A 44,696-nucleotide genomic window follows, 5' to 3' on the forward strand; every position below is an offset into this window, starting at 1 on the left:
GGCATTGAGGAAAATTGTAAAAGGCTTTAAGAGGATAAGCATAATGCGTGTAATTGGATAGACGACATACGCTAGGCGATCGGGATAGCGGCCGCAACCGATTTCGGAAGAACCTCTGCAAAGATAATAATAAGTACGGTGAGTATGGCTGTTGAAATACCAACGTTCCATCCGTATTCTAATGCCACAATCGTTACGAGTGATGGCAAAATAATATTTGGGATGTTGTTCGCAATTAATATACCTGCAATAAATTCTTCTGTATTTTTAACAGTTTTCAATAAACGTTGTGACTTTTTGTCACCGGCATCAGCTCGTGCTTGAATCTTAATTTTATTGGCGGCGGTGAGCGCCGTTTCGCTTCCTGAGAAAAAGCTTGAGGCGATAAACAATAGAATAATCGCTATAAAGTAAAACACTGGTTTCCTCCATCAACTCTTACTTGTATTCTTTAAGTAATGGTATAGTTTAGCGGGTCAGTTGTCAAAAAGAGAGATAATTATCCAGATGTTGGATGAGAATGAGGGTGGTGTTGAACATGCTAGAACAAAAAACAATACGACAACTAGCTACGATGCTAAATCAAGGTGATGTAACGAGTGCTGCGCTGGTTACGTATTATTTTGAACGCATTCAAACTTATGATCAGCATTTCCATTCCATTCTCCTCGTAAACCAAGAAGCAAAGGCTTTGGCAGCTCAACTTGATCAAGAACGTAAAAAAACAAGGGCGGCGTTCGATCTTGCATGGCATCCCTTTTATCGTAAAAGACAATATCGATGTGAAAGGTATGCCGACAACGGGAGGGTCGCCCTTATTGAAAAATCTTATAGCAAAGAGTGACGCGTGGATCATTCAACAACTCAAAAAAAGCTGGTGCAATTGTGATTGCGAAAGCTAATCTATCGGAGTTTGCAGCGTCTTATGGTCGTCTAGGGTACAGCTCATTAGGCGGATTAACGAGAAATCCTTTTCATGATGATTACAATGCTTCTGGGTCAAGCAGTGGGTCAGCCGTTGCAGTCACTCTTGATTTTGCTCCGTTTAGCCTTGGCACAGATACGTCAGGTTCAGTGCGTGGTCCTGCGAACAATGCCGGTTTGGTCGGTTTACGACCGACACACGGATTGTTTGAAATGACGGGTGTGATGCCGTCTGCTCTGTCTTTTGATACGCTCGGTTTCTTTACTCGAACGACTGATGATTTGAGTCTGCTTATGTCAGTAGTTAAGGAAGAAAAGTTAGCCTATCGGAAGACCGTTGCCAAAAAAACATTTACTTTTATTACGAATTATTCTGGTGACAATCAAGAAGTGGATGATACAATTTTTGATGCAATGCAACAGATTAGAGAAAAGGGTCATGATGTTGGTTCCTTTACGCTACCTAAAGAGGAAGAGAACGTGTGGGATTCGTTAATCGATAAGCATGATGCTGAAAGTAAACGAGATCTTGAGAGCTACTTAAATGAACGACAAGGCACACACCCTAAAACAATTAATCACCTGATAGAACGGTATGAACAGCAAGGGATTTCCATTAACCCTGCTCTCTTCAAGCTTTTCGACGGGTTGTAAAGATGGAAGCGTTTCGTAACACTTCTCAGTATGAAGAGATTATCTTAAAGCAGCAGCAAATTCGAGAGCGGTTGAATGAACAATTTGAACAAGGCATCGATGCTTTTCTGTTTCCGACGATGTTGACGCCAGCTACGCTCACATTTGATCATAAACATGCAAATCAGCCAAAGGAAAAGCGCGACCCATTTATCGCAAGTTACTTAGGTTCTTTCATTGGTTATCCAGAAATCACAATTCCTGTTGGGTTTAGTAAAGCAGGGTTGCCGATTGGTTTGTCGTTTTTAGGGAAAGCTCATTCAGAAGAAGAACTTGTATCGTATGCATCCATTGTCGAACATTCGAAACGATTTCTTCCAAAACAATAAAACCGAGATGCATTGCATCCCGGTTACAGCGTCAACATGAGAAGGTGTTCATCAAATGATTGACCTTCAACGGTTTTAATTGCATTCCGCTCAGTTCCATAAATCGTAAAGCCTAGCCGTTCATAAAAGCGTAACGTGTGAGGCTGATTCGCATTGATCGAGACGAGTACTTGTTCAATGGCAGGATGACTTTTGGCAATATCTATTGCACTTTGAACGAGTTTTGTGCCATAGCCTTGTCCTTCATTTGGGTGAGTGACATACACAGCCTGGTGTAGTGCTCGGTGACGACGCAGTTCATTATCACGTTGAATTGTAAGTGATGTGAACCCAATCAATTTCTGAGAACGGAACGCTCCTAATGTGTAGCGGTTATAATTACGTAAATCTAATTCAGCAGCATCTAGTGACTCAGGATCGTATGTTTTCGAACCAAAACTCGTTTGCATGGATTCAACGCGAAGGTTGTGGTACATGTCATCATAACGATGATCCAATTGAATAATCGACACAGATCTCACCTCGTTTCGTTTAATTGGCAAGTAGTGATTGATACTCTTTATTGCGCTCAAACTCAGCTTTTGCAAACGGGCAGAGCGGGATGATTTTTTTATTTTTATCTCGCATATCAGAGACAACTGAGGAAACGAGTTTGGCACCAAGTCCCTCTTGACGCTGTTCTTCTGCTACAAACGTATGGTCAATGATCACTCTCGTTTCGCCTGCTGAAACATAAGTGATTTCAGCGAGTAACGAACCGTCGTTACTTTCAATGTAATGGCGACCTTCTTCTTGTTTAATGTCCATAAGATCCTCCCTCTTTGCTTCTATTTAATTCTCAGCGAACGGTTAGTTTGCACGTTTTATTCACCGATATCCATGGATTACGTTAGTGTGTCAAAGAGCTCTTAAAGACTTTTTTTCGACAAGAACGAGGGAATTCCTTTTTTTAAAATTCTGTTAAAACCTGCTTTTTTTAAGCTTGGATTACGTATAATAAAGAAAGACAGAGGAGGAGATGAGTTGAAACATCAAAGCATTGCTGAGCAAGATCGTATACATACGCTAGACATCATTCGTGGGATCGCGATTCTAGGGATTGCGATGGCAAATATGATGCATTTCAAAACGTTAGCAGATTTAGATATGATGACGATGATCGAAGGGCGTGGGTTACCAGAAGCTACGCTTGACGCGTTGAGTTCATTGTTTATTACGTTCTTTGTAGAAGGTAAATTCTACCCGATGTTCTCATTATTATTTGGTTTAGGGTTTTATATTTTTTTATTCTAGAACATTAGAAAAGGACTTAAATGCAAATCGCCTTTTTTTCTAGACGACTAACGTTTTTAATTATTATCGGTTTGTTGCACCAATTCTTGTTCTGGCACGGTGACATCTTATTTACGTACGGTGTTACAGGGTTCTTACTGTTGCTCTTTATTTCGAGACAACCGAAAACGATATTGCTTTGGGCAACCTTAATGCTTGCTATAAGTAGTTTTTTTCTATGCAATCTTAACTGCCGGTATGGGGCTATTATTTGGTCTTGGAAAAGGAGCGCTTGCTAGTAAATATCAAGTTGGTAGCGATCAAGCCAATGAAGTGATGGCGAATGGAAATTATTTCGAAATTCTTCTTCATCGATTACCTGAATCGTTTCTTATGATTTTTAATGTCTTTATGGTCATTCCGACGATCTTACCGCTCTTTTTACTCGGGCTTTATTTCGGTAAGACAGGAATGTTCCATAACGTAGAAGAACATGTAGGGAAATGGAAGAAGATTTGTATTCACACAGCTTGGAGTGGGATTTTATTCTCTGTTTTAACGACTGCGTTGATTCATGATTTCTTCCCGATCCCACCAGGTGTCGGTTACGGGTTAGGTACCGGAATTCGCATGTTTACAGGTCCAGTATTGATGCTCTTCTTCGTATCAGCATTTGTATTATTGCTAAGAAAAGAATCACGTCAAGCAATGTTAAAACCAATTGCAGCAGTGGGCCGCATGGCGCTTACGAATTACTTGATGCAAACATTAATTTTTGTTTTCATCTTCCACGGTTACGGACTTGGTCTATTCAACCAAGTAGGAAGTTTTATTGGCCTTGTAATTTCAATTTCTGTTTTCGGTTTGCAAATTCTATTTAGTACACTTTACTTGAAGAAATTTAAGCAAGGGCCGATGGAAACGTTATGGCGGAAATGGACGTACAAGAACGCTTAACTTAATGAAACAAGAAGCCTGTTGGAGATCTTTCAACAGGTTTTTCTTTATGATCATTAAAATGATGCGAAAGATTGTGAGTGTGAAATATGAAAGAAAAAACCGTCGCAATTATCGGAGGAACGGATGCAACAACGTGTGATCTGTTGAATTGTGTACAACAGAGTGGAAAGGTTCTTGTCATTTCAGAGAGGAACATAATCGAAGAAGAGGGTGGACGCATCACATGGCGCAAAACGAATGTGTTTTCCTTAACCGATCTGAAGCGTGCATTAAAAGGCGTTGATGTTGTTGTGTTCGTAAATCAATGGGAGAGACCGACTGCTCGGTTAATCCAAGCTGAGAATGAAGATTTAAATGTAATGCTTGTTGACAACATAGCGCAGGCAGCTGTGTTAAATGGGGTTGATCAAATCGTTTGCGTCAGTGGGGATCGTCAAGGACAAGAAATCGAGCATGTGCTAATGTCGTATGGAATTGAGGTGACGACTGTACAAGCTGGACGGCTCGTTGGCGCAAAGAAGAGAAAACATCCAAGTCGTAAAGAACTCGTTTATAAAGAAGTTATGATTGAGACGAACCTAGAGAGACAAAAGCGCTCGAAAAGCACTCGTCATCTTAAGAAGATGTGGGTTCGGGTTACGACAAACACGGCAAGTGCATCGCCAGAACCAATCATCAGCACCCTCGTTCATTCACTGCTGTCACAACCCGTACGGTTAGCACAATTGATTGACATGTCTTTGTCTAATGTAGCAACGAAGAAGCAAATTGCGAAGCAGGCGATCACCTATCAAAAATCCGATGTGTGTTCAATTCAACGAATTCAGTTACCAGAACATCGCGATGCATCATGGGCTGCAAATCGATACATCGACTGGTTAGAAGAGGTCGGAAGCCCATTTTTAAGAACAATGACGAGTAAAAACAAAGAGACGACCATCTATTTGTTTCGTATTCCAGTGCTACGTTTCATGCACTCAGAAGAGGATAGTGATAACGGTAGAATGGTGTTCCACATTAGCGGCGGACTGTTCGCTAAAACGCAAAACATGGGCTATATAGAATTTAGACAAGTCATCAATCATCAGACGTGCATCATTGCCATTCAAGAGTATGAACCTAGTCTTCCATGGTTCCTCTATGTTCGAATACAAGCGACTGCCCATGAAGTTGTTATGGCGTTATTTCGGATGCACGTCCAAAAACAAAAATAACAATTGCTAAAAATGAAAGCGACGAACGATTTCATTTTTCATAGACTTGTTTGCAAATAAGACCATGCCGATCAATGTAAGTAGCGCATATAGTCCGGTCATCGCACTTGGCCATAGTACATATGACAATGAACTGACAAACAGTATGACGGGTAAAAACCCTAAAACGACCATCGTTAACATATAGCCAAGGTATTCGCGCCACTTCATTGGCTTTCTTAACACGACGAGAGTAACGAGTAGTGTCGATAACGTAACGAGAAAGGGAATAACGTAATGAATTGACCAACGGGAATTGCCTGATGCAGCGTCTAAAACGACGAGCATGGCAGATAAAGCGATCACTTGAAAGATTAATTTGGAACCAACGTGCGCCCTAGAAAGAATCGTATGATTGATCAGTAGAACAACGTAGACGACAGGTCCGATAATGTAAAACACCCAAAGTTCATCAGGTGTGGTTAATAAGTTAATCAGAATGCACGTACTAATAATAAAAATTGCGATAAAGAGTACAATTCGTTGTGCGAAACTACGTCGGGCAAGGTTCGATACGTAAACGGGATAGCTTGGTATTGCTTCATGCTCTGACGAGAGCTGTCGTTTGCAAAGCGGACAACTTTGTTGCGTTGTATAAATGTTGCAATTGGAGCAATGATGTTCCATCGAATCACCTGCCATCGTTGGAATACACGTGAACGTTTAAGTTGTGCGTTTGTGTTAATTCTTGAAAAAAGGCGCGAATAAGATCGGCTTCTTTAATGGTGCGCGCAAATGAAATGACGAGTTCGTCGTTGATGGCAACCATTCCTCCGTTTATCGGACTTTTTCTCGTTGGATACATGACCATTTCCATATGTTCTACGTATTTTTGCATACTTTTAGGAAGCTCAATTCTTCCAATGTTCGTTAATGTCATCGATTTTGTGCGTTCTCCATAACTTTTATAACCATAACGAATCGCATGATACTTCAAGAAAATCGGGATAAAGCGTGCAGCTAACATCGTTTGCCATTGAACGTGATGGTTTAAACTTTGTTGTAGCGATTCTTTGCGTGCTTTGGTTTGTAATTGTGAAGTGATGCCTCGATGATTTCTTCAATTGTCATTCGATCGTGTACGCGCATTCCGACATTGACGACTGCAAAAAAGTTTCGCAACGTTTTTGAAGGGAAAAAGCTTCGTAAATTGACCGGAATGGCAATTTTGATTTCTTCTTTACGAAATCGATAATTCAATTTTTCTTTGTAGATGGCATGAATCATGACGGCAGTAAGGAAAGCCGTAACGGTAGTACCGTAGGATTTGGCGAGCTGATGAACATCACTCGCACATAGCTTTCCGTGAACGACAATGGTCTCCTCAATGTGCTCGCCGCGGATTTGATAAGCATGCGTTTCCTTTGGTTTTTTACCTTTATCTTTCGTGACGTAATTTTGATAACTATCATCGATTTCATAATGACTTGGTTCATCTTCGATATCGAGAAGGGTTCCATCATGTTCTACCGTTTCTCCTGAATGAATCAAGTAATAGTAGACGAGCGCTTTTATGAATTCTAAAGCTCCAGTTCCGTCCGTCATTGAATGGAAGAACTCGACGGCAAGTCGTTTATTGTAATAAACCACTCGAAGTAAGTATCCATTCGTTTCAATCGGATCAATCGGTGCACATGGGTATCTCTTTTCCCGTTGAACGAGTAATTTCTGATCGTTCTCAACGAGGAAGTCCCAAAACAACCCTTTACCTAACTTGACCGCAAACATTGGCAGGCGTTTCATGACGTCATCAAGTGCACGTTGCAAATGTGTGGCATTAACGTCGCTGGTCATAATCATAGAAATCCGGAAGACCGAAGAGTTGGCTTGCTCGGACACAGCATGAAACATCTTGCCAGCGTTATCTATTTTGTACCATTGATTCATAGAAGAAGCCCCTCTACACAACCTTTATTGCTATCATAGCATTACCATATGGGTCGTTTCATTTGCATTTTTATTAAAAAAACTCTGGAGATCGATTACTTGCGTGCATCTATACTACCAGAAAAAGAGGAGAGATGGGATTGTTAACGATCGGTAATCTGTCAAAGAAAACGGGTGTGACCGTTCGTACACTCGGCTATTACGACCAAATTGGGTTACTTGCACCTGCTTCTAGAACCGAAGGGGGACATCGGCTTTATGATGCGGCTCAAATTATAAGGCTTGAACAAATTGTCTCGTTAAAATATCTCGGTTTCTCATTAGATGAGATCAAGCTCATGATCGATGATGGGACAGAATCGATTTACAATTCATTAGAAAAGCAGCTTCAGCTCGTGCGTGAACAAAAGGCAGAATTGCAACGGGTTGAACAGGCGCTAGAGAGTATGCATCATTCCATTCGTACAGACGAAGAAATGAACTGGGCTTTGCTGTTTCAAGTCATGAGGTTATTTCAACAAGATCAACGAGAGTTGAAACAACGATTAGATCGCTACCTAAATGAAGAGCAAAAACAACATATGTTAACGGCGAACTTGGACAACGAGCAGCGAGCGGAGTGGTTGGCGCTCATAGCAGATGTAAAAAAAACACGTAAATGAACCACCTCACTCTGCAATGGCACAACAACTTGCAACACGGTGGATAGAGCACGTGTACAGCATGTTTGGGGACGATGACTCATTTTTAGAAAATGCATGGGATGCTGTTCGTGAAGAGGCAGATGGAGTCATGTTTTATCCGATGACGAAGGAAGTCGTAACGTTTATCCAAAAAGCCATCGAGTATAAGGAGAATCACCAACTGCTGGAGTAAAGGATTCGTGGTTCATGATCGAATGAGAAAGCGGTAAGAATCACATGCAATAATTCTTTTGTTCGTAGGATTTCGAGAAAATAAAGGTCATCGTAGTCAGTTGAACCGAAAAATGGCCCGTAAAGGGTAGGAAGGTAGCGTTCGGGTTGATCGCAATGAAGGAGCGTTTGTTCACATTGATTCATTAATGCTCGCAGTTGTGTTTGATTAACAGGGTATACCCTGCAATCATCGCAATGGGATTGCACGTGTTCGATAAACCAACGATGAATGTGGTTCGCTTTGCGCCAGTAAATCAATTCTTCATGAACACGTTGATTGTTTTTTTGTCGTTCGACGACTAGGTACATATCAAGTCCGATACGAATCACCTCAATGTGTTTAATTAATTGGATAAGAATGAAAGAAATGTGTGGATGTGTAGAGGGGTGATATGAGTATAACACGTAAATGACAGAATTCTCTCTCTTTAATTAGGTGAGGTCCTTTCCCAACGAACGAAAGGACCTCGTAGTTTTAGTGGTAAAACAGTTCACGTAAATAACTATTCAAAAACATTTGATCAGGATCAAATTGCTCCCTAAGGTGAAGAAAGTCTTGAAAGCGCGGGTACAGAACGCTTAATTGCTCCGTTGATTTTGTGTGTAGCTTTCCCCAATGGGGACGCCCTTCAAACGTATCCATGATCGTTTCCATCGCCTTAAAGTAAGGGCGGTATTTTGTTCCAGAATACATATGAAAAGCGATATAAGCAGAAGGACGCTCATAGGACGGACTGAGCCACAATTGGTCTGCCTTTACAGTACGTACTTCGATTGGAAAATGAACATGATAGTTAGACGTGTGTAGCGCTGTGCGAATGTGAGCAAGGATCTGTGGTAATTTCTCGAGAGGTACCGCATACTCCATTTCAACGAATCGAACGTTTCTCGGTGTAGAAAATAACTCATCACTTGGTGCGTGTAGTGAGGTTTCTGAAACCGCAATAGATGAGAGGCGACTAAAAAACTTACTGCTCTTTGGGAATGTTTTGCAGACGCTAGACACGCATTGCAACAAATAGTTTTCAACAACGAGGCTTGTTGTTTTATGTTTCGTTATGTCCTCGGGTCCGTGAGTAGAAGGTCCATCGTTTTGACGTGAACCGTATCGGAATGAGGGAAGAGAAAGAACTCAAAATGTTGGTGTTCTTCAACCCATTGAAACAACTCTCGTTGCAAGTCAGCAAACTGTACTTTAGAACTTTCATAATGATAGATCGGACGTTTTACGACCCGAAGTGTAACCGACACGACGATGCCTAGCGTTCCGAGTGACACGATCGCACCATAGAATGCATCTTCGTTTGTTCGTCGATGTAACGAGCTTAATGAACCATCAGCTTTGACAATTGTGATCGATTCAACTTGTGTACTGATTGAACCAAACGTGATTCCTGTTCCGTGAGTTCCTGTGGCAATTGCACCAGCGACACTTTGTACATTAATGTCTCCTAAGTTTTCTAACGAGAACCCATGAACCGCTAACCGTTCAGAAAGGTCAAAGAGTTTCGTGCCGGCTAGAACGGTCACGGTTTCGTTTTTGTCATCAAGAGAAACAATCCCCGTTAATCGATCAAGGGATACGAGGCAATCAGACGTAGCAACGAGTGGTGTGAATGAATGACCAGCACCTACGACTCGGATTGTTCGTTTTTGGATGCGAGATTGGGTAATAATCTCTTGGACATCAGCAACGGACTCTGGGTAATACCAATCCGTTGGTACACTATGAAACGTTTGAGCCCAGTTATAAAACGTGTTTGTTTTTGTACGTACGAATGATGTCATAGAAAACAAATCCCCTCTCCTCGATACGTTGGAACGTGACCGACGACCTGATTGTTTCGAATGAGTGCAATCGATGTGAAGCGCTCACAAATCTCACCGGCTTTAGCCGGACGGAAAATGACTGGATCTCCAATTGAAAGCGTTGAAGATCTACACTGTATCGGTGTCTGGACTTCCCCTGCCCCTTCTAATGAGAGTAGTTGTGCATCTTCTGGATATACAGGAGAAGGTAAGCGGTCTTTACCTGATGCACCAGAGGCAACATAGCCACCACCTAGACACGTATAAATCTGACTTGTAGGTTTTCGTACGACCGGCAGTGCAAAGTAAAGAGCGGGGTCGTATTGAAAGGATGAATAGTGATCAAATAATGTTGGCTGATAAAGACCAGATCCAACCGTCAATTCAGTCACAGAGGGATCTTGTGCAGTTGTCATCAAGCTGCCGGTGCCGCCACCATTGATGAAGGATAGCTTAATGCCTTCTTTGCGCAAAGCTTTTACGACTTGTTGCCGTTTCGAATGCACATGTTTTACACTTGCTTTTTTTTAATCGTTTAATGGCAAAATCTTTGATAGACTGGTCGGAGTAATCGGTCACACCAGCAAGTTGCGCTTCATAACCCATGATGCCGACGAGTTTCAAATTAGGATAATTCTGAATCCTTTTCGCGAACTGTACGACTTTTTCTGTAGTGCGCAGTGGTGAACGTCTTACACCGAAATGAAATCCATTGAAATTCGTACTCATGTCAACATCAATGCAAATACAGAATTGACTTTGTTCATCATGAGCAATCGCTTGCAGAAAAGAAAGATGTTCGTCATCATCGACCATGACAGTGATGTTCGCTCCGGTTTTCATGTGACGTGTGAGCTTGTGCAGTTCATGGCGGTCTGTGGAAGGGTAAGCGACGAGAATATCATCAATGCCTTCAGCGTATAACCAATTCGCTTCTTCAACAGAATAAGACATTACACCTTGATAGGTTTGAGAAGATTTCATTATATGTTTAAGCAAAGGCAACGATCGAATTGATTTTGTGGCAAGACGAATCGTCTTCCCTTGACTCCGGTTTGCGATCGCAGTGAGGTTTCGGTTTAGTGCATCAACATCGAGAAAAAGTGCAGGTAATGTTTGTGATTTGATCAAATCAACAGGTAGATTCATACACGTTTGTCTCCCCTCATCGTTATCATAATTATTCGTGAACGTTTGAAACGATGCAACTAGAATTAGACTGCCATGTGAAGACGGAGGTTCTTAGATGATTGAATACAGAGATGCAACGAACGATGATTTTGAACGGTTAGTCTCCCTTCGAACGACAGCGATGATTCATGATTTTAAACGACATGAACTTGATCTTAATCGTACAAAGGAATTCTTTCGAAAAAGCTTTAAAGCGGTCTATACGCAAATGCTATACATGAACGATGATTGGGTTGGATGCGTTGCCCTTCATCCTGATGATGAGTACGATACAGAACTTAAGCACTATTATATTCATGCAGCGTATCGAGGGAAAGGGATCGGCAAGCACGTATTGCAATCGATTATTGAGCGTCAGCGGCTAGACAATAAGAACCTTTGTCTCTATGTATTTAAAGAAAGTGCTGCGATACCGATGTATGAAAAGCATGGCTTTGTTGAAGTAGAGGTAGGGGATTTCACTCATCGGTTAGCGTTATGGCAAAAGCCACCGCTATAGACGGTGGCTTAACTACGCTCTTGGATTCGTTTAAGCAGCGACACAAGGTCTTCAGGCTTGTAGAATTCAATGGGCGTTGCTCCTTTTTGAAACGATAAATGATCGGCCTCTACGACAAGCATATAGCGATCATTGACTTTCGCTAAATGGATCGATTCCCCAAATTCTGCTAACGGTCCTTTAACTTCTGTCTCTCCGATTTTCATGCGAATTTCTGCATCAGGGTTTTGTTCTACGATTTGTGCAGAAGCTTCAATAACTTGATGGGTTGAAAGTTGCTCGGTAATTTCGCGCTGATCACTCGTTTGCCACTCATCAAGACGTTCCCACTGTTCTTTTTCCTCACTATCCTCATCAAACGATTCAGAGATATGTTCAGTCATCATTTCTTTTACCGTTGATTTTAGAAGCGTTGGGACGCTATCTCCATATTGCACGAAGGCGAGGAAATCCTGAAAGTAGCGCGCGTGTGACGACTGGTGGATTTTCAGCTCAGCCGTTTGTACCATTCCCTCTTCAATCATAAAGGGGTATTGAATTGACTTCATATTCTTCGTTGTAATTGCGTACTCAATTTTTTTTCAAAAGCGAAGAAGAGTCGGTGACACTGGCTACTTTCTGTTCGAAGTCGCATTTTAAGATGAACACAAACTCATCAGAGTAATATTTCTTCGGAACGGCAGACATGACAAGAAAGACCCCGCCGCGAACAGCCGATGTTTCTGTATAAAGCTTTGCAAACTCTTCACTATGTTGCCTGAACACATCGGACGTTTGTGCCCGCAATGTCTTTTGGAAGAGTGCATAATTCGGATTCGAATCGAGCGGATAGTCTGCTTCTGTAATAAAGCGACCAATCTTTGTTGGGGTTTGCTCAGACTTCGGATGGTGTTCAGCTTTTCGATTAATAATTCTCTTTAATTCACCATCGAGAAAATCTTTCAGTTCACTTTCTTCGAAAGCATCGGTATCAAACGTTTGAAAATGCTCAAAACGCTTAATTGCGTCATCGCCACTACCTTCAACTGTAATAACATAAAAAGAAAGAAACTTAATTGTAAATTCCACTTTCATCACCTCTAGTTGCTGAACCTAGTATACTGACAGCGTCACTAAGATTCAATGGATGAAGAGTGGAAGATACATAAAGATTGCAAGAACACCGATGACAGATAAGAGCAAAATCCCCTTCCATCGCTTGCGTTTCATAAAGAGCACACTGACGATGATTCCTTGTAGCACAATGAATGTGGCACCGGTGATAATCAGTGGCGGAAACAAAAGCCACGTACCGATTACGTTGAGGGCGATTCCGATCGGCATAAGGCAATTAGAATGACAAGCCAAGCATTTGATTTTATTTTTTGAAGCAGTTGTTTTCGTTCGTCTTCAGACAGATGATCAAACTCTACAAGTGTAAACCAACCAGTAATAATAAGGATGGTACCGGTAATCGTAATCGAACGCATTCATCTACCCCTTTTTGACCTACTGTTTCCGAAATTGTTCCTTTTAAAACAAAAGGGGTAGTGTTCATTACTCACCGTAAGCAGTTTGGTCTGAACGAATGACATTGAGTTCGGTTATTCCTGCGGGTTCCCGCATGCCTCGAATCCACGTTTCCAAGTCATAATTACCACGATCAATAATTTCTGACAGCATTTCGAGTGAAGAGGTCAATTCTGAAAGGCAGTCTAGTCCATGGTTTAATATAATGCCTTTTCGTCTCGCTTTTTGGACAGAGTGCTCCATTTTGTAGTCATACTCTCCATATGTAAAAACGATCGTACAGCCAGCGCGGTCCCAATTAAAATCAAATTCTTTGATCTTAAGTCGCTTCATAATTTTAAGTAATTTCTTTTCAATATGCTTTTGCTCTTTAAAAGGTACCCATTTAAACATAAAGCACACCTTCCTTACTCGAGTTAGCGGTCTTACTAAACAAGTTTCAACAAATCTCTCGTATTTCCTTGACCTAATCGACTGACATATTGCGACAAATTATGACAAATTTGAAAAAGGTATACAGTTAGGCGCGTCATGTCGGGCGTGAACACAATGATTATTCGACAAAAAGAAAACCTTTGGCTGTAAAACAGTCCAAAGGTTGGATACTATTCGTCATCGAAGGAGTAGACATGAAAGCGCTCATTCTCGAGACGTTCAGATACTTCTTGATCTCCAGCGAGGTAACGTTTTTCGTATTCACGAAACATCGTACCAAACTGTGAGTCGTGTGCTTTAATCGTACTGATTTTTTGATTGATGAAAGGCTTCACGGAATACTCAATTTCTGGGTCATCTTTTGTAATGGCGATCCCCCAAAAACGAGGACGTTTATCGCTCTTAATCTCTGCGAGTGCATCGCGAACGGCCGCTGATGTCGCATCGTGATCAGGATGTACGCCATGTTCTGGATAAAAGGAAATCACAACACTCGGATTAAGTTCATCGATTAAGTTTAAGACGACTTGCTTTAGCACACCATCATCGAGGAATTCTAACGTTTTGTCACGATAGCCGAGCATTCTAAGGTCTTCTAGGCCCATCGATTCTGCCGCTTCAAAGAGCTCTCGTTTACGAATTTCGCGAAGGGACTCTCGTGTTGCTATTGGTGGATTACCGACATTTCGCCCCATTTCACCAAGCGTTAAGCAAGCATACGTAACAGGTGTTCCTTTTGCAATTTGACCTGCGATGGTTCCGCTCACTCCGTACGCTTCATCATCTGGATGGGGGAAGATGACTAGAACGTGTCGTTCATCATACATAGGTTTAAGCTCCTTTTAATTATGTTGGAATGGTTGTTCTGATAGTTGTAGGGTTACGGCAATTTTGCCTTCATAATTAAGTCCCATCAATATGAATTCTTCATTTTCATTGATGACGTAATGAGTTAAGCCTTCAGCATAAATCCAACCAATCTCAAGTTCTAAACCAACGCGATACGGTCCTTGTCCTTGAATCTTTCCTTGCTTGTACGAAACCGAAGCATTTCGTATATAGCACTGGCTGAAAAAAAAGGATTGGTCAAAATGAGAAGCGTAGGCACCATTTGTTGTTTCTAAGTGTAAATAAACGTTTTTCGTTGCATAACGATCGATGATCGTTTGAACGTCTTGTTTGACGATCTCTTTCAAAGCAATTGCCTCCAATCCACATCTTTCACTACATTATAAACAAAGTTGCTTGCGGAATCCAAAATGTTGAGCTTAACCGCAAGTGTGATCGGGAAAAGGATGTACGAGGTGGTCTTTGTGAAGTTGCTCTCCTATGGCTATTGGCGAAAAGGACAAATTCGTGCAACGTTTGATTTGTTTCCAGATTCAATGGTTACGTTTCGCCGAATTGGTTCTTTTTATTTCGTTTATATGATTTCTTGGTCCGAACTTGATCTTGTTGTTACGCGTGAACACTTAAAAATGATGGAGATTTTAATGAATAAAGAACTCGGTACGATTGATGCATATAACAGCAGAAGGCGCTCTTAGTAAGCTGTTCGGGTATGGTATAGTGAGGGTACAGCTAGAGTGTGATGAGGGATGCATGTGGAATTAGAGTTGTGGGCGTATATTGTTATTTTTGTTGTCGGTTTTTTTTGCGGGCGTTATTAATACTGTTTCAGCAGGCGGCTCATTGTTGACATTACCGATGTTAATTTTTCTAGGTTTACCGTCAGCAGAAGCGAACGGAACAAATCGTGTCGCAATTGTTGTGCAAAGTTTAAGTGCAGTACTTGCGTTTAAACGCAAAGGAAAGTTGGAGACGAAGGTAAGCTCTATTGTCGCATTGCCAGCAATTATCGGTTCCATCTTCGGAGCGATGGCAGCTGTATCAATCAGTGATGCATTGTTCCAGCTCATCCTTGCAATCACGATGATCGTCACCATCGTATTTATCGTATGGGATCCATCAAAACGAGAAGCACCTGGAGTCATGCTTTCCAACAACCGCAAGGTGTTAGGAATGATTGCGTTTTTCGGAATTGGATTTTATGGCGGGTTTATTCAAGTTGGTGCTGGTTTTTATATTGTTCTGACGGCGATGCTCATTATGCAGTTATCGTTTATTCATGCCAACAGTGTGAAAGTGATGATTACTGGTCTGTACATATTTGTTTCCTTACTCGTTTTTGGTATAAACGGAGAAGTAACTGGTGGTTAGGTCTCGTCCTTGCATTAGGGAATGCGTCAGGGGCGTGGCTCGGAAGTAGTATTATTATGTCGAGTCAGTCTAAATGGATTAAATGGATATTGTTCGTGACAGTACTTGTCATGTCGATCCGTCTTATATATGAAGCGTTTGTGTAATGAGAAACAGCGATGAACCGAGAGGTTATCGCTGTTTTTATGTTTTTAAAGCTCGATCGTGTCTCGTGAATAAAAAAACAAAGTTTACCTCAAACTAAATGTAGTCTGTATGCATATAGATAGTGTTTAGAGAGGAGGGTGCGAATGGGCCGTTATGAACGTTTGCGTGAAGGTGAACGTGGCGCTTGGGTGAGTATTGCTGCGTATTTAAGTTTAGCCTCTGTAAAATTGGTGATTGGTTATCTTTTCTTTTCTCAAGCTTTAATTGCCGATGGATTTAATAACGCAGCAGACATTGTCGTGTCCGTTGCTGTGCTCGTCGGACTTCGTATCTCCCAAAAGCCGCCGGATCACGATCATCCTTACGGTCACTTTCGTGCCGAGAACATTGCAAGCTTGCTCGCTGCATTTATTATTATGCTCGTTGGCTTCCAAGTGTTATGGGGAGCAGGGACGTCATTGTTTGGTGAAACGAGGACCGAGTCACCGAGCTTAATTGCTGCTTGGGTGGCGATTGGTGCCGCGTTCATTATGTTTTTCGTCTCAATGTATAATACAAAGCTTGCCGATCGTGTTGATAGTCAGGCTTTGCGTGCAGTAGCGAAAGACAATCGTGTCGATGCGTATGTGAGTGTGGGTGCGTTTGTCGGGATTATTGGGGCTTACTTTCATTTAGGGTGGGTCGACTCATTAGCCGCGTTGCTCATTGGTCTTGTCATTTGTCGCACGGCTTGGCACATTTTTAAAGACGCTGCGCATTCGTTGTCTGATGGATTTGATGAAGAGCATTTATCAGATTATCGTGACACCATTGAGGAACTAGACCATGTGCAAGGGTTACGGATGCTTCGAGCGAGAAAGCTTGGAAGTGCGGTTCATGCAGAAGTCATCATTGAAGTTGACCCTGACTTATCTGTAGAAGATAGTCATGAAATTGCTGAGAGAGTCGAAACGAATCTAAAAACTGAACATGAAATTGAGCATGCCCACGTGCATATTGAGCCGAAAAAAAGAAGAGTAGGGGGTTACAACGTGCATCATCGCCTTGACGTCGTCGATCAACTTCGCGGGTTTGCACTTTGTGGCTTACCTTTTGTGAATATGATGATTTTCTTTCAGGGGAAATTTGTGTACACAGATGAAGCACTGAATGCTTGGTTGGAACGTTCAGTTGTAATTCTAATGGAAGGGCGTTTCATCTCAATCTTTTCATTTTTGTTTGGGTTAAGTTTTTTTCCTATTCTTTGACCGAAAGAAGGCGCTTGGCGATGTGACATCTATAAGGTATGCCAAGCGCTTAAGTATCCTCGTTTTAATCGGAATGATGCACATGATGATCAATCCAGGGGACGTGTTATTGCTGTATGGCGTATACGGAATCGTTTTACTACCTTGTATGAAGCTACCAAAGCCGTTGCTTCTAACCATAGGAATTCTCGGGACGGTTGTAGCAACAGTGACAACAATAAAGTTCCTTTTGCCACTGCCGCTCATGATTTTAGGACTGGCAGTTGGTAAGTATCGGATCTTTGAACGGATTTCGCAAACAATTGCTAATCGATTGGTTGTAGTCAGTGGTCTATTCGCAGTAATTGCTTTCATCTATTTAGGAAACATCGCACCGAGTTTTCCAATTCAGCTTTATGAGCCAATAGCACATGCAACATTTGCTGATCGTACATTTATGCTTTGGCCTATCTTTACATGTTTGTATATTGCTTTAATCGTTCGATTTTCAAGTGCTTTACGTTTTCTTATCCCGATCGGAAAAATGCCAATTACGATTTATATTGGTCAATCCATCTTATTATTGTTATTGTCCCCAAGTGATTTAATCACCTTAGGACAAGCTTTTGCCACTAGCGCTATAATCGTGTTTATCTGTATTATTTGTTCGCATGTTTGGTTACGCTTTTTTTGCAAATGGACCTCTAGAATGGCTGATTCGCACCGGAACGAATACAGAGGTATCGCGAGCAATTTCCCAAAGATGATTCATATGGATCGTGAAAAACAAGTTTAAGAATGAACGTAGTGTGGGAATTAATATTTAAGTACTACATAATTCATTCGTATTACAATTCAAAGTGACAGGAAAGGTGGTAAGCTCGCTGTCATGATTCACTTATGACTGTGAGCAAACTTTATGAAAAATAGTAAGTTATCTATCGTTTTTTGGGTATCGCTCGCACTTGCCGGTGTATTCATCCTTTGGGGTGTATTCTTACCAGACAATGTTGAAACGGTACTTGGATTTATTGATGGATTAATCGCGAATAACTTTGGTTGGGTATACATTATTGCAACAACGTTGTTTGTATTACTCGCATTGTTTCTCGTGTTTGGACCTTATGGACGCATTCGTTTAGGAAGCCTGACGAAAGGCCAGAATACAGCTACTTTACATGGTTTGCATTTTTATTTACTGCAGGGATGGGTGTAGGGCTTGTTTTCTTCGGTATTTCCGAGCCTTTAACGCATTTCCACAACCCGCCATCTGTTGATCCAGGTACTGTAGCAGCTGCTGAAGAGTCAACAAGGTACACGCTCTTTCATTGGGGATTTCATCCGTGGGCTACATATGCAATCGTTGCCCTAACCCTCGCTTACTTTAAGTTCCGTCATCAGGCACCAGCACTCATTAGTTCAGCATTCACACCGTTAATTGGTCATCGTGCACAAGGTGGTCTTGGTCATAGTATTGATGTACTAGCGGTGTTTGCAACGATTTTTGGTATTGCCACATCACTTGGACTCGGTGCAACGCAAATTACAGCGGGTTTAAGTTATACATTTGATGGGATTACGAATAGCACGCTGACGACGATGATTGTTATCGCTGTCGTTACCGTTATCTTCATTCTTTCAGCCTCAACAGGGGTTGATAAAGGAATTCGTTATTTGAGTTGGATGAATATCGTTGTTGCCATTGCATTGATGATCTTAGTCTTCATCTTAGGATCATCGATACAAATGATTGAAGCATTTACAACCACGCTCGGAAGTTACATTCAGAGCATCCCAAGTATGACGCTTGGAATGAACGCTTTTGAAGGTGAACGTGAGTTCTTAAATGACTGGACATTGTTCTACTGGGCTTGGTGGATCGGCTGGTCTCCTTTTGTAGGTACGTTTATTGCACGAGTTTCAAGAGGACGTACCATTCGTGAATTTGTCATTGGTGTTACAGCCGTTCCAGTGTTATTTAGTGCAGTATGGTTCTCAATCTTTGGTATTGCAGGTATTGAGATGGACAATGCATTAAATGGCGGACTTTATGAAATTGTAAGCGAACAAGGAAACGAAGTAGCACTGTTTGCTTTCTTAGAACAGTATCCTTGGAGTCCAGTTATTATGGGTATTGCGATTCTCCTGATTTCTTCATTCTTCATTACGTCAGCAGATGCTGCGACATTTGTTTTAGGGATGTTAACGACAGGTGGTCGTTTGAACCCGCAAGTGAAGATCAAAGTTATCTGGGGTGTTATTCTTTCAGCAACAGCTGCGGCGCTATTGTTATCAGGCGGACTTCAAGCTTTAGAAATGGCCATGTTGATCGCTGCATTCCCGTTTACCTTTGTCGTATTGTTGATGGCAATATCTTTACTCAAAGCGTTAAGTGGTGAGTACGATATTCTCAGATTAGAGAGTAAGCATAAAGAGTACGAGCCGACTTTCTTGGAAGAATCTAAAGAAGAACTTAAAGAGAAACGTGAAGAATTTGAACAGACAATGCCAGAAGAATTAATTGACGAGAGTGATGAAGAAACAAATAAAAACGAAGATGATTCGAAATAAGCGAATCCGCTGAGATTTTTCTCAGCGGATTTTTTTGTAACATTTTATGGAAAGTGGCGACTATAGGTAGTGAGAGCGAAATGAAGGAGAAAGACATGAACAAGAAATTAGCCATTATTTCATTGATCGTTGCTCTAGTCATTAGTTTAAGCATTGAAAGTAACAATACAAGCGTGCAGTTCCATGAACCACAAGAAAAAATTGAATTGCATAAGTCCCTTGAGTCATAAAGATTTCTGAAAATATCCATTGCTTTCTATATTATCCTTCACTATGCTAGAGTAAAGGGTAAATAAAGGTGGAGCGGATCATCATGAAATTACAGTGTGTGGATTGTCACAAAGAGTATGCAATGGAACAGTTCCAATACCAATGTGAATGTGGTGGATTGTTTGACATTGTGCACGATTTTAAACAAGTCGATACGGAGCAGCTAAAGCAAACGTTCAATGAGCGTTTATCAGAGCGTATGACACCTTATGCTAGCGGTGTTTGGAGATATAAAGAGCTGATTTTTCCTGAGTTAGCTGAAGAGCATATGGTTACGAAGTACGAAGGCAATACAGGTCTTTATAACGTTCAATCGGTAAAAGACTATGTCGGGTTGAACCAACCGGTCTACTTAAAAGCTCAAAGTGAGAACCCAAGTGGCTCGTTTAAAGATAACGGGATGGCCGTTGCGGTTTCCCATGGAAAATCACTAGGCTATGACAAATTTACGTGTACATCAACAGGGAATACTTCATCGTCACTCGCAATGTATAGTTCAATGGCGGGTTCCAAATCATTCGTATTTGTGCCTAACAAGAACATTTCGATGAATAAGGTAATGCAGACGCTAGCATACGGCGCGAAAGTGTTTAGTACAGAAGGAAAGTATGATGAGGGGATCAACTTCTTACAAGCGCATAGTGAGGAGTTAGGGTTATATGTATGTAACTCGATTAACCCTTTCCGAATTGAAGGCCAGAAGAGCATTATATTTGAAATCGCACATTACTTAAATTGGCAATTGCCGGATTGGATTGTCGTTCCTGGAGGAGCGCTTTCCAACAGTACTGCACTCGGAAAAGGATTAAAGGATCTCTATGACCTCGGGTTTATTGACAGATTGCCGCGTGTTGCGATTGTACAAGCAGAAGGAGCAAGTCCGTTTCATAAGATGATGGACCAAAAAGCGGAGCAGTTTGTTCCAGAGAGCGATCCGAACACGGTTGCAAGTGCGTTAAATATCGGAAACCCACCGAGCTGGAAGAAAGCGAAGAACGTCTTACATGCAACAGATGGCGTTACCGTTGCAGTTACGGATGAAGAGATTCTTGATGCAAAAGCGGTAATCGACCAAAGTGGAGTTGGATGTGAACCTGCATCTGCGGCTACAGTTGCAGGGTTAAAGCAACTCTTAGAGCGACAAATCGTTGACCGTGATGAAACGGCACTTTGTGTGTTAACGGGTAATATCTTAAAGGACACGTCAGCGTTGCAACAGTATCACACAGGAGATTATCAATTCAGTAATCAAATTGTCAATACAGAGTTAACGTTTACGAATATCCAAAAACAATTGTAATTAGAAAGCCGGCTTTGCTTAATGCAAAACCGGCTTTTCTTATAGTAGTGGAGAGATTAATCGTGCAACGTTTTCTTTCACTCGAATCCATTTAGATCGTTGTTCGTACTCTTCAAGCGTTAACTCATGACAATCGACGAGATCATTTTGAAACGTTTCTCGCATTTTCTCTGCCATCTCCTCGTCATACATGAACGTATTCACTTCAAAGTTCAGGCTAACACTGCGAACGTCCATGTTCGTTGTGCCGAGTGTGCTTATCCGATCATCAACGACCATTGTTTTTGAATGAAGAAACCCTTTGTCATAAATGTAAATCGTTGCACCGAGCCTGAGAAGTTCACCGATATAAAAGTACGTTGCCCAATAGATAAACGGATGATCGGGCTTGTTTGGAATCATGATGCGTACGTCGATGCCACTCATAATCGCAACGCGTAGATTATCTAGCAAACCGAAATCAGGAATAAAGTAAGGAGTCTGAATGTAAATGTAACGTTTCGCTCGCTGGATCATTTGAATGAAGCCGTTTTTCACCTGGTCCGTCTCAAACCCTGGTCCGCTTGCGACGATTTGCATAGGAACGCCGCCTTTTAAGGATGATGAGACTGGAACTTCATAATTCTCAAATTCAGGGGCAGGTTCTTTTTGACCTTTGTTCCAGTCAGAAATAAATTGATCATGCAAATGATGAACAGCACTCCCTGTAAGCCTTAAATGTGAGTCTCGCCAAAAGCCGAGCCCACGATCATCAGTGTTGTACTTATCACCAATATTAAATCCTCCGATGTAAGCGATAGAGCCATCAATAATTGCAAGCTTCCGGTGGTTGCGGTGATTTAAGCTCCCGTACGTGAACATTGAACGTGGTGGGAAAAACACGCGGGACTTGCCACCGGCATTTAAGTAGTCTTTTAAGAAGCGATTCGTCACTTTCCATGAACCGAGTCCGTCATACAACAACATCACCTGTACGCCTTCTTTTGCTTTTTCGGTGAGCAACTGAATAAAGGCTGATCCAAGTTCATCGGTATTTATGGAAAAGTATTGCACATGAACATAATCAGTCGCTTCACGAATGTCGTTGAACAGCGATTCGAACTTCTGGTCACCGTCTGTTAACAAGTCTACGGACTGTGCATATGTAAGTGGCGCATGACTGTGGTGAATGTGCATATAGATGAGACTTTCTAATCCATCCATGCTTGGTGAATTCCGATAGAGCGTGTCTTCTTGAATCTCTTCACGTTGATGTAGAAGAAGCGCATTCGTTTTGAAAAGTGAGTCCTCATTCCATGAACTATTCCGAAGTTCGCGACCGAATACAAAGTAAATGATGAGACCGATTACTGGCACGAAAAAAAGGACCATTAGCCAGGCCCATGTTGCTTGTGCACTCTTTTGTTCACGAAAGATAATAATGAGACCGAAGAAAATGTTTACGATTAAAATCCCCAGAAATACCGTTGCGGGCCATGACATGTCTACGTCCCCCTAGTGACTAGTAGTACTGTCATTCCCTTCAATTGTATGTGTTAACCCTCAATCTACATGAAAGGAAGGGGAATAATGGAAAAAAAACGTCATTTGCTTTTATTTTTACATGGTGGTGGGACAAGCTCGTGGATGTGGAACGAGCAAGTGAAGTTTTTTGAACGAGATTATACCGTTTGGACACCTGAGCTCCCTGGGCACGGAAGAAATGAAGAGAAGCATTTTTCGATTGATGACACTGTCGATCAATTGCTTAGAGAATTAGATGCTGTTTCTTTTGAACGTATTAGTGTAATTGGGTTTTCACTCGGTGCACAAGTAGCACTTTCATTAGTGAGCAGACAACCTGAACGGTTTAAACATGTCGTCTTAGTTAGTATGTTAGCCGCCTCACTTCCTTTTCCGAAGGTAATGGCAAAAGCGACTGCTATGATGCTTCCATTAAGTAGAAACCGAACCTTTGCAAAACTTCAAGCAAAGCAATTGGAGATTCCAAGTTCGGACTTTGAGCGTTATTTCAGCGATACGCAATCAATCACTAAATCGCTACTGGAGAACATCATCTATGAGAATAGTCGATTTAAGCTTCCTCAGAACGTGCACGAACTACCGTTACCGATCCTCGTGATGGCTGGGGCGAAAGAAAACAGATTGATTAAGAAAACGATGGTAGAAATTTCGAGAGGAAATAAGCATGTAAAGACGATAATCGTTGAGGAAGCTGGTCATAGCTTACCATATGCTTATTCCTCTATCTTTAATGAAACTGTGCAACGTTTCCTTAGTCAAAACGATTAAGTTGAGTAGTAATTAGAAGGTTCATCAATTGTTCAGATGATCTACAGATGTTCTTCATATTCTTCGTGTACACTATAAGTAATCGCTTTGAAGGAGTGGTTCATGTGAAGATCGTAACAGTTAGCTTTTTAACCTCTTATTTAGCCTTGAGTTCGGTAACACCGAATCAATACGAAGAGGGAACACATACGGCAACAGAATCAAATGCTCCCGAAGGAATTGTTGAAACAATTGATGAGTCAGGTAAGGTGATTGACTCAAAAGAAGTATCCGACACTGTTGAACATGTGGATCTATATTCGTTGTTATCATGACCGGCATCTGCCGGTCATTTTACGTTGGTTAGAGTCGAATTATGGTAAACTAAAGGAAACATAAAGGTGGTGCAGACAAGTGAGTGTAGATTTTTTCGAAAATATCGATAAAAGAGTTGCAGGAACAATTATTGACGAATTAGCGATTGAATTTATAGAGACGGATCCGGATCGACTCGTCTTAAAAATGCCGATTACCCCGAAAACACATCAACCTGCAGGGATTTTACATGGAGGTATCTCAGTCGTACTCGCAGAAACGGCAGCTTCAGTTGGAACTGCGATTAACATCGATTTATCTAAAAAAGTGGCAGTCGGCTTAGAGATTAATGCGAACCACGTTCGAAGCAAGAGAGAGGGGCACGTTTTTGCAGTTGCGGTGCCGGTACATAAAGGAAGAACGACGATGATATGGGAGATTAAGATTGTTGATGAAGAAGATAAGTTAATCTGCACATCTCGCTGTACGATGGCGATTATTGATCAGAAACCGTAAAGTGGTGTACACTAAAGCAATTGAACGATTTTGAGTATCCAATTGTGATCACAATCGCAAGTGGGAAACTGTGGAAATGCATCTTGGAGGAACACTATGTGGAAAGAATTTAAAGCATTCATTGCACAAGGAAACGTACTAGATCTCGCAGTTGCAGTCGTCATAGGTGCTGCTTTTCAACAGATTGTCAGTTCGCTTGTTGATCACATTATTATGCCGTTCGTCGGTGTGATCCTCGGTGGTGTTGACTTTTCGAGTCTCGTCTTCCAATTTGGTGATGCTCAAGTAGAGTATGGCATGTTTATTCAAGCGATCGTCGACTTTCTCATTATCGCTTTAGCCATATTTATTTTCGTGAAAGTTGCGAACAAGCTCATTAAACGAAGAGCTGAGGCGGAAGAAGCTGAGGAAGAAGTGGAAGAAGAGCCACCAGCAAGTGAAGTGTATCTAAAAGAAATTCGCGATCTACTATCGAAGCAACAAGAGTCACAACCAAATGGCGATAAAGAATAGTACGGAAAGAAAACAAGTTTTGCTTCATTGAAGCGAGGCTTGTTTTTTTATGTTAATACTATGGAAGTTAATATAACAACAATATAGAAACTATTAAGAATATTATAGTATTGTTAACCGTACTAGATTAACGCTTTGAAGGAGGAAATGATGAAAAAATATAAATGGGGGATCGCCTTATTCTCGTCTGCATTTATCCTAAGTGCATGTGCTGCTGGAGATGAAGCGGCGGATACAGGTTTTGGAGAAGCGAGTGCAGGCGAGGACGAACAGTCCGATTCAGAAGAGAATAGTGAAGAAGTTGTCGTGGATGAGGATTCTATTCCAGTTGGATTGCTTCATTCATTAAGTGGAACGATGGCAATAAGTGAGACATCTGTCAGAGATGCGGTCATGTTAGCGATCGATGAAATTAATGAAGATGGTGGTGTTTTAGGGAAAGAAATTGTCCCTAATGTTGAAGATGGTGCCTCCGACGAACCGGTCTTCTCTGAGCGAGCGTCTAAGCTATTGCAACAAGATGATGTCGCAGCAATTTTCGGTACGTGGACGTCTGCAAGTCGACAAGCCGTATTGCCAGTTGTAGAAGAACATAACGGACTGTTGTTCTACCCTGTGCAATATGAAGGAATGGAGTCTTCACCGAATATCTTCTATAACGGTGCCGCGCCGAATCAACAAATTGTTCCGGCTGTAGAGTGGTTGTTTGATAACGTTGGTGATTCTTTCTTTTTATTAGGTTCAGACTATGTGTTCCCGAGAACTGCGAATCAAATTATCCAAGCACAATTAGATGATCTAGGTGGCGAAGTCGTAAGAGAAGAATACACGCCGATGGGTCATACCGATTACAACACGATTATTTCACACATTAGAGATACAGAGCCTGACGTTATATTTAATACGTTAAATGGAGATAGCAACGTCGCGTTCTTTAACCAGCTGGCAGATGCAGGCATTACTTCCGATGACGTCACGGTGTTGTCTGTAAGTGTAGCGGAAGAAGAGATTCGAGGAATCGGTGCAGAAGTATTAGAAGGGCATTTGGCGAGCTGGAACTATTATCAAACGACAGATACTCCTGAGAACGAAGAGTTTGTGTCGAACTTCAAAGAAGCTTACGGTGAGGACCGTGTAACGGGAGATCCAATTGAAGCGGCTTACTTTATGGTTTACTTGTGGGCACAAGCGGTTGAAGAAGCGGGTACAACGGAAACTGATGCGGTTAGGGAAGCGGCATCAGGCATTACGTTTGATGCACCGAACGGACCCGTTGAAATTGATGGAGATAATCAGCATGTCTATAAGACGGTAAGAATTGGTGAAGTTCAAAGTGATGGACAGTTTGAAGAGGTTTGGAATTCTGGAGAACCGGTAAAGCCAGATCCATTTTTGGAGAATTACGACTGGGCAGAAGCTATTCAATAAGTACGAAGGGAAAGATTTCCCTTCGTCTCTTTTAATCGACAGAAAGGCGTGCATGTTATGAGTAGCGTTGCGATGCAAATTTTTAATGGAATAAGTCTTGGTTCTGTTCTGTTACTCGTTGCTATGGGTCTTGCTATCACGTTTGGTCTGATGCGTGTCATTAACATGGCTCATGGTGATTTAATTATGATCGGAGCTTATGTGACGTATTTGATGCAAGTCATTTTTGTGCAGTACATACCAGAGCAGTTTTTCGATTGGTATTTTATCCTCGCAATCCCAGCTGCATTTGTGATCGTTGCTGGAATTGGGATGTTACTCGAATTTACGGTGATTCGACATTTGTACGGGCGACCACTCGATAGTTTATTGGCAACGTTTGGTGCAGGCCTTATCTTGCAGCAATTGATTCGGACGATTTTTGGTGCGCCAAATGTTGGTGTTCAAAGTCCGAGCTTTTTACAAGGAAGTTTAGAGATCTTTGGTTTGTATTTGCCGTTTAATCGTTTGTTTATGATCGGACTTGTCATCGTCTGCCTTGGTGGTCTATTCATCTACTTGTATCGAACGAGGCAAGGACGTCGTGTGCGTGCAGTCATGCAAAATCGTGAAATGGCAACGTGTGTTGGTATTTCTTCGAGGAAAGTGGATTCATTAACGTTTGCAATGGGAGCAGGGTTTGCTGGAGTGGCTGGTTGCACGTTGACATTAATCGGTCCGATTGGGCCGACGATCGGCTTAAATTACATTGTCGATGCGTTTATGGTTGTCGTTGTAGGCGGTGTAGGGGCACTAACAGGTACGGTGATTGGTGCGCTTGGCATCGGTGTTTTTAATACGTTTTTTGAATACTGGACGAATGCATCAATGGGGAAAGTGTTGATCTTCGCTCTAATTATTGCATTTTTACAATGGCGACCATCTGGGCTCTTTTCCATGAAAACAAGATCTTTGGATTAGAGCAGAAAGGAAACGATTATGTCGTATTTATATTCCAAAAAGACGTTAGTCATTTTAGGGTTTGTGATTTTGCTCATCATGCCATTTGTACTCGCTCCATTTAATTTAAATTTGCTCGGACGCTTTTTGGCGTATGCGATTTTGGCGTTAGGGATTGGCGTACTTTGGGGTTATGCGGGCATTTTAAGCCTAGGTCACGGCATCTTTTTCGGTTTTGGTGCCTATGCAATGGCGATGTATTTAACCCTTCAAAGTGGTGGAATGCCAGATTTCATGGGGTGGAATGGGATCACTGAATTGCCATGGTTTTGGGCGATCTTTTCAAATCCGATCGTAGCCATTGTTTTGGCTATTGCCGTTCCGATGTTGTTTGCAGGTATTCTAGGTTTTTTTCACATTTAGAAATCGAATTACCGGTGTTTACTTTACGATCTTGACGCAAGCACTCGTCATCGTCGTTACAACGCTTATTATTAGCCAACAACAATACACTGGCGGGACGAATGGGATTACCGGTTTTGATACGATTTTCGGGTATTCATTGAATTCAGTTGCGACGCAACAAATGATATATTGGACGACCGTTGTTTTTCTTGGTCTTGTTTTTCTAATGTGCTATAAGCTTGTGAACAGTCGATTTGGAAAGGTATTAATAGCGATACGAGACGGGGAGAATCGTACCCGCTTTCTTGGGTATAATACGTCCATTTATCAAGTGATTGTGTATAGCTTTTCAGCGGGTGTCGCAGGTCTTGCAGGAATGCTGTTCGTATTACAAGTAGGGATTATCACGCCGTCGATGATGGGGATTGTCCCATCGATTGAGATGGTGCTGTGGGTTGCGATTGGAGGACGCGGTACATTAATTGGTCCTGTTATTGGCGCATTGCTTACAAACGGTGCGAGCACTTGGTTCAGTCAAACCTATCCGGACGCTTGGTTGTTTTTTTATCGGTCTTGTATTCGTCTTAGTCGTTGTCTTTATGCCAAAAGGGATCATGGGAATTATTTCGACAATCCAAGCACGTAGGAGGGCGAAGAAATATGGAAAAGATCGAAAAGAAGAAGCAAAGCTCTACAACAGTTCTTCAATCTGAGAAGTTAATCGTGCAATTTGGAGGATTAAAAGCCATCAATGAATTCAGCTTTCAACTCACCGATCGTGAACTGCACTTTATTATTGGACCAAATGGGGCTGGAAAAACGACCTTTCTAGATGTGTTGTGTGGAAAAACGAAACCGACGTCTGGCAATGTGTTGTTTAAGGAGTCATTGAGTTAGGTAAGTTGTATGAATATCAAATTGTTCGTAAAGGGGTTGGGCGGAAGTTCCAAGCTCCGTCAATTTTTCCATCGTTGTCAGTGATGTCTAACTTAGAAATTGCCATGAAGCAGCAAAAAGGGTTTTGGCATATTCTTCGCGCCAAGTTGTCAGAAGGAGACAAAGAGCATATTCACGAAATGCTATCACTCATTGGACTTAAAAAAGAGAGCAACCGTACCGCAGGAACGCTTGCCCACGGTCAAAAGCAATGGCTAGAAATTGCGATGGTTTTAATGCAAGACCCTGAATTAGTTTTATTGGATGAGCCAATTGCAGGGATGACTGAAGAAGAGGAAGAGAAGACAGGAGAACTTCTAAGAACGATTGCAAAAGACCGGGCAGTGATTGTTGTGGAGCACGACATGGACTTTGTGCGGAAATTTGCAGATAAGGTTACGGTTATGCACGAAGGCACGTGGTTATGCGATGGTTCAATGGAAGAGGTACAACAGAATGATCGGGTTTTAGAAGTGTATTTAGGTCGGAGGTGATCTCGATGCTTGAACTGAATCGTATTGAAGCGGGGTATGGTGAAAGTGCAGTTCTTCGAGACGTAAGTTTGACGGTTCCGAAGGGAAAGCTCGTCTGCTTGTTAGGAAGAAACGGAGTGGGGAAGTCAACCTTACTTAAAACATTAATGGGGTTAATTAAAGCAAATCATGGTCAAATCGCTTACCAGAGCGACAACATTAATGACAAATCCCCAACATGGCGTTCGCGTAAAGGAATTGGGTACATCCCTCAAGGTAGAGAAATCTTTTCGACACTAACGGTCCATGAGAATTTGCAGCTTGGCTTAGAAGCACGGCAAGACCAGAAGAAGAACATTGAGTCGGATCATCAGGTTTATGATTACTTTCCAATTCTAAAAGACATGCACAATCGAAAAGGAGGCGATTTAAGTGGGGGACAGCAGCAACAATTGGCAATTGCCCGCACGTTAGTTGCAGATCCAGACGTGATCTTACTTGATGAACCGACAGAAGGAATTCAACCGAACATTGTCCAAGATATTCAAGATGTGATTAAAGATTTGAAGCAAAACAATGGAAAGACGATGCTGCTCGTCGAACAGAGCTTCGATTTTGCAAGTGAAGTAGCTGATTACTTTTACGTGATGGACCGTGGACGCATTGTTTATGAAGGTGAAAGAGAAGAGTTAACAGAAGAGAATATGAGAGGGTATTTGAGCATTTAAGACTCGTGGAAGAAGAGCTGACTCGAAAGTCAGCTCTTCGTTTTGTTTCATTTTAACGTCTTCGTAGTATTCGCTGTAAGAGAAAGATCGGAAGAATGGCGAATGTCGCAAAAATCACCCAATAAATAGAGAGCAATTGAAGTGAATGTAACCATTCGTAGAGGCTACCCCCGACAATATTTCCAAGTGCGCCACCAATGGCCATTGCTAGATTCGAGAAGCCGATATACAAAGCAAAGCGTTCTGCAGGAGCTTGGCTAACGGTATAGGAATAGAATGTTGGTTGAATGAGCATAACACCGAGTGCGATTCCGATTAATGAGGCAATGACGGTAATCACATGTAAGTGGAAGAATAGCGGTATGAAACCTAATGCCATGGCGAAATAGCCCCACTGAATAGAGCGAACCATACTTAATCGCTCTGACAGGCGAGTGACCGTCATTTGACAGGCAACGACTAGCAGCGTTAGAACGGTAAAGATCCATCCTCCTGAACCGGTTAATGTGAATCCAATTAAAGGGTAGACGAGGAAAAGCTGTTGATAAATAAAGTGAAAAGGGATTAAGGCAACCACAACGAGTAGAAAAGAACGGTTAGCGAGTATCTCAGTTAAACCGAGCACGAGAGAAGGCTTAGTTGTGGATTGTATAGACCGAATCGGAACTAAAAAAATCCAGAAACTCATCAACGCAAATGAGAGACCTGTAATCACACTAAGCAGCGGGAATTGAGTGACTGAAAACAAAGTGCCAAACAAAGGACCGATAATTGTTCCAGCATTTGCACTAATGTTGGAATAAGCAAATAAGGTCTTATGTTCAGATTTCGGTTGATTTGAAATGAGCACAGCTTTTAATGATGGACTAAAGAATGTCCCTCCGATTCCTCCAATCATCGCCATTATAATGAGGGCAATGGGAGTCTCGACAAGACCTAATCCAGCAAAGCCGACACCTCGACATAAAAAAACCAATCATCATCATTTTTTTTATGCCCGTACTTATCCCCAAAGTATCCACCGATGAGCATAACTCCTTGTTGACTTACTAATCGCACAGCAAGAATAACACCGGCAAAGAGCAAGGAGTAGCCAAGTTCACCAGTTAAGTAGAGTGAAATAAACGGAACGAACATAAAAAACGTAAACGTAACAAAAAAATTCAATTGCCAAAAGGGCAAAAACAAAAGGCCCATAGCTTTTCCAAATCGTCCAAGGCATACGATGGTCACTTCTTTCTCGTTCGTTACCTCAATCGTACGACTTGCTTTAGTTATTCACAACATGAATAATTGAATCCATATGATCGATAATTTCAATGAGGTGAAATGGGATGGATTATGACCAGTTAAAAACGTTTCTCGTCGTTACGGAATTGAATAGTTTTACAAAGGCAGCTGCGTTCTTACATATTACGCAATCAACTGTAACTTCTCGGATTGCAAAGTTAGAGGAATTCTATGGTGTACGTCTGTTTGATCGAAACAACCGAGATCTTAGACTTTCTTCGAAAGGATTAGAGTTGTTACCATTCATGCAACAACAATTAAACCTCTATGAAAAAAACGAAACAAATTGCAACGCAACACACCCATAACCAAGAACTAAAAATCGCTGTAACGCAATCTACTTGGAATTCATTCCCTGTACGTCGAGTGTTGTCTTTGCATGAAAAAAATTCCGAATCTACACGTGCAAATTACAACGGATCATTCACCTGCGATTATTCAACACGTGTTAGATGGGCGCATTGATTATGGAATCGTTTTTAATTTGCCAAGAGCGAAAGCCATTCGTGCTTGGCATCTGGGACGTCATCACTATGCGTTATATCGTCATATTGAAGTTGACATTGGTGAAGACTTTGATTTAGCAAGTCTTCAAAATGAGCGTTACATTAAAGTGAGTTGGGGCATCCCTTTTCAAAAGTGGCTAGAAAAACATGGCATACAGCATCAGAAATCACCCGTCGAAGTTTCTCATGGAAATTTAGCAAAGCAAATCATTATTGAGCAAAAAGGATGGGCTTTCTACCTCAAGAAAGCGTCGTAAATGAACCGAGGTTAGTTGAAGTACCCCTTGGCGTTGAGTGGGCCTATCAAGATTACTATGCGATCTGTTTAAAAAAAATCATCCGCAGACAATGGTCTATCAAACGATGAATCAATTCCTAAACGAAGGTAAAGTTAAAGGCGAGATTGAGAATATGGACCATTAAAAAGCCGACCGAGGAGAATTTCCCGGTCGGCTTTTTGCACTGCCGTTACGCTAAGTTTGGTTTCTTACGATGCTGTGTCGCTTGTTCGTAGCCAAAGGCAAGTTCAATTAATGTTCGTTCTTGGAACATAGGCCCTGTGAATGTAATGCCAAATGGTTGTCCATTCGCTTTATAACCCGCAGGTACTGAAATGGAAGGTAAGCCTGCACGAGCGGCGACGGCAAAACCAGCAGCACTCGGAAAGACAATCGCATCCAGTGCATGATTCTTCATCACATTTTCAATGGCGTATTCGTCGTGTAGTCCTTGGTTTAGTAGCTTTTGCATAATCCATTCGGAGTTTGCTAGTTCTTCTTTACGATCCGTGCCACTAATGAAGCTATCAAAACCGTAAGGTTGTAAACGGGCGTGTTGGAAGTATGTAGTAAGGAACTCATCGAAAGTTGCGTAACCTGTCGATGGTTTTGCTCTCTTAAAGAAGGTGTTTAGGGAATGCTTAATTTCATAACGTAATAAGCTAGGAATTTCTTTTTCAACGTCTGGAATTGTAATGTCTTCGATGACTTCAACTTCTTGTTTTCTCAACACATCAATGGCAGCTTCAAAGCGATGCTGGTCAACGTGTTCAGCCTGATCATCTGGAATTTTTCCGCGGTACACACCGATTCGTTTGCGTGCTAAGCCGTGAACGATTAGGTGATCACAATAGTTGGATGTGTGACTAGGAATACCATGTGTCGCATGATCTCGTTCGCAGCGACCAGCAATAACATCTAAAAGAATAGCTGCATCTTCAACGGTACGTGTCAATGGTCCAGCAACATCTTGTGAATACGATAGCGGAATCACACCTTCACGACTCACAAGTCCAAACGTCGGTTTAATCGTAACGAGTGAATTACGTGTAGCAGGATTAACGAGTGACCCTGACGTCTCAGTACCGATACTGACAGCAGCGAAGTTGCTAGCAATTGCTGCTGCCGACCCAGAGCTACTTCCCCCAACATCGAACTCCTGTGGACCGTACGGGTTCAAGACGAGGCCGCCACGACTGCTAAAACTATTCGGCATTCCTTCGCGGCCGATGCGATGAGCAAGTTCTGTCATGTTCGCTTTTCCGAGAATGACGGCCCCTGCTGAACGGAGCTTTTTAACGAGCGCAGCATCTTCGTCTGCTTTCCAATCTTTTAAAGCATAAGCCCCAGCGCTCGTTGAAAGTGCATCACCGGTTTGAATATTGTCTTTTAGAAGAACAGGGATGCCGTGTAAAGGTCCAACTAAACCAGACTGAGCGTATTGAACGTCGAGTCCTATAGCGATTGCGATGGCATCTGGATTGATATCGAGTACGGCGTTAATGCTAGGACCATCTTGGTCAAAAAGAGCAATTCGTTCAAGGTAATACATCACAAGTTTCTGTGACGTTAATTGTCCTTGTCGAAAGGCCGTATGGATCTCTTGAATGGTCGTCTCTTCGTGCCAGTACGGCGCAATCATCGGTTCTCACCTTCATACAAGTGACATGAAACGAAGTGACCAGGCTTCGCTTCTTCCAAGTTGGCTTTACGGTTGCACAAATGTCCATCGCTTCAGGGCAACGAGTTCGAAAGACACAGCCGCTAGGCGGATTAACCGGACTCGGGACTTCGCCTTCTACGATGATGCGCTCCCGTTGTTGTTCTACAACCGGATCCGGCACTGGAATCGCTGAAAGAAGTACGTTCGTATAAGGGTGGAGCGGATCTGAATAAAGTTGTTCACTCGTTGTTAATTCAACGATATTGCCTAAGTACATTACACCGATTCGATCGCTAATGTGTTTAACCATCGCAAGGTCATGCGCGATAAACAAATACGTGAGGTTGCGCTCTCGTTGCAAATCTTTCATTAAGTTAACGACTTGCGCTTGAACGGATACATCAAGTGCAGAAATAGGCTCATCTGCAATGATGAATTCTGGATCAAGAGCCAACGCACGTGCAATTCCAATACGTTGCCGTTGCCCACCACTAAATTCATGGGGATACCGGTTAGCGTGTTCTCGTTGAAGACCAACCGTTTCGAGAAGCTCATAAACGCGCTCTAGACGATCTTTTCCTTTATGAATGTTGTGGATATCCATCCCTTCAGCAATGCACATTGCAACATTCATACGAGGGTTTAAAGATGCGTAAGGGTCTTGAAAGATCATTTGTACTCGTCTGTAAAAAGAACGTCGATTTTTCCCGCGTAACAATTCAACGTCATTGCCTTTATATCGAATTGTCCCGTCACTCGTTTTATAGAGATTAATGATCGTGCGACCTGTAGTGGACTTTCCGCAGCCCGATTCACCGACAAGTCCGAGTGTTTCACCTTTATAAATTTCAAAAGAAACACCGTCAACGGCTTTGACTACTTGGTTTTTATCAAGGGGAAAATGTTTTTTGAGGTTCGTAACTTCAAGTAATTTTTCTTGTGTCAATGCATTCACCTGCCTATGAACGAAGGAAGGTGCCCATTATCTGGGCACCGATTCGCTTTAGTCTAAACTTGCGTATTTAAACTCAACAAAGCCTACTGGATGACGAACAATATTATTTACTTCTGGTTTATACAAGAATGTATGGTTGTAGAAGTAGAGTGGTACAATTGGCGCTTCTTCCATTAACAATGCCTCTGCTTCAAGGAGTAAATCAAAACGTGCGTCAGCATCATCTTCTTCATAACTCGAATTAATTAATGCGTCGAACTCTTCATTACTGAAATCAGTACGGTTCATCGGGTTGTCTGTTGTAAAGTTTGTTAAGAAGTTGATCGGGTCATTGTAACCACCTAAGAATGAAGAACGAGAGTATTGAAGCTCAAGACCTTGTTGTGCTTCCATGAATACTGCCCACTCACTGTTCTCAAGTTGAATATCAATCCCTAAGTTTTCAAGAATCATTTCTTGAATGGCTTGAGAAACAATGCTGTGTTGATCTGATGTGTTGTATGAGAACGTTACAGTAGGGAGCTCATCATAGCCCTCTTCTGCCATACCTTCTTCAAGAAGTTGTTGTGCAGTTTCAGGATCATAAGGGTAGTGACTGTCAGCAACATCACGGAAGTCTTCCCCATCTGGAGTTAGGAAACCATAAGCGACAAAACCTTCAGCAATGTTTTCGTCTCCTTGAATAATGCGGTCAACGATAATTTGGCTATCGATTGCATAGTTAAATGCTTGACGGATTTTCTTGTTGTGGAATGGTTCTTCGTTTACATTAAAACGTTGGAATTCAATTCCTGCACGTGGTGCTACGAAAGCATCTTCGCTATCGATTAACGTTTCAATCATGTCAGCTGGCATTGCCACAGTATCAAGAGTTCCATCTTCATACAATTGGTACGCTGTAGAAGAGTCATCGATCATTTCATACTGAACACCATCAAGTGCAACGTTTTCTGCATCCCAATAATCTTCGTTTCTTTCAAGAAGAATTCTTACATCATGATCCCATTCAGTCATTTTGAAAGGCCCGTTTGTTACGATCGTGTCAAGGCTACCTGCCCAGTTATCATCTTCTTCAACCGTTTCTTTATGAACCGGGAAGAGTTGTGGCATTGCAGTAATTGACGGGAAGAATTCAGTTGGATTCTCTAAAACGACTTCAAGTGTTTGATCATCAATTGCTGTAACGAGAACATCTTCTTCATCCGCTTCACCTGCGTTGAAATCTTCAGCACCAGCAATCCAATAAGAATGTTGTGCTGCTGGAGATGCAGTGTCAGGATCTGCTAAACGTTTCCAAGAAAATTCGAAGTCTTGAGCGGTGACAGGTTCACCGTTTGTCCATGTGATGCCTTCACGTAAGTTAAACGTGTACGTTAATCCATCTTCAGAAACATCCCAGTCTTCAGCCATTGCAGGCTCTGGAACAGCTTCATCAGCACCAAGACGAGTCAATCCTTCGCCAATGTTGTTAAGGACATCATAGGAATATTGGTCGTTTCCAATTGGTGGATCTAAAGACGTTGGTTCAGATTCATTGTTGACGACAAGAACATTGTCTCCTGCTTCACTTTCCCCTGCTGCGCTATCATCATCGTCAGTTTCCTCTGTGTCATTCGCGTCATCGTCACTTTCTTCGCTATCGCTACCTTCATCTGAACAAGCAGCAAGAACGAGTACCATGCTTAACATTAACGTAAACATGAGCATTAGCCATTTCTTCTTCATTTTCTTTCCCCCTAAATGATAGTTTATGAGTGAAGCTGTTTTATAGATGGAGCTCGCTCATCTTGTAGCCAACAATGAACATAATGCGATTCATTGCAATCAGTTCTAGGTGGAGCGACCTCTTTACACACTTTCATTGCGTAATCACACCGCATGTAAAAGGGACACCCTACTGGAGGGTTCATTAAGTTAGGTGGTGTACCTGGTACAGGGATTAATGGAACGTCCCGGTTGCCATCCATTCTTGGAACAGATTTCAAAATGCCTTCGGTGTACGGATGACGATGCTCTTTGAACACTTCATAGCTCGTACCCGTCTCAGCGATTTTACCGGCATACATCACACAGATTCGATCAGCGATTTGAGCGACAACGCCAAGATCATGCGTGATAATGATAATTGCGACACCTGTTTTTCTTTGAATCTCTTGGAACAATTCAATAATTTGAGCTTGGATGGTGACGTCCAGCGCTGTTGTTGGTTCGTCGGCAATCAGAATGTCTGGTTTACAAACAAGTGCCATCGCAATCATTAACCGTTGTCTCATCCCGCCGCTAAATTGGTGCGGATATTGCTTCATTCGTTTATCAGGATCGGCGATGCCCACAAGGCGTAGCATCTCGATTGCTTCTTTTGTTGCTTCGTCTTTAGACATCTTTTGATGCCGTAGCAAGCCTTCGCGGATTTGCTCTCCGACTGTAATGACGGGGTTTAAGGAAGTCATTGGATCTTGAAAGATCATGCCCATCTCAAGCCCGCGTAGCTTTTGCATTTGTTTTTCCGTTTTGGTCGTTAATTCTTCTCCTTTATAGCGAATGCTCCCAGACTTTGGTGGTGTGGAGACGAGACGCATAAGACTTTGAGCAGTAACGCTCTTGCCGCATCCCGATTCACCAACAATGGCTAACGTTTCACCTTTATATAAGGAAAAGCTTACCCCTCGAACGGCCTGCACTTCACCTCGTTTAGTGGGAAATGAGACGTGAAGGTCATCAACCTCTAACAGTAATTCTTTTGTTGTTGCTTCAGTCATTTGCTCACTTCCTCATTTTAGGGTCGAGTGCGTCACGTAAACCGTCTCCAAAGACGTTAAAGGCAAACATCGTCAAAGAGATGAAAAACGCAGGGAAAAATAATCGCCACCAATAACCTGTTTGGATAACACCTAATGCATCATTGGCCATCGTACCCCAACTTGCCACAGGTGCTTGTACACCTAGTCCTAAGAAACTTAGAAAAGCCTCAGCAAAAATGGCTGTTGGTATCGTAAGTGTCATGGATACGATGATTGGGCCGGATGTGTTCGGTAACAGGTGCTTGCGAATGATGCGGTTATTACTTCCTCCTAAAACGCGAGAGGCGAGAACGTATTCGGCATTTTTGAGTTGGAGAACTTGCCCTCTTACGAGCCTAGCCATACCGATCCACCCCGTAATAGAAAGAGCGATAATTATCGTAAACAAGCCTGGTCCCATAACGACCATTAATAAAACAACGACGAGTAGGTATGGGAGACCATACAAGACATCGACGATACGCATCATTACGTTGTCGACTTTGCCACCGCGATACCCCGAGACGCCTCCATAAGTAACACCAATAACAAATTCAATTAAAGCCGCTGCAAGTCCAATAAATAAGGAAACTCTTGCGCCGTACCATACACGCGTGAATACATCTCGTCCTAATTCGTCTGAGCCGAACCAGTACGTTGAGTCTGGAGCCGTGTTGCTATTTAAAATAGATTGAGAGCGATACGTGTGCTCAGTAAGGAAAGGTCCTATAATCGCCATAATCGTTAGTAAGATAATGAGGATTAGACCTGTGACAGCAAGCTTATTCGCAAACAAGCGCCCCATCACATCTTTCCAGTAACTATCTCCTTTATGATGAATCGTTTCTTGTTGTTCTTCTTTCGGCAGAGGAACAAACCATTCATCAGGGACGTTAGAGGCCGATTTCTTCGGACTTCTATCTTCCATGTTTATTCCTCCTTCTTATGTAGTTGTATTCTTGGATCTACAATGCCGTAAACAACATCCACGATGAACATCATAATTATAAAGATTGTGCTGTAGATAATCGTCGTTGCCATAATCATCGGGTAATCACGGTTTGTAATACTTTCGACGAAGTATTGACCAACTCCTGGTATTGCGAAAATTCGCTCAACTACAAAGCTTCCAGTGAAAATACTTGCAACGAGAACACCGAGAATTGTAATGACAGGTAGCAATGCATTTCGAAGTGCATGCTTGACGACGATTTGGAAATTAGAAAGCCCTTTTGCTTTGGCGGTCTTAATATAATCTTCGGTTAACACTTCAAGCATGTTTGAGCGAGTCATCCGTGCAATAATGGCAATTGGACCAGATGCAAGGGCGAGTGCAGGCAAGATCGCATGCCGCCACGTTCCCCATTGAGCTGTTGGGAAGAAATCGAATTGACTGCTTATGTATTGAATGAATAACATGGCTTGAATAAAGTTCGGAATGGAAATTCCGATGATGGCGATAAACATCGTCATATAGTCAATCAACTTGTTATGTCGGAGTGCTGCTAACACACCTAAAATGATCCCAGAAATGACTGCTAAGATCAGGGTTACTAAGCCGAGTTGCAAAGAGGCTGGAAAACCGCTGGCTAGCATGTCACTAACTTCACGTGAACGAGTCACCATAGAAGGTCCAAAATCAAAAGTGATGGCATTTTTCAGATAATTTAAATATTGTAGGATGACAGGTTGGTCGAGATTGTAATGGGCCATCATATTCTCTCGAGCTTGGTCGCTCATTCCTACGTCATCAATATCTAGCGGACTACCAGGAGCAAAACGCATGAGAATAAAGGTGACGGTGATGATTACCCAAAGTGTAACAATCATCCATAAAAACCGTTTTCCAATAAATTTCAGCAAATCGTCATGTACCTCCTTTCATATCATTGTAAAGTAATCCGACAAGCGATAAATCGCACATCAATAACATGAATTAGTTATAGTCTAACAATAATGTAAACGACAACATCCGTCAATAAAATGATAGACAATTTGTAAAATGATGAAAAGTGATTAATATATCAATATAGTAATAGAGCGGATGAATAGTGGGATGTTTACGGAGAAATAGAAATGGGAATCAATTTACTAGAACGACAATTAGACTTGAAAGGATGTTTCTCTCATGAGTAAAAAAGTAGCTGTACTCATTACAGATTTATTTGAGGATATTGAATACACAGATCCAGCGAAGAATCTTCAGGATGCCGGTCATGAGCTCGTTACGATTGAGAAAGAGGCAGGCAATAAAGTAACCGGTAAGCAAAACGATACAACGGTTACCATCGACAAAGGAATTGATCAGGTTAAACCGGAACAATTCGATGCTTTATTGTTGCCAGGTGGCTTTTCACCAGACATCCTTCGTGGTGACGATCGTTTTGTAGATTTTACGAAAGCATTTGCTGATGCCGGCAAGCCGATCATGGCCATTTGTCACGGTCCACAACTGCTCATTAATGCAGACGTATTGAAAGGTAGAACCGTCACTGGCGTAAAACCAATCGTTCCTGATTTAAAGAACGCAGGTGCAATCTTTAAAGATGAAGAAGTGGTCGTATGCCAAGGGAATCTCGTAACAAGTCGTACACCAGATGACTTACCAGCGTTCAACCGCGAATCATTAAAAGTACTAGAAGGTTAATGAAAAGCATCCCTTATGATGAAGGGATGCTTTTTTTTAGATAGTGGTTTTGACTGAATGCTCATTCATTTAACGTGATCAAAAACCGGTTCAAATTCAAATATACCGCCTTTTTCTGTCTTCACAGTCATATTTTTACTTTCCATATAATCGAGGTGTCCGATGATCTCAGACATGACGAGAGGGAACTGAGTTTCATATCGTTTTTGATACATAGTAATTGCCAATTCATTCGCTGTCATCGGTTTTTGGAGCATTAACTCTCGTAAATGCTCGGCTTTTTGTTGAATTCCTAGAAGACGTTCCTGAATGAGTGTTTGATGATTTGTAATGACAGACCCGTGTCCTGGATATACAGTTTGAACGTCTAGTTGTTGGACAGTTTGTAAGGAATCAATATGTTGTTGCATCGTAAACAATCGATTGCCATGTTTGTCAGGCTCAATTAGCGCGTTGCTCGAGATATGGTGAATCAATAAATCACCTGAAATGAGGATGTCGTCATATTGGAGTGCAATTTGGTCAGGGGCATGCCCTGGTGTTTCAACTAAGTCAAAGTCGAATAAAGGCTTTGATACATCGATCAATGTTAGTTCGCCTTCAATTCGATTGCCTATGTTCGTCTCTTTAGAGCGTTGCAAACGATCGATTTGCTTCTCGCCGAATGCTCCGCAACCCGCTTGTTGATATAATGCTTTGTAAAAGTTAATTCGCATTTCCATAAAGGTAGGTTCTCGCGTTAAACGGTGCACCGATTCAGGGTGAACGTATAACGGAACGTCAATTTGTTTGCGAATACGATTGACGAGCCCAACGTGATCGGGATGATGGTGCGTTAGAACGATTGCAGTAAGATCCGATAACTGGAGAAGATGGGTTTGTAATGCTTCAACTAGCCCATTCCAACAATCTTCCGTATCATATCCTGCATCAATCAAAATGAGCTCGTTAGAATGTTGAACGAGATAAAAGTTAAAACTTCGAAGCGCTCGTTCAGTTTTTACGTGAATGGGTATGATTTTCATCTTTTGCCACTCCTTAATGAGTGATGAACTGTCTTTTTTTTGAATAGTTTATCATACTTGTAGCTAGGACGTGCAATGAAAGGTGAATCAGAGGTGAGGCGATGAGTACGAGCTGTTATTTTATCCGACATGCACATGCGACTTATTCAGACGATGAACGAAACCGTTCGTTGTCATCAGTCGGACGTATCCAAAGCGAAGCAATTGCAAAGCAGTTTGAGTCAATTAAAGTAGATCAGATCGTCTCAAGTCCGTATCACCGAGCAATTCAAACGATTAAACCACTAGCAAAGCAAAAAGGGCTGTCGGTTCAACTAGAAGATGCTTTTCGTGAAAGAGAAAGCGGACTCGGCTTTGAGCCAAACTTCGAAGAGAAGATTAAGGCATTATGGGAAAACCCGGATTTGTATTATGGAAGTGGAGAGTCAAATGGTCAAGCACAACGAAGAGGTCAGGCGGCAACAAAACAACTCATAGAAGCGCATGAAAATAAATCAATCGTAATCGCAACACATGGGAATCTCCTAACATTAATCCTTTCAACCTATGATCCATCGTTTACGTTTGAATCGTGGAGAATGATGCCGATGCCTGCGATTTACAAAGTAATCGTTTCAAAAACTCAAGTGGAAATTAAGGCGATTGATCTCTCATGACTTTCTTTGAATGTCGTGTGCGTTCAGGATATAATAAACATGTGATCATACTCACTAGGAGGGTTAGTTAATGACAAGTAATTCAATCAAAGACGTTGTTCGCTTTCACAATGGGTTGATGATGCCTCAACACGGTTTTGGCGTGTATCTCATTAACGAACCTTCAGAAGCCGAGACAGCCATTCATAAGGCATTAGATGTAGGTTATCGATCATTCGATACAGCGAAGTTGTATGAGAATGAAGGCTTAATGGCAGAGCAGTTGAGGAATAGCTCGGTGAATAGAGAAGATCTTTTTATTACAACAAAAACGCATAATGACGACCAAGGATACGATCAAGCGTTACGTGCATTTCACGATTCACTTGAAGAGATGAAGCTTGATTATGTTGATTTGTTACTCGTACATTGGCCGAGTAAACGTCATTTTCATGATACGTGGCGCGCATTCGAACGGCTCGAAGGTGAAGGGTTAGTTCGAGCGATTGGTGTGTGCAACTACCAAATTGATCATCTTAAACGACTTGAGACGAAGGCGAATGTAAAGCCTGTCATTAATCAAGTTGAATGTCATCCGTATTTGACACAATATGCACTCAAAGATTATATGGAGGAAGAAGATATCGTCTTTGAGGCGTGGAGTCCGTTAGGGCGTGGCAATGTATTGAGTGACCCCGTTATTGAAAAAATAGCAAACCGCTATCATAAAACTCCAGCGCAAGTGGTGTTACGTTGGCATTTACAACAAGACTCAGTTATTATACCTAAGTCAAAGACACCTGAACGTATTGAGGAAAACGCAGATATCTACAATTTTGTTTTAACTGAAGAAGACATGATGCTGATCGATCAATTAAATCGCGATGAGCGTAGAGGGCCAGACCCAGACGTTGTGTACGAACAAATTTAATGATAGTGCATCCATTTTTAATGAAAATGGATGCTCTTTCTCTGTTGGTTGTTGATTTAATTCATAGGGGATACAATGAGAGTACAAAGATTAAAGGAGTCTAGACGATGATAGCAACAAGCGAAAAAGACATCCAAGGCTTAAAGGATGCTGGGAAGGTCATTTCTGAAATACGTGATGAAATGATTGCACAGACAAAGCCAGGTATTACAACGAAAGAACTTGATGAAATTGCAGAGCGCATGTTTAAAAAGTACGGAGCGATTTCTGCACCAATTAGCACGTACAATTTCCCAGGGTATACGTGTATCTGTGTAAACGAAGAAGTTGCACACGGGATTCCAGGAAAACGTGAAATTCAAGGCGGTGACCTCGTCAATATCGATGTATCAGGGGCGTACAACGATTATTGGGTAGATACAGGGAAATCATTTGTAGTGGGCTCAACTTCAAATCCAGAGCTTGAGAAACTTTTGAAAGCGACAGATGTTGTCTTTGATGAAGGCTTAAAGAAGTTTAAGGCTGGATCGAAGATGAACGGTGTCGGCCGAGCAGTGAATCGTACCGCTAAGCAACTCGGGTACACAGTCATTAAGAACTTAACAGGCCACGGTGTCGGCTCATCACTTCGAGACGAACCAGACCATATTTACAACTACTACATCCCTTGGGATCGCTCACTCTTTACGGAAGGTTCCGTAATTGCATACGAACCATTCGTTTCGACAAAAGCAGAAGAGATTTATGAAAAAGATGACGGTTGGACGTTACTCACGAAAGAGCGAGGTTTCGTTGCCCAAAAAGAGCATACGATTATCGTCACAAAAGACGAACCAATCATTGTTACATGATAAAGAGGCGTTGCCTCTTTACATAAAGAAATCGGAATTAATAGAATACGGAGGGGTATTATGCAACTAGGATTTGTTGGAATCGGTGTAATGGGTAAAAGCATGGCGAAGCATCTTTTAGAAGCGGGCCATGAAGTCAACGTGTATACTCGAACGAAAGAAAAAGCAGACGAACTTCTTACAATCGGTGCACACTGGAAATCAACACTGAAAGAACTAGCAGAAAGCTCCGAAGTGATCATTACGATGATTGGTTATCCAAAAGATGTGGAGGACGTCTATTTCAAAGAGAATGGATTGTTGCAATCAGCAAAATCAGGAACAACGTTGATTGATATGACTACATCAAAACCGTCTCTAGCTGAGCGGATTGCCAAGGCATCTGAGGAACGGGGATGTTCAGCACTAGATGCACCCGTTTCAGGTGGCGATGTTGGCGCTAAGAATGGTACACTAACAATAATGGTCGGTGGTTCGGAGCAGGCGTTCCAGCAGATGTTGCCGGTTTTTGAATTAATGGGCACGAACATCCAACTCCACGGACCTGCAGGTAGTGGGCAACATGCAAAAATGTGCAACCAAATTGCTGTTGCTGCCAGCATGATTGGTGCAGGCGAAGCGCTCGGCTATGCAAAGCAAGCAGGGCTCGACCAACAAAAAGTGCTCGACACCATTTCAAAAGGAGCAGGCGGTAGTTGGACATTGAACAACCTCGCACCACGCATGTTAAATGGTGATTTTGAACCAGGATTTTACGTAAAACATTTTATTAAAGATATGGACATTGCGTTAGAAGAAGTCGAAGCGATGGACAAAAACCTACCCGGTCTCGCACTCGTAAAATCGCTCTACGATGAACTCGCCGAAAAGGGCGAAACAGACAGTGGAACGCAATCGATCTACAAGCTTTGGCAATAAGATAAGGGGTTTGGCATGAAAGAAATTCTGAAAGACAAAACCGTACTATTTCCGATGATCTCAGCACTACTCCTAACTGCAGTTTCTGCATTCATCATGTACGTCGGCAGTTTGCTCTGGATTATATTCTTTAGTCTCGCGCAAATTAACCTATTCATCGGAATCTATAGAGCACTACAACATTCACGTTCCTAAAACTTGCAACCGTCGTTGCAAGTTTTTTTTGTTTGTGCGGATAGGGCGAGGGTGTAGCAAGCGGGGGCGAGGGTGTAGCAAGCGGG

The 44,696-nt window shown here is 42.0% G+C and carries 55 protein-coding genes and 6 pseudogenes (1 of these 61 running past the window's edge); 34 read left to right on the plus strand and 27 right to left on the minus strand.

The genetic code is table 11. The annotated features are described in order from the left end of the window. Positions 1-419: pseudogene (locus tag JCM19055_RS32135) on the minus strand (CNNM domain-containing protein) (its annotated part extends 63 nt beyond the left edge of the window); the annotation flags it as partial. A 324-nt stretch (positions 420-743) separates the two neighbouring features. Between JCM19055_RS32135 and JCM19055_RS32140 the strand changes: the two are divergent. The 3 genes from JCM19055_RS32140 to JCM19055_RS17035 are packed head-to-tail and all read left to right on the plus strand — an operon-like array spanning position 744 to position 1,946. Continuing rightward, positions 744-902, plus strand: a complete 159-nt coding sequence (locus tag JCM19055_RS32140) for an amidase family protein (RefSeq protein ID WP_370543207.1) — start codon at positions 744-746, stop codon at positions 900-902. Further along, positions 841-1,578 carry an amidase family protein gene (locus tag JCM19055_RS17030; RefSeq protein ID WP_052366477.1) on the plus strand — a complete coding sequence of 246 codons (738 nt, stop codon included), beginning with the start codon at positions 841-843 and terminating at the stop codon, positions 1,576-1,578. The genes JCM19055_RS32140 and JCM19055_RS17030 overlap by 62 nt, the downstream gene beginning before the upstream one ends. Before the next feature lie 2 nt (positions 1,579-1,580). Continuing rightward, positions 1,581-1,946, plus strand: a complete 366-nt coding sequence (locus JCM19055_RS17035; RefSeq protein WP_042360577.1) for an amidase family protein — start codon at positions 1,581-1,583, stop codon at positions 1,944-1,946. Positions 1,947-1,969: 23 nt separating this feature from the next. Here the strand turns inward: JCM19055_RS17035 and JCM19055_RS17040 are convergent, their stop codons facing one another. Then, the gene (locus tag JCM19055_RS17040) at positions 1,970-2,458 is read right to left on the minus strand and encodes a GNAT family N-acetyltransferase (RefSeq protein ID WP_042360578.1); all 489 of its coding nucleotides are present in this window, start codon (positions 2,456-2,458) and stop codon (positions 1,970-1,972) included. Positions 2,459-2,477: 19 nt separating this feature from the next. Beyond that, complete coding sequence (locus tag JCM19055_RS17045) at positions 2,478-2,753, minus strand: GNAT family N-acetyltransferase (RefSeq protein ID WP_042360579.1); 276 nt, start codon at positions 2,751-2,753, stop codon at positions 2,478-2,480. Between the two features lie 216 nt (positions 2,754-2,969). Here JCM19055_RS17045 and JCM19055_RS24495 point away from each other — a divergent pair, with 216 nt between their 5' ends. The 3 genes from JCM19055_RS24495 (at position 2,970) to JCM19055_RS17060 (ending at position 5,392) form a co-directional block, all read left to right on the plus strand. Then, positions 2,970-3,239: a hypothetical protein gene (locus JCM19055_RS24495; protein WP_052366478.1), complete on the plus strand. Its 270-nt coding sequence runs from the start codon at positions 2,970-2,972 to the stop codon at positions 3,237-3,239. Positions 3,240-3,476: 237 nt separating this feature from the next. Next, the gene (locus tag JCM19055_RS17055; RefSeq protein WP_042360580.1) at positions 3,477-4,175 is read left to right on the plus strand and encodes a DUF418 domain-containing protein; all 699 of its coding nucleotides are present in this window, start codon (positions 3,477-3,479) and stop codon (positions 4,173-4,175) included. Positions 4,176-4,264: 89 nt separating this feature from the next. Next, positions 4,265-5,392 carry a hypothetical protein gene (locus JCM19055_RS17060; RefSeq protein WP_042360581.1) on the plus strand — a complete coding sequence of 376 codons (1,128 nt, stop codon included), beginning with the start codon at positions 4,265-4,267 and terminating at the stop codon, positions 5,390-5,392. Positions 5,393-5,398: 6 nt separating this feature from the next. Here JCM19055_RS17060 and JCM19055_RS17065 read toward each other — a convergent pair whose 3' ends face one another. Genes JCM19055_RS17065 through JCM19055_RS17070 form a run of 3 tightly spaced genes read right to left on the minus strand, consistent with a single transcriptional unit; the run spans position 5,399 to position 7,318 of the window. Further along, entirely contained in the window at positions 5,399-6,073 is a 675-nt protein-coding gene (locus tag JCM19055_RS17065) for a DUF6320 domain-containing protein (protein WP_265182297.1), read from the minus strand. Then, positions 6,063-6,398, minus strand: coding sequence for a hypothetical protein (locus tag JCM19055_RS24500; RefSeq protein ID WP_052366479.1), 336 nt, complete (start codon positions 6,396-6,398; stop codon positions 6,063-6,065). The genes JCM19055_RS17065 and JCM19055_RS24500 overlap by 11 nt, the downstream gene beginning before the upstream one ends. Before the next feature lie 23 nt (positions 6,399-6,421). Further along, positions 6,422-7,318: a hypothetical protein gene (locus tag JCM19055_RS17070; RefSeq protein ID WP_052366480.1), complete on the minus strand. Its 897-nt coding sequence runs from the start codon at positions 7,316-7,318 to the stop codon at positions 6,422-6,424. Between the two features lie 140 nt (positions 7,319-7,458). Here JCM19055_RS17070 and JCM19055_RS17075 point away from each other — a divergent pair, with 140 nt between their 5' ends. Further along, positions 7,459-7,980, plus strand: a complete 522-nt coding sequence (locus JCM19055_RS17075; RefSeq protein ID WP_052366481.1) for a MerR family transcriptional regulator — start codon at positions 7,459-7,461, stop codon at positions 7,978-7,980. A 16-nt stretch (positions 7,981-7,996) separates the two neighbouring features. Next, entirely contained in the window at positions 7,997-8,194 is a 198-nt protein-coding gene (locus tag JCM19055_RS26640) for a hypothetical protein (protein ID WP_152549952.1), read from the plus strand. Here the strand turns inward: JCM19055_RS26640 and JCM19055_RS17080 are convergent. From JCM19055_RS17080 to JCM19055_RS30200, 5 genes are all read right to left on the minus strand, one after another. Then, positions 8,176-8,565 carry a hypothetical protein gene (locus tag JCM19055_RS17080; protein ID WP_152549953.1) on the minus strand — a complete coding sequence of 130 codons (390 nt, stop codon included), beginning with the start codon at positions 8,563-8,565 and terminating at the stop codon, positions 8,176-8,178. The two genes, JCM19055_RS26640 and JCM19055_RS17080, sit on opposite strands and share 19 nt — an antisense overlap. Before the next feature lie 145 nt (positions 8,566-8,710). Next, positions 8,711-9,253: a D-arabinono-1,4-lactone oxidase gene (locus JCM19055_RS26645; RefSeq protein ID WP_370543200.1), complete on the minus strand. Its 543-nt coding sequence runs from the start codon at positions 9,251-9,253 to the stop codon at positions 8,711-8,713. Between the two features lie 38 nt (positions 9,254-9,291). Further along, positions 9,292-10,023: an FAD-binding protein gene (locus JCM19055_RS26650; protein ID WP_052366483.1), complete on the minus strand. Its 732-nt coding sequence runs from the start codon at positions 10,021-10,023 to the stop codon at positions 9,292-9,294. Then, positions 10,020-10,517, minus strand: coding sequence for a hypothetical protein (locus JCM19055_RS30195; protein ID WP_265182299.1), 498 nt, complete (start codon positions 10,515-10,517; stop codon positions 10,020-10,022). The genes JCM19055_RS26650 and JCM19055_RS30195 overlap by 4 nt, the downstream gene beginning before the upstream one ends. Then, complete coding sequence (locus JCM19055_RS30200) at positions 10,498-11,193, minus strand: alanine racemase (RefSeq protein WP_265182300.1); 696 nt, start codon at positions 11,191-11,193, stop codon at positions 10,498-10,500. The genes JCM19055_RS30195 and JCM19055_RS30200 overlap by 20 nt, the downstream gene beginning before the upstream one ends. A gap of 97 nt (positions 11,194-11,290) precedes the next feature. Between JCM19055_RS30200 and JCM19055_RS17095 the strand changes: the two genes are divergently transcribed. Further along, the gene (locus JCM19055_RS17095) at positions 11,291-11,734 is read left to right on the plus strand and encodes a GNAT family N-acetyltransferase (protein WP_042360583.1); all 444 of its coding nucleotides are present in this window, start codon (positions 11,291-11,293) and stop codon (positions 11,732-11,734) included. Positions 11,735-11,742: 8 nt separating this feature from the next. Here the strand turns inward: JCM19055_RS17095 and JCM19055_RS17100 are convergent. From JCM19055_RS17100 to JCM19055_RS17115, 6 genes and pseudogenes are all read right to left on the minus strand, one after another. Next, positions 11,743-12,802 (minus strand): annotated as a pseudogene (locus JCM19055_RS17100) (DUF3900 domain-containing protein). A 51-nt stretch (positions 12,803-12,853) separates the two neighbouring features. Beyond that, positions 12,854-13,057: a hypothetical protein gene (locus JCM19055_RS30205; RefSeq protein WP_265182301.1), complete on the minus strand. Its 204-nt coding sequence runs from the start codon at positions 13,055-13,057 to the stop codon at positions 12,854-12,856. Then, positions 13,030-13,203, minus strand: coding sequence for a hypothetical protein (locus JCM19055_RS27590; RefSeq protein ID WP_193745487.1), 174 nt, complete (start codon positions 13,201-13,203; stop codon positions 13,030-13,032). The genes JCM19055_RS30205 and JCM19055_RS27590 overlap by 28 nt, the downstream gene beginning before the upstream one ends. 67 nt (positions 13,204-13,270) lie before the next feature. After that, a complete protein-coding gene (locus JCM19055_RS17105) occupies positions 13,271-13,636 on the minus strand; it encodes a hypothetical protein (protein ID WP_052361528.1) in 366 nt (121 codons plus the stop codon). A 212-nt stretch (positions 13,637-13,848) separates the two neighbouring features. Continuing rightward, complete coding sequence (gene bshB2 / locus JCM19055_RS17110; protein ID WP_042360584.1) at positions 13,849-14,505, minus strand: bacillithiol biosynthesis deacetylase BshB2; 657 nt, start codon at positions 14,503-14,505, stop codon at positions 13,849-13,851. 15 nt (positions 14,506-14,520) lie between these two features. Beyond that, positions 14,521-14,874: a YojF family protein gene (locus JCM19055_RS17115; RefSeq protein ID WP_042360585.1), complete on the minus strand. Its 354-nt coding sequence runs from the start codon at positions 14,872-14,874 to the stop codon at positions 14,521-14,523. 108 nt (positions 14,875-14,982) lie between these two features. Here JCM19055_RS17115 and JCM19055_RS17120 point away from each other — a divergent pair, with 108 nt between their 5' ends. From JCM19055_RS17120 to thrC, 7 genes and pseudogenes are all read left to right on the plus strand, one after another. Further along, complete coding sequence (locus JCM19055_RS17120) at positions 14,983-15,225, plus strand: hypothetical protein (protein ID WP_265182302.1); 243 nt, start codon at positions 14,983-14,985, stop codon at positions 15,223-15,225. A 94-nt stretch (positions 15,226-15,319) separates the two neighbouring features. Next, positions 15,320-15,898 carry a sulfite exporter TauE/SafE family protein gene (locus JCM19055_RS17125; RefSeq protein ID WP_265182310.1) on the plus strand — a complete coding sequence of 193 codons (579 nt, stop codon included), beginning with the start codon at positions 15,320-15,322 and terminating at the stop codon, positions 15,896-15,898. A gap of 290 nt (positions 15,899-16,188) precedes the next feature. Continuing rightward, a pseudogene (locus tag JCM19055_RS17130) lies at positions 16,189-17,061 on the plus strand (cation diffusion facilitator family transporter); the annotation flags it as partial. A gap of 253 nt (positions 17,062-17,314) precedes the next feature. Then, positions 17,315-18,067, plus strand: a complete 753-nt coding sequence (locus JCM19055_RS17135; RefSeq protein ID WP_042360587.1) for a DUF418 domain-containing protein — start codon at positions 17,315-17,317, stop codon at positions 18,065-18,067. Positions 18,068-18,190: 123 nt separating this feature from the next. Beyond that, positions 18,191-19,842, plus strand: a pseudogene (locus JCM19055_RS17140) (BCCT family transporter). 95 nt (positions 19,843-19,937) lie between these two features. Next, positions 19,938-20,072, plus strand: a complete 135-nt coding sequence (locus tag JCM19055_RS30210) for a hypothetical protein (RefSeq protein ID WP_265182303.1) — start codon at positions 19,938-19,940, stop codon at positions 20,070-20,072. 83 nt (positions 20,073-20,155) lie between these two features. Beyond that, positions 20,156-21,412 carry a threonine synthase gene (gene thrC, locus JCM19055_RS17145; RefSeq protein WP_042360588.1) on the plus strand — a complete coding sequence of 419 codons (1,257 nt, stop codon included), beginning with the start codon at positions 20,156-20,158 and terminating at the stop codon, positions 21,410-21,412. 39 nt (positions 21,413-21,451) lie between these two features. On the opposite strand, the gene cls is transcribed toward thrC, so the two are convergent. Further along, positions 21,452-22,894, minus strand: coding sequence for a cardiolipin synthase (gene cls / locus JCM19055_RS17150; RefSeq protein ID WP_042360589.1), 1,443 nt, complete (start codon positions 22,892-22,894; stop codon positions 21,452-21,454). A gap of 87 nt (positions 22,895-22,981) precedes the next feature. On the opposite strand from cls, the gene JCM19055_RS17155 reads away from it, so the two are divergent. The 10 genes and pseudogenes from JCM19055_RS17155 to urtE all read left to right on the plus strand — a co-directional run bounded on the left by JCM19055_RS17155 (position 22,982) and on the right by urtE (position 29,936). Beyond that, on the plus strand, positions 22,982-23,704 hold the full coding sequence (locus tag JCM19055_RS17155) for an alpha/beta fold hydrolase (RefSeq protein ID WP_042360590.1): 723 nt from the start codon (positions 22,982-22,984) through the stop codon (positions 23,702-23,704). Positions 23,705-23,808: 104 nt separating this feature from the next. Next, positions 23,809-24,018, plus strand: a complete 210-nt coding sequence (locus JCM19055_RS17160) for a hypothetical protein (RefSeq protein ID WP_042360591.1) — start codon at positions 23,809-23,811, stop codon at positions 24,016-24,018. A gap of 79 nt (positions 24,019-24,097) precedes the next feature. Continuing rightward, entirely contained in the window at positions 24,098-24,514 is a 417-nt protein-coding gene (locus tag JCM19055_RS17165; protein WP_305047353.1) for a hotdog fold thioesterase, read from the plus strand. A gap of 96 nt (positions 24,515-24,610) precedes the next feature. Beyond that, positions 24,611-25,027 (plus strand): large conductance mechanosensitive channel protein MscL, encoded by a 417-nt coding sequence (gene mscL / locus JCM19055_RS17170; protein WP_042360592.1) that lies wholly within the window; start codon positions 24,611-24,613, stop codon positions 25,025-25,027. A 150-nt stretch (positions 25,028-25,177) separates the two neighbouring features. After that, positions 25,178-26,455: an urea ABC transporter substrate-binding protein gene (urtA, locus tag JCM19055_RS17175; RefSeq protein WP_042360593.1), complete on the plus strand. Its 1,278-nt coding sequence runs from the start codon at positions 25,178-25,180 to the stop codon at positions 26,453-26,455. Between the two features lie 57 nt (positions 26,456-26,512). Beyond that, positions 26,513-27,415 carry an urea ABC transporter permease subunit UrtB gene (urtB, locus tag JCM19055_RS17180; protein WP_042360594.1) on the plus strand — a complete coding sequence of 301 codons (903 nt, stop codon included), beginning with the start codon at positions 26,513-26,515 and terminating at the stop codon, positions 27,413-27,415. Between the two features lie 18 nt (positions 27,416-27,433). Continuing rightward, positions 27,434-28,512, plus strand: a pseudogene (gene urtC / locus JCM19055_RS17185) (urea ABC transporter permease subunit UrtC). Beyond that, positions 28,460-28,696, plus strand: a complete 237-nt coding sequence (locus JCM19055_RS32145; RefSeq protein WP_370543201.1) for an ATP-binding cassette domain-containing protein — start codon at positions 28,460-28,462, stop codon at positions 28,694-28,696. Before urtC ends, JCM19055_RS32145 begins: the two are co-directional and overlap by 53 nt. Positions 28,697-28,701: 5 nt before the next feature. Further along, complete coding sequence (locus JCM19055_RS17190; RefSeq protein WP_370543202.1) at positions 28,702-29,229, plus strand: ATP-binding cassette domain-containing protein; 528 nt, start codon at positions 28,702-28,704, stop codon at positions 29,227-29,229. Between the two features lie 5 nt (positions 29,230-29,234). After that, positions 29,235-29,936, plus strand: a complete 702-nt coding sequence (gene urtE / locus JCM19055_RS17195) for an urea ABC transporter ATP-binding subunit UrtE (protein WP_042360595.1) — start codon at positions 29,235-29,237, stop codon at positions 29,934-29,936. A 52-nt stretch (positions 29,937-29,988) separates the two neighbouring features. On the opposite strand, the gene JCM19055_RS17200 is transcribed toward urtE, so the two are convergent. Together JCM19055_RS17200 and JCM19055_RS17205 are read right to left on the minus strand one after the other, a co-directional pair. Continuing rightward, positions 29,989-30,912 (minus strand): MFS transporter, encoded by a 924-nt coding sequence (locus JCM19055_RS17200; protein WP_081833809.1) that lies wholly within the window; start codon positions 30,910-30,912, stop codon positions 29,989-29,991. Further along, positions 30,873-31,169 (minus strand): hypothetical protein, encoded by a 297-nt coding sequence (locus JCM19055_RS17205; protein WP_042360597.1) that lies wholly within the window; start codon positions 31,167-31,169, stop codon positions 30,873-30,875. The genes JCM19055_RS17200 and JCM19055_RS17205 overlap by 40 nt, the downstream gene beginning before the upstream one ends. A 101-nt stretch (positions 31,170-31,270) precedes the next feature. On the opposite strand from JCM19055_RS17205, the gene JCM19055_RS17210 reads away from it, so the two are divergent. Beyond that, positions 31,271-31,534, plus strand: coding sequence for a LysR family transcriptional regulator (locus JCM19055_RS17210; protein ID WP_042360598.1), 264 nt, complete (start codon positions 31,271-31,273; stop codon positions 31,532-31,534). A gap of 71 nt (positions 31,535-31,605) precedes the next feature. Continuing rightward, complete coding sequence (locus JCM19055_RS17215) at positions 31,606-31,989, plus strand: LysR substrate-binding domain-containing protein (protein ID WP_042360599.1); 384 nt, start codon at positions 31,606-31,608, stop codon at positions 31,987-31,989. A 211-nt stretch (positions 31,990-32,200) separates the two neighbouring features. Here the strand turns inward: JCM19055_RS17215 and JCM19055_RS17220 are convergent, their stop codons facing one another. The 6 genes and pseudogenes from JCM19055_RS17220 to JCM19055_RS17245 form a co-directional block, all read right to left on the minus strand. Beyond that, a complete protein-coding gene (locus JCM19055_RS17220; RefSeq protein WP_042360600.1) occupies positions 32,201-33,652 on the minus strand; it encodes an amidase family protein in 1,452 nt (483 codons plus the stop codon). Further along, a pseudogene (locus JCM19055_RS17225) lies at positions 33,649-34,619 on the minus strand (ABC transporter ATP-binding protein). The gene JCM19055_RS17220 and the pseudogene JCM19055_RS17225 overlap by 4 nt, the downstream one beginning before the upstream one ends. 57 nt (positions 34,620-34,676) lie before the next feature. Then, positions 34,677-36,353 (minus strand): peptide ABC transporter substrate-binding protein, encoded by a 1,677-nt coding sequence (locus JCM19055_RS17230; RefSeq protein WP_042360601.1) that lies wholly within the window; start codon positions 36,351-36,353, stop codon positions 34,677-34,679. A gap of 23 nt (positions 36,354-36,376) precedes the next feature. Next, positions 36,377-37,387 carry an ABC transporter ATP-binding protein gene (locus JCM19055_RS17235; RefSeq protein ID WP_042360602.1) on the minus strand — a complete coding sequence of 337 codons (1,011 nt, stop codon included), beginning with the start codon at positions 37,385-37,387 and terminating at the stop codon, positions 36,377-36,379. Positions 37,388-37,391: 4 nt separating this feature from the next. Beyond that, positions 37,392-38,336 carry an ABC transporter permease gene (locus JCM19055_RS17240; RefSeq protein WP_042360603.1) on the minus strand — a complete coding sequence of 315 codons (945 nt, stop codon included), beginning with the start codon at positions 38,334-38,336 and terminating at the stop codon, positions 37,392-37,394. A gap of 2 nt (positions 38,337-38,338) precedes the next feature. After that, a complete protein-coding gene (locus JCM19055_RS17245) occupies positions 38,339-39,271 on the minus strand; it encodes an ABC transporter permease (protein ID WP_042360604.1) in 933 nt (310 codons plus the stop codon). 265 nt (positions 39,272-39,536) lie between these two features. Between JCM19055_RS17245 and JCM19055_RS17250 the strand changes: the two genes are divergently transcribed. After that, entirely contained in the window at positions 39,537-40,055 is a 519-nt protein-coding gene (locus JCM19055_RS17250; RefSeq protein ID WP_042360605.1) for a type 1 glutamine amidotransferase domain-containing protein, read from the plus strand. A gap of 65 nt (positions 40,056-40,120) precedes the next feature. Here the strand turns inward: JCM19055_RS17250 and JCM19055_RS17255 are convergent, their stop codons facing one another. Continuing rightward, complete coding sequence (locus JCM19055_RS17255) at positions 40,121-41,080, minus strand: MBL fold metallo-hydrolase (protein ID WP_042360606.1); 960 nt, start codon at positions 41,078-41,080, stop codon at positions 40,121-40,123. Positions 41,081-41,181: 101 nt separating this feature from the next. Between JCM19055_RS17255 and JCM19055_RS17260 the strand changes: the two genes are divergently transcribed. The 5 genes from JCM19055_RS17260 to JCM19055_RS17280 all read left to right on the plus strand — a co-directional run bounded on the left by JCM19055_RS17260 (position 41,182) and on the right by JCM19055_RS17280 (position 44,610). Beyond that, positions 41,182-41,736: a histidine phosphatase family protein gene (locus JCM19055_RS17260; RefSeq protein WP_042360607.1), complete on the plus strand. Its 555-nt coding sequence runs from the start codon at positions 41,182-41,184 to the stop codon at positions 41,734-41,736. Between the two features lie 70 nt (positions 41,737-41,806). Continuing rightward, positions 41,807-42,646, plus strand: coding sequence for an aldo/keto reductase (locus JCM19055_RS17265; RefSeq protein ID WP_042360608.1), 840 nt, complete (start codon positions 41,807-41,809; stop codon positions 42,644-42,646). 107 nt (positions 42,647-42,753) lie between these two features. Beyond that, complete coding sequence (map, locus tag JCM19055_RS17270) at positions 42,754-43,497, plus strand: type I methionyl aminopeptidase (protein ID WP_042360609.1); 744 nt, start codon at positions 42,754-42,756, stop codon at positions 43,495-43,497. A gap of 60 nt (positions 43,498-43,557) precedes the next feature. Then, positions 43,558-44,415 (plus strand): NAD(P)-dependent oxidoreductase, encoded by an 858-nt coding sequence (locus tag JCM19055_RS17275; protein ID WP_042360610.1) that lies wholly within the window; start codon positions 43,558-43,560, stop codon positions 44,413-44,415. Between the two features lie 15 nt (positions 44,416-44,430). After that, positions 44,431-44,610, plus strand: a complete 180-nt coding sequence (locus JCM19055_RS17280) for a hypothetical protein (RefSeq protein ID WP_042360611.1) — start codon at positions 44,431-44,433, stop codon at positions 44,608-44,610. Positions 44,611-44,696: the final 86 nt, after the last annotated feature.

The organism is Geomicrobium sp. JCM 19055, assembly GCF_000698185.1.
Lineage (GTDB): Bacteria > Bacillota > Bacilli > Bacillales > Marinococcaceae > Geomicrobium_A > Geomicrobium_A sediminis.

Bases quoted from the DNA above. Each gene is read 5' to 3' on its own strand.
- JCM19055_RS17035 (WP_042360577.1), top strand. From the start codon at position 1,581: ATGGAAGCGTTTCGTAACACTTCTCAGTATGAAGAGATTATCTTAAAG.
- JCM19055_RS17045 (WP_042360579.1), bottom strand. From the start codon at position 2,753: ATGGACATTAAACAAGAAGAAGGTCGCCATTACATTGAAAGTAACGAC.
- JCM19055_RS17055 (WP_042360580.1), top strand. From the start codon at position 3,477: ATGGGGCTATTATTTGGTCTTGGAAAAGGAGCGCTTGCTAGTAAATAT.
- JCM19055_RS17060 (WP_042360581.1), top strand. From the start codon at position 4,265: ATGAAAGAAAAAACCGTCGCAATTATCGGAGGAACGGATGCAACAACG.
- JCM19055_RS17065 (WP_265182297.1), bottom strand. From the start codon at position 6,073: ATGGCAGGTGATTCGATGGAACATCATTGCTCCAATTGCAACATTTAT.
- JCM19055_RS24500 (WP_052366479.1), bottom strand. From the start codon at position 6,398: ATGTTAGCTGCACGCTTTATCCCGATTTTCTTGAAGTATCATGCGATT.
- JCM19055_RS17070 (WP_052366480.1), bottom strand. From the start codon at position 7,318: ATGAATCAATGGTACAAAATAGATAACGCTGGCAAGATGTTTCATGCT.
- JCM19055_RS26640 (WP_152549952.1), top strand. From the start codon at position 7,997: ATGGCACAACAACTTGCAACACGGTGGATAGAGCACGTGTACAGCATG.
- JCM19055_RS26650 (WP_052366483.1), bottom strand. From the start codon at position 10,023: ATGACATCATTCGTACGTACAAAAACAAACACGTTTTATAACTGGGCT.
- JCM19055_RS30200 (WP_265182300.1), bottom strand. From the start codon at position 11,193: ATGAATCTACCTGTTGATTTGATCAAATCACAAACATTACCTGCACTT.
- JCM19055_RS17095 (WP_042360583.1), top strand. From the start codon at position 11,291: ATGATTGAATACAGAGATGCAACGAACGATGATTTTGAACGGTTAGTC.
- JCM19055_RS30205 (WP_265182301.1), bottom strand. From the start codon at position 13,057: ATGCCGATCGGAATCGCCCTCAACGTAATCGGTACGTGGCTTTTGTTT.
- JCM19055_RS27590 (WP_193745487.1), bottom strand. From the start codon at position 13,203: ATGCGTTCGATTACGATTACCGGTACCATCCTTATTATTACTGGTTGG.
- JCM19055_RS17105 (WP_052361528.1), bottom strand. From the start codon at position 13,636: ATGTTTAAATGGGTACCTTTTAAAGAGCAAAAGCATATTGAAAAGAAA.
- bshB2 (WP_042360584.1), bottom strand. From the start codon at position 14,505: ATGTATGATGAACGACACGTTCTAGTCATCTTCCCCCATCCAGATGAT.
- JCM19055_RS30210 (WP_265182303.1), top strand. From the start codon at position 19,938: ATGAACAAGAAATTAGCCATTATTTCATTGATCGTTGCTCTAGTCATT.
- thrC (WP_042360588.1), top strand. From the start codon at position 20,156: ATGAAATTACAGTGTGTGGATTGTCACAAAGAGTATGCAATGGAACAG.
- cls (WP_042360589.1), bottom strand. From the start codon at position 22,894: ATGTCATGGCCCGCAACGGTATTTCTGGGGATTTTAATCGTAAACATT.
- JCM19055_RS17155 (WP_042360590.1), top strand. From the start codon at position 22,982: ATGGAAAAAAAACGTCATTTGCTTTTATTTTTACATGGTGGTGGGACA.
- mscL (WP_042360592.1), top strand. From the start codon at position 24,611: ATGTGGAAAGAATTTAAAGCATTCATTGCACAAGGAAACGTACTAGAT.
- urtA (WP_042360593.1), top strand. From the start codon at position 25,178: ATGAAAAAATATAAATGGGGGATCGCCTTATTCTCGTCTGCATTTATC.
- urtB (WP_042360594.1), top strand. From the start codon at position 26,513: ATGAGTAGCGTTGCGATGCAAATTTTTAATGGAATAAGTCTTGGTTCT.
- JCM19055_RS32145 (WP_370543201.1), top strand. From the start codon at position 28,460: ATGGAAAAGATCGAAAAGAAGAAGCAAAGCTCTACAACAGTTCTTCAA.
- urtE (WP_042360595.1), top strand. From the start codon at position 29,235: ATGCTTGAACTGAATCGTATTGAAGCGGGGTATGGTGAAAGTGCAGTT.
- JCM19055_RS17210 (WP_042360598.1), top strand. From the start codon at position 31,271: ATGGATTATGACCAGTTAAAAACGTTTCTCGTCGTTACGGAATTGAAT.
- JCM19055_RS17215 (WP_042360599.1), top strand. From the start codon at position 31,606: ATGAAAAAAATTCCGAATCTACACGTGCAAATTACAACGGATCATTCA.
- JCM19055_RS17220 (WP_042360600.1), bottom strand. From the start codon at position 33,652: ATGATTGCGCCGTACTGGCACGAAGAGACGACCATTCAAGAGATCCAT.
- JCM19055_RS17230 (WP_042360601.1), bottom strand. From the start codon at position 36,353: ATGAAGAAGAAATGGCTAATGCTCATGTTTACGTTAATGTTAAGCATG.
- JCM19055_RS17235 (WP_042360602.1), bottom strand. From the start codon at position 37,387: ATGACTGAAGCAACAACAAAAGAATTACTGTTAGAGGTTGATGACCTT.
- JCM19055_RS17240 (WP_042360603.1), bottom strand. From the start codon at position 38,336: ATGGAAGATAGAAGTCCGAAGAAATCGGCCTCTAACGTCCCTGATGAA.
- JCM19055_RS17250 (WP_042360605.1), top strand. From the start codon at position 39,537: ATGAGTAAAAAAGTAGCTGTACTCATTACAGATTTATTTGAGGATATT.
- JCM19055_RS17255 (WP_042360606.1), bottom strand. From the start codon at position 41,080: ATGAAAATCATACCCATTCACGTAAAAACTGAACGAGCGCTTCGAAGT.
- JCM19055_RS17260 (WP_042360607.1), top strand. From the start codon at position 41,182: ATGAGTACGAGCTGTTATTTTATCCGACATGCACATGCGACTTATTCA.
- JCM19055_RS17265 (WP_042360608.1), top strand. From the start codon at position 41,807: ATGACAAGTAATTCAATCAAAGACGTTGTTCGCTTTCACAATGGGTTG.
- map (WP_042360609.1), top strand. From the start codon at position 42,754: ATGATAGCAACAAGCGAAAAAGACATCCAAGGCTTAAAGGATGCTGGG.
- JCM19055_RS17275 (WP_042360610.1), top strand. From the start codon at position 43,558: ATGCAACTAGGATTTGTTGGAATCGGTGTAATGGGTAAAAGCATGGCG.
- JCM19055_RS17280 (WP_042360611.1), top strand. From the start codon at position 44,431: ATGAAAGAAATTCTGAAAGACAAAACCGTACTATTTCCGATGATCTCA.